This window comes from Hahella ganghwensis DSM 17046, from assembly GCF_000376785.1.
Classification (GTDB): Bacteria; Pseudomonadota; Gammaproteobacteria; order Pseudomonadales; family Oleiphilaceae; genus Hahella; species Hahella ganghwensis.
This window is the reverse complement of sequence record NZ_AQXX01000096.1, coordinates 1-49,142: the sequence shown is the minus strand read 5'-3', so window position 1 is coordinate 49,142 and position 49,142 is coordinate 1. Positions and strand designations below refer to the sequence as shown.

Annotated in this window: 66 protein-coding genes; 46 read left to right on the top strand and 20 right to left on the bottom strand. The window is 52.8% G+C overall.

The features are described from left to right. Positions 1 to 961: 961 nt before the first annotated feature. From F566_RS32345 to F566_RS32330, 11 genes are all read right to left on the bottom strand, one after another. Positions 962 to 1,576 carry a class I SAM-dependent methyltransferase gene (locus tag F566_RS32345; protein WP_020406595.1) on the bottom strand — a complete coding sequence of 205 codons (615 nt, stop codon included), beginning with the start codon at positions 1,574 to 1,576 and terminating at the stop codon, positions 962 to 964. Between the two features lie 3 nt (positions 1,577 to 1,579). Next, positions 1,580 to 1,828: a hypothetical protein gene (locus tag F566_RS0108645; protein ID WP_020406594.1), complete on the bottom strand. Its 249-nt coding sequence runs from the start codon at positions 1,826 to 1,828 to the stop codon at positions 1,580 to 1,582. Then, positions 1,825 to 2,283, bottom strand: coding sequence for a MarR family winged helix-turn-helix transcriptional regulator (locus F566_RS0108640; protein WP_020406593.1), 459 nt, complete (start codon positions 2,281 to 2,283; stop codon positions 1,825 to 1,827). Before F566_RS0108640 ends, F566_RS0108645 begins: the two co-directional genes overlap by 4 nt. Beyond that, positions 2,280 to 3,158 (bottom strand): sterol desaturase family protein, encoded by an 879-nt coding sequence (locus F566_RS0108635; protein ID WP_020406592.1) that lies wholly within the window; start codon positions 3,156 to 3,158, stop codon positions 2,280 to 2,282. The genes F566_RS0108640 and F566_RS0108635 overlap by 4 nt, the downstream gene beginning before the upstream one ends. A gap of 122 nt (positions 3,159 to 3,280) precedes the next feature. Beyond that, complete coding sequence (locus F566_RS37675; protein ID WP_245555198.1) at positions 3,281 to 3,550, bottom strand: hypothetical protein; 270 nt, start codon at positions 3,548 to 3,550, stop codon at positions 3,281 to 3,283. Positions 3,551 to 3,713: 163 nt separating this feature from the next. Continuing rightward, positions 3,714 to 5,063: a recombinase family protein gene (locus F566_RS0108625; RefSeq protein WP_020406591.1), complete on the bottom strand. Its 1,350-nt coding sequence runs from the start codon at positions 5,061 to 5,063 to the stop codon at positions 3,714 to 3,716. Beyond that, a complete protein-coding gene (locus tag F566_RS0108620; RefSeq protein WP_020406590.1) occupies positions 5,063 to 5,554 on the bottom strand; it encodes a DUF2924 domain-containing protein in 492 nt (163 codons plus the stop codon). The genes F566_RS0108625 and F566_RS0108620 overlap by 1 nt, the downstream gene beginning before the upstream one ends. Further along, positions 5,551 to 5,769, bottom strand: coding sequence for a hypothetical protein (locus F566_RS0108615; RefSeq protein WP_245555196.1), 219 nt, complete (start codon positions 5,767 to 5,769; stop codon positions 5,551 to 5,553). Before F566_RS0108615 ends, F566_RS0108620 begins: the two co-directional genes overlap by 4 nt. A gap of 139 nt (positions 5,770 to 5,908) precedes the next feature. Beyond that, positions 5,909 to 6,775 carry a hypothetical protein gene (locus tag F566_RS0108610; protein ID WP_020406588.1) on the bottom strand — a complete coding sequence of 289 codons (867 nt, stop codon included), beginning with the start codon at positions 6,773 to 6,775 and terminating at the stop codon, positions 5,909 to 5,911. An 82-nt stretch (positions 6,776 to 6,857) separates the two neighbouring features. Further along, complete coding sequence (locus F566_RS32335) at positions 6,858 to 7,241, bottom strand: hypothetical protein (RefSeq protein WP_020406587.1); 384 nt, start codon at positions 7,239 to 7,241, stop codon at positions 6,858 to 6,860. A 4-nt stretch (positions 7,242 to 7,245) separates the two neighbouring features. Then, the gene (locus tag F566_RS32330) at positions 7,246 to 7,584 is read right to left on the bottom strand and encodes an antibiotic biosynthesis monooxygenase family protein (protein ID WP_020406586.1); all 339 of its coding nucleotides are present in this window, start codon (positions 7,582 to 7,584) and stop codon (positions 7,246 to 7,248) included. 125 nt (positions 7,585 to 7,709) lie between these two features. Between F566_RS32330 and F566_RS0108595 the strand changes: the two genes are divergently transcribed. Beyond that, positions 7,710 to 8,420 carry a helix-turn-helix transcriptional regulator gene (locus tag F566_RS0108595; protein ID WP_211210629.1) on the top strand — a complete coding sequence of 237 codons (711 nt, stop codon included), beginning with the start codon at positions 7,710 to 7,712 and terminating at the stop codon, positions 8,418 to 8,420. A gap of 54 nt (positions 8,421 to 8,474) precedes the next feature. Here F566_RS0108595 and F566_RS32325 read toward each other — a convergent pair whose 3' ends face one another. From F566_RS32325 to F566_RS0108570, 5 genes are all read right to left on the bottom strand, one after another. Further along, entirely contained in the window at positions 8,475 to 8,771 is a 297-nt protein-coding gene (locus F566_RS32325) for a TfoX/Sxy family protein (RefSeq protein ID WP_020406584.1), read from the bottom strand. A gap of 57 nt (positions 8,772 to 8,828) precedes the next feature. After that, positions 8,829 to 9,302 (bottom strand): MarR family winged helix-turn-helix transcriptional regulator, encoded by a 474-nt coding sequence (locus F566_RS0108585; RefSeq protein ID WP_020406583.1) that lies wholly within the window; start codon positions 9,300 to 9,302, stop codon positions 8,829 to 8,831. Positions 9,303 to 9,429: 127 nt separating this feature from the next. Further along, complete coding sequence (locus tag F566_RS36855; protein ID WP_157496711.1) at positions 9,430 to 9,699, bottom strand: hypothetical protein; 270 nt, start codon at positions 9,697 to 9,699, stop codon at positions 9,430 to 9,432. Positions 9,700 to 9,954: 255 nt separating this feature from the next. Then, positions 9,955 to 10,866: an ImmA/IrrE family metallo-endopeptidase gene (locus F566_RS0108575; RefSeq protein WP_033415992.1), complete on the bottom strand. Its 912-nt coding sequence runs from the start codon at positions 10,864 to 10,866 to the stop codon at positions 9,955 to 9,957. After that, positions 10,863 to 11,186: a helix-turn-helix domain-containing protein gene (locus F566_RS0108570; RefSeq protein ID WP_020406580.1), complete on the bottom strand. Its 324-nt coding sequence runs from the start codon at positions 11,184 to 11,186 to the stop codon at positions 10,863 to 10,865. The genes F566_RS0108575 and F566_RS0108570 overlap by 4 nt, the downstream gene beginning before the upstream one ends. 165 nt (positions 11,187 to 11,351) lie before the next feature. Here F566_RS0108570 and F566_RS0108565 point away from each other — a divergent pair, with 165 nt between their 5' ends. The 14 genes from F566_RS0108565 (at position 11,352) to F566_RS0108500 (ending at position 23,891) form a co-directional block, all read left to right on the top strand. Further along, positions 11,352 to 12,527, top strand: a complete 1,176-nt coding sequence (locus F566_RS0108565; protein WP_020406579.1) for a hypothetical protein — start codon at positions 11,352 to 11,354, stop codon at positions 12,525 to 12,527. Next, positions 12,524 to 13,468, top strand: a complete 945-nt coding sequence (locus F566_RS0108560; protein ID WP_020406578.1) for a hypothetical protein — start codon at positions 12,524 to 12,526, stop codon at positions 13,466 to 13,468. Before F566_RS0108565 ends, F566_RS0108560 begins: the two co-directional genes overlap by 4 nt. 206 nt (positions 13,469 to 13,674) lie before the next feature. Further along, positions 13,675 to 13,884, top strand: a complete 210-nt coding sequence (locus F566_RS0108555) for a helix-turn-helix transcriptional regulator (protein WP_020406577.1) — start codon at positions 13,675 to 13,677, stop codon at positions 13,882 to 13,884. Beyond that, positions 13,881 to 14,348, top strand: a complete 468-nt coding sequence (locus F566_RS0108550) for a hypothetical protein (protein ID WP_020406576.1) — start codon at positions 13,881 to 13,883, stop codon at positions 14,346 to 14,348. Before F566_RS0108555 ends, F566_RS0108550 begins: the two co-directional genes overlap by 4 nt. 5 nt (positions 14,349 to 14,353) lie before the next feature. Further along, positions 14,354 to 14,665, top strand: coding sequence for a hypothetical protein (locus tag F566_RS0108545; protein ID WP_020406575.1), 312 nt, complete (start codon positions 14,354 to 14,356; stop codon positions 14,663 to 14,665). Beyond that, positions 14,662 to 15,618 (top strand): ATP-binding protein, encoded by a 957-nt coding sequence (locus F566_RS0108540; protein ID WP_020406574.1) that lies wholly within the window; start codon positions 14,662 to 14,664, stop codon positions 15,616 to 15,618. Before F566_RS0108545 ends, F566_RS0108540 begins: the two co-directional genes overlap by 4 nt. Then, the gene (locus F566_RS0108535; RefSeq protein ID WP_020406573.1) at positions 15,618 to 16,202 is read left to right on the top strand and encodes a hypothetical protein; all 585 of its coding nucleotides are present in this window, start codon (positions 15,618 to 15,620) and stop codon (positions 16,200 to 16,202) included. The genes F566_RS0108540 and F566_RS0108535 overlap by 1 nt, the downstream gene beginning before the upstream one ends. 12 nt (positions 16,203 to 16,214) lie before the next feature. After that, complete coding sequence (locus F566_RS0108530) at positions 16,215 to 17,888, top strand: DEAD/DEAH box helicase (RefSeq protein WP_020406572.1); 1,674 nt, start codon at positions 16,215 to 16,217, stop codon at positions 17,886 to 17,888. A gap of 1 nt (position 17,889) precedes the next feature. After that, positions 17,890 to 18,246: a DUF6511 domain-containing protein gene (locus F566_RS32320; protein ID WP_051085291.1), complete on the top strand. Its 357-nt coding sequence runs from the start codon at positions 17,890 to 17,892 to the stop codon at positions 18,244 to 18,246. Beyond that, positions 18,246 to 19,007, top strand: a complete 762-nt coding sequence (locus F566_RS0108520) for a hypothetical protein (protein ID WP_020406570.1) — start codon at positions 18,246 to 18,248, stop codon at positions 19,005 to 19,007. Before F566_RS32320 ends, F566_RS0108520 begins: the two co-directional genes overlap by 1 nt. After that, the gene (locus tag F566_RS0108515; RefSeq protein ID WP_020406569.1) at positions 19,004 to 21,199 is read left to right on the top strand and encodes an AAA family ATPase; all 2,196 of its coding nucleotides are present in this window, start codon (positions 19,004 to 19,006) and stop codon (positions 21,197 to 21,199) included. Before F566_RS0108520 ends, F566_RS0108515 begins: the two co-directional genes overlap by 4 nt. Next, complete coding sequence (locus F566_RS37670) at positions 21,196 to 21,942, top strand: RuvC family protein (RefSeq protein ID WP_020406568.1); 747 nt, start codon at positions 21,196 to 21,198, stop codon at positions 21,940 to 21,942. Before F566_RS0108515 ends, F566_RS37670 begins: the two co-directional genes overlap by 4 nt. Beyond that, positions 21,942 to 22,328 (top strand): DUF6362 family protein, encoded by a 387-nt coding sequence (locus tag F566_RS0108505; RefSeq protein WP_020406567.1) that lies wholly within the window; start codon positions 21,942 to 21,944, stop codon positions 22,326 to 22,328. The genes F566_RS37670 and F566_RS0108505 overlap by 1 nt, the downstream gene beginning before the upstream one ends. 300 nt (positions 22,329 to 22,628) lie before the next feature. Then, complete coding sequence (locus F566_RS0108500; RefSeq protein ID WP_020406566.1) at positions 22,629 to 23,891, top strand: site-specific DNA-methyltransferase; 1,263 nt, start codon at positions 22,629 to 22,631, stop codon at positions 23,889 to 23,891. Here the strand turns inward: F566_RS0108500 and F566_RS0108495 are convergent. The 4 genes from F566_RS0108495 to F566_RS0108480 form a co-directional block, all read right to left on the bottom strand. After that, positions 23,881 to 24,171 carry a hypothetical protein gene (locus F566_RS0108495; protein WP_020406565.1) on the bottom strand — a complete coding sequence of 97 codons (291 nt, stop codon included), beginning with the start codon at positions 24,169 to 24,171 and terminating at the stop codon, positions 23,881 to 23,883. The two genes, F566_RS0108500 and F566_RS0108495, sit on opposite strands and share 11 nt — an antisense overlap. Positions 24,172 to 24,232: 61 nt before the next feature. Then, entirely contained in the window at positions 24,233 to 24,577 is a 345-nt protein-coding gene (locus F566_RS0108490; protein WP_020406564.1) for a hypothetical protein, read from the bottom strand. Then, entirely contained in the window at positions 24,574 to 25,035 is a 462-nt protein-coding gene (locus F566_RS0108485) for a DUF3489 domain-containing protein (RefSeq protein WP_020406563.1), read from the bottom strand. The genes F566_RS0108490 and F566_RS0108485 overlap by 4 nt, the downstream gene beginning before the upstream one ends. Positions 25,036 to 25,046: 11 nt before the next feature. Then, on the bottom strand, positions 25,047 to 25,259 hold the full coding sequence (locus F566_RS0108480; protein WP_020406562.1) for a hypothetical protein: 213 nt from the start codon (positions 25,257 to 25,259) through the stop codon (positions 25,047 to 25,049). Positions 25,260 to 25,365: 106 nt separating this feature from the next. Between F566_RS0108480 and F566_RS0108475 the strand changes: the two genes are divergently transcribed. From F566_RS0108475 to F566_RS0108325, 31 genes are all read left to right on the top strand, one after another. Beyond that, positions 25,366 to 25,908, top strand: a complete 543-nt coding sequence (locus F566_RS0108475) for a hypothetical protein (protein WP_020406561.1) — start codon at positions 25,366 to 25,368, stop codon at positions 25,906 to 25,908. An 86-nt stretch (positions 25,909 to 25,994) separates the two neighbouring features. Then, positions 25,995 to 26,141 carry a hypothetical protein gene (locus F566_RS36850; RefSeq protein WP_020406560.1) on the top strand — a complete coding sequence of 49 codons (147 nt, stop codon included), beginning with the start codon at positions 25,995 to 25,997 and terminating at the stop codon, positions 26,139 to 26,141. A gap of 20 nt (positions 26,142 to 26,161) precedes the next feature. Next, entirely contained in the window at positions 26,162 to 26,554 is a 393-nt protein-coding gene (locus F566_RS0108465) for a type II toxin-antitoxin system YafO family toxin (protein ID WP_157496710.1), read from the top strand. 2 nt (positions 26,555 to 26,556) lie between these two features. Beyond that, positions 26,557 to 26,886, top strand: coding sequence for a hypothetical protein (locus F566_RS0108460; RefSeq protein WP_020406558.1), 330 nt, complete (start codon positions 26,557 to 26,559; stop codon positions 26,884 to 26,886). Between the two features lie 90 nt (positions 26,887 to 26,976). Continuing rightward, positions 26,977 to 28,941 carry a phage terminase large subunit family protein gene (locus F566_RS0108455; protein ID WP_020406557.1) on the top strand — a complete coding sequence of 655 codons (1,965 nt, stop codon included), beginning with the start codon at positions 26,977 to 26,979 and terminating at the stop codon, positions 28,939 to 28,941. Positions 28,942 to 29,014: 73 nt separating this feature from the next. Further along, positions 29,015 to 29,506 (top strand): hypothetical protein, encoded by a 492-nt coding sequence (locus F566_RS0108450; protein ID WP_020406556.1) that lies wholly within the window; start codon positions 29,015 to 29,017, stop codon positions 29,504 to 29,506. Next, complete coding sequence (locus F566_RS0108445; protein ID WP_020406555.1) at positions 29,506 to 29,898, top strand: hypothetical protein; 393 nt, start codon at positions 29,506 to 29,508, stop codon at positions 29,896 to 29,898. The genes F566_RS0108450 and F566_RS0108445 overlap by 1 nt, the downstream gene beginning before the upstream one ends. A gap of 62 nt (positions 29,899 to 29,960) precedes the next feature. Next, the gene (locus F566_RS34820) at positions 29,961 to 30,119 is read left to right on the top strand and encodes a phage head-tail joining protein (protein WP_020406554.1); all 159 of its coding nucleotides are present in this window, start codon (positions 29,961 to 29,963) and stop codon (positions 30,117 to 30,119) included. 10 nt (positions 30,120 to 30,129) lie between these two features. Further along, complete coding sequence (locus F566_RS34815) at positions 30,130 to 31,518, top strand: phage portal protein (protein WP_211210627.1); 1,389 nt, start codon at positions 30,130 to 30,132, stop codon at positions 31,516 to 31,518. Between the two features lie 2 nt (positions 31,519 to 31,520). Then, positions 31,521 to 32,846, top strand: coding sequence for a S49 family peptidase (locus tag F566_RS0108430; RefSeq protein ID WP_020406552.1), 1,326 nt, complete (start codon positions 31,521 to 31,523; stop codon positions 32,844 to 32,846). Positions 32,847 to 32,849: 3 nt separating this feature from the next. Then, positions 32,850 to 33,227, top strand: coding sequence for a head decoration protein (locus F566_RS0108425; RefSeq protein WP_020406551.1), 378 nt, complete (start codon positions 32,850 to 32,852; stop codon positions 33,225 to 33,227). Between the two features lie 15 nt (positions 33,228 to 33,242). Beyond that, on the top strand, positions 33,243 to 34,244 hold the full coding sequence (locus tag F566_RS0108420; RefSeq protein ID WP_020406550.1) for a major capsid protein: 1,002 nt from the start codon (positions 33,243 to 33,245) through the stop codon (positions 34,242 to 34,244). A gap of 2 nt (positions 34,245 to 34,246) precedes the next feature. Further along, entirely contained in the window at positions 34,247 to 34,525 is a 279-nt protein-coding gene (locus F566_RS0108415; RefSeq protein ID WP_020406549.1) for a hypothetical protein, read from the top strand. An 18-nt stretch (positions 34,526 to 34,543) separates the two neighbouring features. After that, complete coding sequence (locus F566_RS0108410) at positions 34,544 to 34,969, top strand: hypothetical protein (RefSeq protein ID WP_020406548.1); 426 nt, start codon at positions 34,544 to 34,546, stop codon at positions 34,967 to 34,969. 7 nt (positions 34,970 to 34,976) lie between these two features. Continuing rightward, complete coding sequence (locus F566_RS0108405; RefSeq protein WP_020406547.1) at positions 34,977 to 35,156, top strand: DUF7210 family protein; 180 nt, start codon at positions 34,977 to 34,979, stop codon at positions 35,154 to 35,156. 2 nt (positions 35,157 to 35,158) lie between these two features. Next, positions 35,159 to 35,911 carry a phage tail tube protein gene (locus tag F566_RS0108400; RefSeq protein ID WP_020406546.1) on the top strand — a complete coding sequence of 251 codons (753 nt, stop codon included), beginning with the start codon at positions 35,159 to 35,161 and terminating at the stop codon, positions 35,909 to 35,911. An 8-nt stretch (positions 35,912 to 35,919) separates the two neighbouring features. Then, the gene (locus F566_RS0108395; RefSeq protein WP_020406545.1) at positions 35,920 to 36,318 is read left to right on the top strand and encodes a DUF6631 family protein; all 399 of its coding nucleotides are present in this window, start codon (positions 35,920 to 35,922) and stop codon (positions 36,316 to 36,318) included. Between the two features lie 17 nt (positions 36,319 to 36,335). Continuing rightward, positions 36,336 to 36,506 (top strand): hypothetical protein, encoded by a 171-nt coding sequence (locus F566_RS36845; protein WP_020406544.1) that lies wholly within the window; start codon positions 36,336 to 36,338, stop codon positions 36,504 to 36,506. Continuing rightward, positions 36,496 to 37,137, top strand: a complete 642-nt coding sequence (locus tag F566_RS0108385; RefSeq protein WP_020406543.1) for a DUF6441 family protein — start codon at positions 36,496 to 36,498, stop codon at positions 37,135 to 37,137. Before F566_RS36845 ends, F566_RS0108385 begins: the two co-directional genes overlap by 11 nt. Further along, the gene (locus F566_RS0108380) at positions 37,137 to 39,848 is read left to right on the top strand and encodes a coiled-coil domain-containing protein (protein ID WP_020406542.1); all 2,712 of its coding nucleotides are present in this window, start codon (positions 37,137 to 37,139) and stop codon (positions 39,846 to 39,848) included. The genes F566_RS0108385 and F566_RS0108380 overlap by 1 nt, the downstream gene beginning before the upstream one ends. 9 nt (positions 39,849 to 39,857) lie before the next feature. Beyond that, positions 39,858 to 41,108 (top strand): hypothetical protein, encoded by a 1,251-nt coding sequence (locus tag F566_RS35330; protein ID WP_020406541.1) that lies wholly within the window; start codon positions 39,858 to 39,860, stop codon positions 41,106 to 41,108. After that, positions 41,108 to 42,034, top strand: a complete 927-nt coding sequence (locus tag F566_RS0108370) for a hypothetical protein (RefSeq protein WP_020406540.1) — start codon at positions 41,108 to 41,110, stop codon at positions 42,032 to 42,034. The genes F566_RS35330 and F566_RS0108370 overlap by 1 nt, the downstream gene beginning before the upstream one ends. 2 nt (positions 42,035 to 42,036) lie before the next feature. Next, positions 42,037 to 43,731: a hypothetical protein gene (locus F566_RS0108365; RefSeq protein ID WP_020406539.1), complete on the top strand. Its 1,695-nt coding sequence runs from the start codon at positions 42,037 to 42,039 to the stop codon at positions 43,729 to 43,731. Between the two features lie 45 nt (positions 43,732 to 43,776). After that, entirely contained in the window at positions 43,777 to 44,586 is an 810-nt protein-coding gene (locus tag F566_RS0108360; protein ID WP_020406538.1) for a phage BR0599 family protein, read from the top strand. 22 nt (positions 44,587 to 44,608) lie between these two features. Further along, positions 44,609 to 44,839: a hypothetical protein gene (locus tag F566_RS0108355; protein ID WP_020406537.1), complete on the top strand. Its 231-nt coding sequence runs from the start codon at positions 44,609 to 44,611 to the stop codon at positions 44,837 to 44,839. Positions 44,840 to 44,862: 23 nt separating this feature from the next. After that, complete coding sequence (locus tag F566_RS0108350; RefSeq protein WP_245555194.1) at positions 44,863 to 45,069, top strand: hypothetical protein; 207 nt, start codon at positions 44,863 to 44,865, stop codon at positions 45,067 to 45,069. Further along, the gene (locus tag F566_RS0108345; RefSeq protein WP_020406535.1) at positions 45,053 to 47,239 is read left to right on the top strand and encodes a phage tail protein; all 2,187 of its coding nucleotides are present in this window, start codon (positions 45,053 to 45,055) and stop codon (positions 47,237 to 47,239) included. The genes F566_RS0108350 and F566_RS0108345 overlap by 17 nt, the downstream gene beginning before the upstream one ends. After that, the gene (locus tag F566_RS0108340) at positions 47,239 to 47,592 is read left to right on the top strand and encodes a DUF2793 domain-containing protein (protein ID WP_020406534.1); all 354 of its coding nucleotides are present in this window, start codon (positions 47,239 to 47,241) and stop codon (positions 47,590 to 47,592) included. Before F566_RS0108345 ends, F566_RS0108340 begins: the two co-directional genes overlap by 1 nt. Positions 47,593 to 47,669: 77 nt before the next feature. Further along, positions 47,670 to 47,960, top strand: a complete 291-nt coding sequence (locus tag F566_RS0108335; protein ID WP_020406533.1) for a DUF6127 family protein — start codon at positions 47,670 to 47,672, stop codon at positions 47,958 to 47,960. Position 47,961: 1 nt separating this feature from the next. After that, positions 47,962 to 48,420: a hypothetical protein gene (locus F566_RS0108330; protein ID WP_020406532.1), complete on the top strand. Its 459-nt coding sequence runs from the start codon at positions 47,962 to 47,964 to the stop codon at positions 48,418 to 48,420. A 1-nt stretch (position 48,421) separates the two neighbouring features. Then, positions 48,422 to 48,892: a lysozyme gene (locus F566_RS0108325; protein ID WP_020406531.1), complete on the top strand. Its 471-nt coding sequence runs from the start codon at positions 48,422 to 48,424 to the stop codon at positions 48,890 to 48,892. The last annotated feature ends 250 nt before the right edge of the window (positions 48,893 to 49,142 follow it).

The window sequence follows — 49,142 nt, the reverse complement described above, 5'->3', positions numbered from 1 at the left end:
CCGTTCAGATACATCAAGCAGGTGTTTGGTTACGACAAAGTCCGCTATCGAGGCTTGGCCAAGAACAAGAGCCGGCTCTATCTGTTGGCGGCCTTCAGCAATCTGCTGATGGCAAGGAAAGAGCTGCAGGTATAGGGGCAGTGAGCCCAGATGACGCCCCACAGGGGGGGAAGATCCAAAATGGCCGGAAAAACACTCTGAATATTCGGCCATATATCGTCGAGAGTTTGAATTACCTCAGAACCTTGGGGTTATTCAGACTCTCCTTAGTTTTGTATTCTATTTTTTCTACCGAATATCTTTGTGAAAGAATATCAATTACTTTTGCGACGAGCTGACATTCATGCTCTGACTTTATCTCATGTTTCATTGAAGTGAATGAGTCTATTGCTACCTTTTCGTTGTTTTCTAATATCCAAATCCATGAATCGCCTTGAAGACCTGATTCCACGTTAGTGAAATTCTTTCTGATTAATGAGTCGAGATCAAAGTGGACGTCGGAGTAATGTTGCTTGTAGTTCAGTCGTGCAAAAATCATTGTAGCGGCCTCTTTATTAATTCAGATTGTGTTTTTGTAGATAGGCGCTAAGATCCGATTAACTTTGCACATCCGTAATTGAGTGTGAATCGAAAACAAGCAATATATCTTTAATTTTTTGATCGCATATCTTAAACAGCTGGGCAATTTGTATCGTGCGCCCTTTCTTAATGTATTCATAGAACACAGCAACCGAGTTATGGTCAGTTGTTGTGCTTTGAATCCGATATTCGGCGTTTTCTGGAGGATCTGAACGGAGGCTATTGATGTAACTCTCTGATGATGAGAAAGAATACAATGGACCCTTAAATGTCAAATCCGGAGTAAGGAGTGGTTCCAAGGCTTCTATATTGCCAGTGCAAAAGCGGTGAATATAGGACATAACGATTTCGTGATTATTCATTTTTCTATACCGTTTTCTTTCTAGTGTTTTTTACCAGTAACGCATATTGCAGGCGCGGGCTTTAGCGGTAGCTCGTGGTCCCTTATATCAGTGAAGCCGGCATTACTCATGGCAGCGTGTATTTTCAAAGCCATTGAGATTGCTTGCTCACGAGTAGGGTTCTTTGTGCGTGGTTGGAACGTCGTAGCTGCCATGCCATTTATATCTAGACACGCATAAATCTGTTTGAATGCTTCCTCCAAGTCGGGAAAGAACTGGACAACATTAAGTGAGAATACACGATCAAAACCAGATAGCTCCCTCGTTAATTGGTCTAAACATGCGAGACGTACTTCTGTGTTACCTTTTTTTATTTCCGGAGAGAGCCTTCGTTGCGCCTGGCCAACCATGACGTTTGAATAGTCAATGCCAATCACTCGCCCTGTCGTTACTGTTTTTGTGCATTCCTTGAGAGCAAGCCCAGGTCCGCAACCTATCTCCAAAATTTCGTGATGGGGCTCAAGTGCCAGCAGGTTGACGGTCCATTTGTTGCGTTCTCTATTGGAAGGTCGCTGGGCCATGATAAAGCCAGCTACATGTCCAAGAATTCCATGCGGTTGTTTGAACTGATTTACTATTACTGATCTCAGTGACATGGTTCATTTCTCAGCTGTCAAGTTGTGGCCTGTAAGCAAAAAACGCCAAGCCATTGCAAATACCCCTGTCATTGAGAGCAGGAGAAACTCAATTGCCAGAGCATTTTTGAAATTTATTTGCTGGAATCCTAATACTTCGACAACGAAACTGTTCCAACTCCATTGCAACATGGCAGCAAGAAAAAATAATCCCAAAAATGCCATAATAGCTTTTTTAGCAAGCCCTTTGTGTTTGGTATCATGATTACTCATTGTTTTTTTCCTCTTGATATTTCGGTTTCGAGTTGTCGATTGATTTTTTCAAGTGATACCTCAGTATGTATTAGCTCCTCCAGGGACAATTCTGAGGCTAGGTTTTTTAGTGGTACTTTTTCCTTTTCTCGAATCTCTTTAAATACAGAATTTCCTTTTTCTGTTAGGTCGAATAATGGCGATCGTTTATGTGCGGGATTATCAGATTGTTCAACGAATCCATCTGTATGCAAGGCATTCATAATGTTTTGAATATGTTGACGTGAAACTCCCTTACTTTTAGCTATATCAGGCACTGTTTGTGGACCACCAGTTGCCAAGGACTCTATAACAGCTCTCATGGATGGATTAACCCCGTGGTTTTCATGAAGATCTTCTGCCAACGTCTTTAGCTGGTTAAAGCAGGTGCGTACTTGTCTAAAAACAGCGTAGAGTTGTTTTTCTCTGGAAGTCATTTGTCATTACCTTTTTCTGGCGTCGGTTGAGAGTCTTGAAGGATTGTGTGAGCACCCAGGGACGCACGCTCCGATTGGAATGGCAGAGTCAGCAACCACCAAAGTGATCTGGATCGATCATCCTGGAATTCGGTAAGACCAAGTTGCATTTTAGATAGCGCATCAGGAGACTTATCGCGATAAGTCCTAAATAAGTGGTCCCATACGGAAAGCGTTGCACCGTAGTTGCTGTCTGTCTCTGGTTGCCATGTCGAGTGGTGAACTCGGTGCATATCCGGAGTTACTAATACAAATCGTATGAACCTTTCTAAACGCTTTGGAATACGAACGTTGGCATGAGTGAAAATGGCCATCGCCGTATCAAACAATTCGTACAGCATCAATGTTAACGGTGATATCCCCACTAGAAGAATGCTCACCATCAATATCGGCGTATTAATAAGAAACTCAATGGGATGAAATCGAACGGTGGTTGAAATATCAATGTAGGTATCGGTGTGGTGTACGCGATGGACATGCCACAGCAGAGGTACCTTGTGCATTGCCAGGTGAATCAACCATGAGATAAAGCTGCGAAACAATAAACCGATCACAAGAGCTGTTAGTGGAGCTACTTCGAAAATATTCAATAAGCCAATATCGTTTACCTGTGCGTAATCGGAGACTAGGAGGCCGGAAACGGGGAGCGCACCGATTACGATGATATTAAGAATTGTAAGTCCTACATTCGCTGGCCAGCGAAGCTTTCTCTGAGGTGGATTGGGACTCCTGAACACAAATACTTCAATGATTGCTAGCGTAACTAGTAATCCGAAAAATATGCCGTATTGGAGTGGCTCAATCTCGGCTCGAAGAAGGTCGTCTACTGCACTCATATATGAATCTCACTTTGACAACTATATTGTCAATATAATTAATGACAATATAGTTGTCAACATTTTCATTTGAGAATGCGATAAAAAATTCAGCATTGCACGCAGTTCAGTGAACTACTTAGCTACCGCCAATAATTAAATTTCACCTTTTCCCGCTGTTTCGACCACAATCTTGGCGGATCCACCGCCAGGTCAAATAGGGTGATATTAGGTGGCAAGCAGTCATCCAAAATGGCCTCGACGATGTCCGGCGCCAATGTGGTCAAGTTAACCATTCGGCTGATGTAGCTGTTATCGAGCCCCTCCAGTTGGGCAATCTCGTTTCCAGCATCTGCAACCAGCGATGCCCTCGAGCCAGCGCCAGCTGCAGTGGGGTTGGCTGGGTATCCCATGGTCTGGGCTCTTGGACGGTTCCGTCCGGCAAGGTGATCAAGCGCCGTCCGCTGCGGCGCTTCAGGTTGATGGGGACGTTGATGCTCAGCTTGCCGTCACTGGACTCGACCACACTGGCCGCTCCGGGTCGCTCGAGCTCAAAGGGGTAGCCGCTACCTTTCTTCATGCCACATCCTCCTGCTTGTAGGAATCGGTGATTTCTAGGGATAGTCGTTCAACGCCGTTATCCCTCAAGCGCACATCCACGCTATCGGGGCTGACCACCACCTTCTCAACCATCAATCGGATGATCCGAGCCTGCTCCTCCGGAAATAGCTGATCCCACACTTTGTCGATCTGGTTGAGGGCCACCGCTACCTGAGCCTCATCCATGGCATCTTCCCGCTGGCCGGTAACGGCCGCGATTCGTTCTCTAACTGGCGGCGTTTGTAGCAGGCCACGAATCTGATCGACCACCACCGATTCAAGCTCGGCAGCCGGTATTCTCGGCAGGCCGGAAGCACCTGAAAACTCCTTCGTATCCCGGGTACTGATGTAATACCGGTACCGGCGCCCGCTTTTCTTCTTGGCCGAGGTCCAGCATGTCAGAGCGCGGCCATCCTCGCCGAAAATCATGCCCTTTAGTAAAAACGGGATTTTGCCTTTGGTGTAGTTACCACGCGTCCGGAAGTTAACAGCCAGGATGGAGTGCACATCGTCCCAGAGCTTTTTGTCGATAATCGGTTCGTGTTTACCGTCGTACCATTGATCCTTGTGCCGCAGCTCACCAAGGTAGGTCCGGTTGTTTAACAGTTTGTATATCAGCCCTCGATCAATCTGCTTGCCTGGGCGATGACGACCGTCTTGCGTGGTCCACGACTTGCTCGTGACATTCTCCAATCTGAGCTCTTTGTATAGGAGTGTGGTGGAGGCTATTTCAGTGAACCGCTTAAAGATGTGCTTGATGAGCTTGGCTTCCTGCGGATTGACCACCAGGCAGCGATCGACAACATCGTAGCCAAGCGGCGGAATGCCACCCATCCAGAGGCCTTTCTTCTTGCTGGCGGTGATCTTGTCGCGGATCCGTTCGCCGGTAACTTCCCGTTCGAACTGCGCAAAGGACAACAGGATATTCAGCATCAGCCGCCCCATGGAGTTGGTGGTATTGAATTGCTGGGTCACTGACACAAAGGACACGCCATGGCGCTCAAAGACTTCGATCATCTTGGAGAAGTCCATCAGGCTGCGAGTCAGACGGTCAATTTTGTAGACCACCACGACGTCGATCCTGCCTTCCATAATGTCGGCCAGCAGACGTTGCATCGCTGGCCGGTCCATATTACCGCCGGAATATGCCGGGTCGTCATAGTCGTTTTCGACAGGGATCCAGCCTTCCGCGCGTTGGCTAGCAATGTAGGCATGGCCAGCGTCTCTCTGCGCGTCAATGGAGTTGTATTCCTGGTCGAGCCCTTCATCGGTTGATTTACGTGTGTAGACAGCGCACCGCAGGCGCCTTTTGATTTCTGAGCTCATCAGCTTTTTCTCCCCTTGGCCTTACTCTTGTAAACTTCTTTGCGTAAACCAAAGAACAGTGGGCCGGACCATTGCGTGCCGGTAATTTCTCGGGCGATGACGGACAGGCTTTTATAGATGCGACCCTCAAATTCGTACTGACCGTCATGCGTGACGGTCACGCGATACTCGTCATCGCGGTAAAGGCGGGACAGCACTGTCCCAGGGATGGGTTGGGGATAGCGATCGCGTAACGGTTTCTTCCCCGTCTGCATGATGGCGGCAATTCGGCGATCGTTTTTGTCTGCCTCCGTTTGGTGGGCGCGCCTGAATTCTTGTTCTTGCAGCCGGTAAGCCAGCCTTCGTTCAAGAAAGGTTCGAATATGGGTGGGTGGCTCGCTGCGATAAACTTTCCGCCACAGCGATTTAATTTCCTCGATATCCATATCGGGCAATTGCGCGATTTGCGCAACGACCGATTTCGAGGGTTGGAAGATTACTTTTTTGCTCATTCTGCCTCCGATTGATTGGTACTCTCAGCGTTTGCATGAACGCTTCGGTAGGCAGGCATAGCAAGTGAAACATCGCTATCTGAGTCCGAATCTGGCGGCAATTTGGGGGCTGGCATTCGCAAGCGAATAATCCCTTCAGCCATGATTTTAGCGACTTCCAGAATCCGCTGATCTTGCGTCATTCGCTCAGGCGATAATGAGTTCGTATTATGCATTTGGTTGCCACTCTGATTGTTCAATTCACCATTGAACATTGTCGTTTCAGAGTGGCTGGCGAGCCATGAGGGAGTTTCGGATAGATTCCAAAAGTTGCAGGAAACTTCACGCTTCACCTGAAATTTTTAGAGTATCTCATTATTTCTTTGCGATATTTCTTAGATGTAGCGCTCTTTTATAACCCTGCTTAGCAGGGTATCTGACAGCATGACGAATAACCCATTGAAGATCTACATTGTTGTCAGCACTTGCGAGCCATTGATCACATAAATCAAAAACCAACGAAGGATGATCTTTAGCAATATCCCCGAGATTGTTTGCGACGCTGCGCCTGACGTACAAGCTCGAATCATCTTTTAATTTCTCAATGATTGAAATAACTGGGAGCGGATTTTCAACAAAACCTTTCAGCCGTATTCCCCAGGGTAATCTGGGGCGAATTCCCTCCGAGCAGAGTCGCCTAATGTGATTGCTAGGATCATTGACCCATGACTGAATGACATTAAGTGTTCTTTCTTGATCGGCAACGATAAACGGGCGAATGGAAAACTCTGCGCTAAATCGCATTGTAAGCTGGCGTTGGGCCAGCATAGAAATATCAAATGGATCGACACCGTCGTTGTACTTGGATAACAATCCGTATTCCGAGATAAAAAAGCTATAAGGCAGAAAAAACAGTTCCGACAAACCAAATTCCTCGCTGTCTCCCCGTGCTGGCGGCATACTTTCAATAAGTATTTCGATCGCAGAGCTATAGTTGGAGTGGAGTGTTTCAAATAGAGCATTGGCTATATGTTTGGCTCTAGCCATTAATGATTTCGACTCAAGATTCATTGTCGCAATCTGATAGAAATTTTCTGCCGGAAAAGACTTATCGGCAAGCCAGATATTTCTTGCCAAGAATCCCACTGCATTTTCGTCAATAACATTTTTAACAGGCTGGCCTTTGGTAATTGCCCTAGGCAATTCGGGAATACAAATTTTGTGGTGGTCAGGTATTAACATAATTTAGTTCAATGTGGTTGCAGAGCGCACCTGACATCACGGACATTTCGATAATGCCAGAGCGCACCGCAATAAATAAATGTTATGGCCAGCTTTTTACAATGGAGTAATGCTGTACATTACTGACTTCAGAGTGTTCGGACTGCTTCATCAGCGCAAAGTACTCGAAACAAATTGGGCTCTCCATGGCTTTGGCTGCCGCAGACTGCGCTTCTTCCTCGGACTGCCAATAGACAATATCGACCCATTGATTGTTCGAGCCTTTGAGTAATGATCTTTTTATATAGCCAGTCTGTTTTACCAGAAAGCCATCTTCAACGGCCTGTGCGGCGCGTATTATTTTTTCGTCGGTAACACCACTTTTTATCTCGAATGGAGCCCACTCTACGATGGGGTCAGCGATTGCAATAGTGCTGAAGACAAGAAGAATAAGGCTTAATAATTTGTGAGCGATTTTTATTTTCATGTGCTTAGGCCTTATTGTTTTGCCAGACTTTCATTTGTGTAAGGTGCGATATCCCAGATTCAGCATTTTCAACTCCAACCATTAATGAAAAATACTGATAGCAGACTTCACTTTCATTGGCTGCTTTTGCGGCAAAGGCTGCGTCTTGTGGGGATCTCCAATAAACTAAATCGACCCAATGGCGCTCATCTTTCTTAAGCAATTCTCGGCTAATATACCCAGGCTGTCGCAGCAAAAATTCTTGCTCAAGAACATCGGCAGCATTTAAAAGCATCTCTTCGGTAACATGCTCAGCAATCTCAAAAGGGGCCCACTCGATCGTTGGGCATTGATTGTTGTTCATTAGTTTTCTCCTGTTTAGTTTTCGGTGCCTAGTTGCATGGCCATTCAATGGTCACAGTGCTAGAATAAAACTATATATGACAACATACGGCATATTTTATGGGGCGCGGATCCACAAGCGGGAAGATGGCTAGACTCGATCAACTTCTTGGCCGACTAAAGTCAGGCGATGCATGCACCGCTGCTTCACTTGCAAAAGAGCTTGGAATCAGTACGCGCACTTTGATGCGTGATTTGGATGACCTAAAAGAACTGGGGTATCCCATCGAGTCGGATCAAGGCAGGGGTGGAGGGGTGCGTTTACATCCGCGCTGGGGGATCGGCCGACTAGCTCTGAACTATCGTGAGGTAATTGACTTGCTGTTGTCGATAAGTGTGCTTGAGAAGATGCAATCCCCCTTATTACTTGAAAATTTATCGTCTGTTAGAAATAAATTGTTTGCTTCATTTCCAGACGCCCAACGGCAAAATGTTGCTCAGTTTAGACGACGTATTTTGGTAGGCGATCTAGCATCAAAGCACGTAAGTGGTAGTTATCAAGGAGATCTTGAGATACCAAATGCTCATTTGGTACTAGAAGGTTTCTTTGAAAAAAAATGTCTTACTATTAATTATTCTCGCGAAGATGGTGAACAAAATTTACGAAAGGTAGAGGTTCACTATTTGTTTCTAAATTGGCCTGTTTGGTATTTGATTGCATGGGATTATCTTCGGAGCGCGCCTCGAACATTCCGAATTGACAGGATCAAGGAGGTGAACCTAACCAATGAAAGTTTCAATATAAAGCCGCTTTCAACATTTACTGATGAGTTGTCGCAGTTTGCAAAAGCATTGTGATTTAGAAAAGTGATATTGCTGAATCAAATTGATAAGCACGCCCCGTGCTGTTTTTTACATATCACAGCCTTCTTCCTGAAACATTTGCTCAAGCTCTCGGTATCCATCAAGCTCCATTAATAAGCGACCTTTTTCATTTCTGGCGACTTTGAGCCAGTATTCTCCTTCGACTGCGCCGACTAGAGCATAGAGGAAATTCAAACTTGGTTTAGAACTACATTCTTTTTTCAGTTTAATGAACGCCCTAATTGCTCCAATAGCTCTAAGATCATCAGGAGTTTTAATGCCAACCGCTATAAGCCACGCCTCAGATTTTGGTCCTAAACCAGGAAGATCTCTTAATTTTTCCACGTTATTCTCTTCTACGATAACATCTTGCTCGGCTCTTGCCTGTTTGCCGCCATGTTCTTATATGTGATGGAGATCACTAATTGCACAGGTCATGATATCAAGCTCACCAATTATTGTTTGTGGTGGCCTAATATCTGCTCCCTTAAATAGAATTTCGTCCACGTCTGATAGCATCTGTCTTGCATCGGACATAAGACGCTCACCTAACTCTGTAAAGTGAATTTCCTTTTGCTTTCCAGTCCCATTGATTTGCTCAAGATATCCCAAGCGGCAGAGTTCTTTCACAGTTTTAGCGACCATTTGTCTTGTCACTTCTAAGTTTCGTGCTATCTCTGAGCCATAATTTACTCCGCACTCGAGAACGCTGAGAAAAGAGAGGAGTGAAGGTGTAAGCGATGTAAAACCTTTTTCCACCAGGCGCTGAGACAGGTATTTTGTAATTACATCGTTTAGCCTTGATGCACTTTGAATGAGCTTCAATGACTGAGATTCCACCAAGGGAATCCCTTTTTTTGTAAACCCAGTTGACATGTGAATTCTCAGTGGTTAATCTTTATGTCAACCTAGTATACATAAAGAGGATGGCTATGTTAAATCTGAGAAGTGTCATGACAGCAAATGCTATCAGTTGTCTAGTTTTCGGCGGGGGGTTTGCTTTTCAACCTGACGCGGTGGCAAATTTTTTGGGTGGTGCGTCAGCAGCTCCCCAGTTATTCATAATGATCCTGGGTATTCTATTAATAGTTAATGGTCTCCATCTGCTCTGGGCCTCAAGAGTCCTTTTACCCCCAAAAGCATTGATATTGTATTTTTCAATAGGCGATTTTATGTGGGTAATCGCATCAATAGGTTTAATGGTTACAGGCGAATGGATTACGACCACGGGAGGTGTGTGGGTTACAAGTGCTGTTGCAATTATGGTGGGCATTTTCGGGATACTTCAAATAACGAGCAGAAAAGCGATGGGAAATTGTTAAGTACAAATTAGCAACAGGACAGGCTTAACGTCTGCGACAAGTGCAGTGAGTTGTCGCGCCAATTTGACTCCCCTGGACAGCATGGTACCAGCTGCTTTTGAGTGTTTGCGCCAAGCTTCCAGCACGTCACATAAAAAATAGTAGATGCGCCTTTATCTTTTGTAACACCACCGAGATCAATAGAAACTAGTATTCTTAAATGAAAATCAGTACGGCTTCTGCGCGTTGTTAATAAAGTTCGAATAAGTGTCGGTCAGGAGTTCAGCATCTTCATCAAAGTCATCCGGATCTTGGTACCCACCAATATCATCCAGCAGCAAAACGGTCAGTGTTTTTCCGTATTCTTCCGAGTAGATGCTGTGCTCGACCACTTCTTCGTCAAACCAGATACCGGCCCTGTGCCGTACACCATCGCGCGCATGAAATGAAAACTGTTCCTGGGCGGCCAGCGAAAGCTCCGGCACTTCGTTGAATCCTTGCCGGGTCGCGAAGTAGCGGCCAGACCGAAACGCTTTCTCGCTGGATTTCGCCCAGTGCATGCAGCCTTCCTCGGACAATACCGTCACGGCGCGACGCTTGGTAAAGTCGAGCCATTTCAACACGGCAGCAGTCAGTGAGACGCCATAGCGGTCGGCGCAGTGATTCATCAGATCAAAACTGAAGGGCTGGCCATCGGCCTGCGCTCGAAAATCATGGTTAGGCATAAGTAGGTTGGCGGCAAAGGCGTTGGCCTCTATTTCTATGATCTTCTGGCCCTGATCTTCATCGCGCATATCCTGCTCACCACACTCAAAACGATCACCGGCCAGCGACTTGCGGTGGACCAAGTAATGGCCGAGTTCGTGAGCCAGGGTGAAATTCACCCGGCCGGCGTGGGTGATGCTGTCATTGAAGAGAATTGCCCACTGGTCTGGATTGGGATGACGAACCAAAGCACCGTCGATGCTCGAAAAAGTATTACCCTGAACGGCAGTGATAGGGTCAGGGTTGAAAGATGGCGTCAGGTCCAGTGCCACGGCTTTGACATCGACCGGATAGCGGTCAGTGCCACTCCGGACTAGATCAAGTAGTTTGGTTATTCTGTTGGATTCCTTAAGTGGGCTTAGTTTCTCGGTCAAGATTTTTTGCTCCACATATCTATCATGTCGAGGATCTTCTCCTGATCCCCCTTATCTAGCTGACCCAGCTTGCGAAAAAACACTTCTTGGGTCAGTCCTTCGCTGACTTCCGTCTGCTCGTTGTCCAATAAATAGTCAGTGGTGACGTCCAGCGCCTTGGCGATGGCGGCTAATTTTTCGGCAGATGGGCGCTTCACGCCTTTGTTTTCCAGCTCCCAGATGTAGCTCTTGCCGGACCCGATTAGCTCTGCAAGTTGTTCTAATGTAAGGCCTTTTTCTTTGCGGAGCTCTTTGATTTTGGCCCCTAACAGATTGGCCATTTTGGTCTCCTCGGTGGTTGGGTTTAAAAAGTTCATTATAGACATACATTTTTTACTTGAAAATGATTATATCCGCTCTTATCTTTGAAGTTCGCTATCTTGAACTTTCTGTATGTTGATACCGAGAGTTTGCCGTTTACTATCACTTGATGAGGATTTGAGCCTATGCCAATCGTTCGTAACTTTATCCGCCACTCTTCACCCCAGGGTCTGGAGGAGTATTTCACCACCAAAAATATCGCAGTCTTGGGCGTAGATTGGTCTTTGGACCAGGCTACCGTCGCCGGCAATGTGATCCAACTGATTGACCATCTGCCGCCCGAGGATCAAGCCAGGCTTCGGGTGGATGCTGAGCGGATTAATCACATGGCGGACGAAGTTGGCCAGGCGGCCTTACTGAGTGTCGTGACCAATCCGACACAACTGAGTCTTATGCCATCGGCGCTGGAGCGCAGTCGATGGGTATACCTGCATCAGCCGGACAAGTTCCGGCATGCCGAGGATATCCGCTACGCAGACCAATACCGACATGGTCGCAATTGGAGCGGATATCAACTCCCGCCATCGCTGCCCTTGCATACCGATCCGGTATCACTGGACACCTTCAAAGAGAAAATGAAGTCTCTGTTTGGACTGGGCGACAAGGTCAAAATCGAGCTGTTTGACCGCACATTACCCGATGACGACGGGAACGATGTCGATGTGGTGCAGGTAATGATCTACCAGGAAGGTCTGCCAGATGCTTACCTGGAATTTGAAGGTGAGGAGAACATTGTTTCCCGCATTCGCCGACCGGTGTCAGAACATGCCATTACCTATTCACCGGACACCGGAACGGTGGAGATTGTTGCAGCCAAACGGGAACGTCGCGAGGTCATTGCCAAGGCATTTACGGAGGATTTGCTCAAGCAGACGGTGGAGGCGGATAAAGTACCACTGCGCCAATATTGCCTTGATCCGCTATTGAATGGGCAGGCATTAGACTGGGACACCGACGACTGCATTGACTCAGTTCAGCTGGTGATGATGAAGCTGAAAGACCTGGCTGGCGATGGGCGTATCCAGATCGAAGTGCCCACCAAAAACGACACGGATTTCCATGACTACTGCCGGGAACACTTCAGTGATTTTAACCCGCTGACCTCCAACTCTTTCGTACCAATTCAGGCGACCATCAGCATTCGCTTTCAACCGGAGGAAGGCTCAAATCGCAAAAAAGTCCTGCCGGTAAAAATCTCCTTGCCGAATGGTTGTGATCTGCGCAGCCGCACTGAACGGGAACGATTAATCGGTGAGAAATACTTGAAGCGTTGGGGTCTGGTACGGGAAATTAATCCATGATTTCGTCTTCGCCTAAGATCAGCAGGAGCGCACTCGCGCTTCTGTTTGATTTGCTGAGCACACCAAAATTGGAACTCTCTGCAGAGCAATTTAATGCTCGGGAGGAGTACCGTGAACTGCTGGCCGCAAGATTGTTAACGCCAGTCAGCTCAACGCCAACGTCGGTATGCATTCATGGTCGCGACCACGACATCCTCCCTAATGCCACTGGACCGGGATTTGGCTATTTCTCTGCTGGTGCCGGGTGGGTGAGCGTGCCGATGGAGGAGTTGCAACGCTATCGGGCAGACCCTTTACGTGTGCTTTCTGTTTTACGGCAATGGCTGGAAATATCCGATCGGTCGGCGATAGCTGTTTTGCAGCACGACGCTATTTGGGACTTGGGTGATACGTGGATGGGCAAACGGAAGCTCGCCGTTTTGTTCCTGCGCAGAGCTCATCTTCCCAAATCAATGCAACAGCTCCAGCAGGCGTTGCAGGTATTTCCCAGACGAAAATCTGCCATGGTGTTGACCGATGTGCCGATAAACACCTTCGGACCAGACCTTCCGGGTGAACCGCTCTGCACTGATCTCATGGGCTTGATTCCTCCGGATGAGGAGATGGTTGGCTCGATTGACAAGGAGCTGATTGCAGACCTGCTTGGACTGGGTATTCCTAAACGAAGCCAGACCGGTCCGGTGTATTGCTCCGAGGATGGCGGTGAACTGGTGGTGAATGGTGAGACATATCATTTCACCGGCGATATACATCGCTCGATTATCCGGCAACTCAGCGATGCCTGGTTGCGAGGCGAGCCACGCCTGAGAACTGCGGCCGTGTTGGTAGAGGCGGAGTCGAATGCGAAGGCGATAAGTCAGGCTTTTAATCGTTGCAAAACCGATTGGCGCAAGGCGGTTGGCTACGGCGATGGATTTAGCTGGCTGATAGTCGAAGAATAGAATCCGTAGCGTGTTGCAAAAGGCTGGTGTCATTCGTGGCATCGGCCTTTTTTGTTTTCAGGTCGCCGTTTTTATCCAGTCGCAAAAAAAATATTCCGAGAAATTAATCCTTCCTAACCTCTGGCCTAACTTCCGCCTAAACGGCTCCTAACCGGCCGAATTACATCATAGCACCACGTTTCCGCAACAACCCTAAGGAGCAAAACGTGAGTGTAAATCATATGAATCAACGGCAATTAGCCAACCGCTGGGGCGTGAGTGAAGCCTGTCTGGAACGCTGGCGTTCCGAAGGCATCGGCCCTGTTTTTCTCAAACTTCGTGGCCGGGTCATGTACCGCCTGGAAGACGTCGAAACCTATGAAGCGTCTTGTCTGCGCAAAAGCACTTCGGAGCGTGTGTCAGGAGGTGCGGCATGAGCCTTTCTCTTGAACACGCCCAGCTGATGAGCATTGGCGATCTGGCCTCGGCCTCCGCCGCTGACCTTCAACAAGTCCAGGACGAAGCTGCCGAATTGCTGCGCAAATCGAAAGCGCTGAAGGACTGGATCGATGGTGCTGTCGCGCTCAAGTACGAGCAGCGTGCACAAGCGATCCGTCAGGAGCAAGGCAAGGACACCGGCAAAGTGCATTTCGTGGATGACGGTATCCGAGTCACTTCTGAGCTTTCCAAACGCCCGGAATGGGATCAGCAAAAGCTCGCTGAAATCGCCAAGCGCATCGCTGAGGCAGGCGATGACCCTGCTGAGTTTATCGACGTTGCCTACAAGGTTTCCGAGCGCAAATACACCGCCTGGCCTGAGTCACTGCGCGCCGCTTTCGAGCCAGCCAGAACTCTGAAAACCGGCAAGCCCACTTTCCATCTTGAAACGGTTAAGGAGTAACAACCATGGCCATTTTTACCAAAGAAACTGATTTTTTGAACGCGCTGCGAAAGAGCAGCTATTCCCTGGAAAAACTGCCAGACGAGATTGCCATTCCGGCTCTACGTGATGGCGATGAGGCTGAGTGCAAGCCCTTGTTGCTGGCCACGGTCGATGACGTCGCTTTTGCCCAGCAAGGGCTCAATAAAGAAATGAGCCGGCTGGTGGAAAAGATGGAGGCTTTGCGCCGCCTGCATGACATGGCTCGCGGTGTCGGCGCCAAGGGCTCTGATTATGCGCTGGAATTTGTCCGTGAACATGGGGAGGTGAAGCCATGAGCTTTCCCATCATCACAGCCGATCAGCGATTGGCTGAAAAGCGCGGCATCAAAGGCTGCATCCTCGGGCCATCCGGTATCGGTAAGACCAGTTTGCTCTGGTCTGTGGATGCTGACTCGACATTGTTCTTTGATCTGGAAGCTGGAGATCTGGCCGTTGAAGGCTGGATTGGGGATGCCATTCGGCCTCGCACCTGGCAGGAGTGTCGTGACTTTGCCGTGTACATCGGTGGACCGAATCCGGCCCTGCGCGAAGACCAGCCCTACAGTCAGGCGCACTTTGACGCGGTATGCGTGAAGTTTGGTGATCCCGCCAGCCTCGACAAGTACGACACGGTTTTCGTCGATTCCATCACCGTTGCCGGCCGCCTGTGCTTGCAGTGGTGCAAAGGTCAGCCGCAGGCATTCAGTGATCGCACCGGCAAACCGGATACACGCGGTGCATACGGCCTGCATGGCCAGGAAATGATTGCCTGGCTGACGCATCTGCAGCACACCCGCAACAAGAACATCTGGTTCGTCGGCATTCTCGACGAAAAAGTCGATGACTTTAATCGCAAGGTTTTCACGCCGCAGATCGATGGTTCCAAAACCGCGCTTGAGCTGCCCGGCATCGTCGACCAGGTGATCACGTTGGCAGAAATCAAAAGCGAGGACGGCGGCAGCTATCGCGCCTTCATCAACCACACGCTCAATCCCTTCGGCTATCCGGCCAAGGACCGCAGCGGCCGGCTGGATCTGATTGAAGAACCGCACCTCGGAAAGCTAATGGCAAAGATCCGTGGGCCAGTGAAGCCCGCTGCTGATCGCCTGAGCTTTGGTGGTCCCGATCACACCACGGTGTTGCACGCCACCAATACCCTGAACAACGAATCCCTAGTTACTGAAGCTCGCTCTTCTGCATCCATGCAGCCGCGAGATACCGATCATCCTGATCATAAAGGAGCCAAATAATGAACACTTGGAATGATTTCAACTCAGCCGACGATCAAAACAGCTTTGACCTGATCCCCAAAGGCACATTAGTCAAAGTCCGTATGACCATTCGCCCCGGTGGCTATGACGATGCCTCGCAAGGATGGACCGGTGGTTACGCCACCCAAAGCAACACCACAGGATCGATTTACCTCAATTGCGAATTTGTGGTGCTCGATGGCCCATACGCGAAGCGCAAGATGTGGAGCCTGATTGGTTTGCACAGCCCGAAAGGTCCCGAGTGGGCGAACATGGGCCGGGCCTTTATCAAAGGCATTCTGAATTCGGCGCGAGGTCTTCACCCTCAGGACAACACACCTCAGGCACAACAGGCGCGTCGCATTCAGGGCTTTGCTGATCTGGATGGCATTGAGTTTGTTGCCAAAGTGGACATGGAGAAAGATCAAAACGGCGATGACAAAAATGTCGTGAAGACTGCCATTACCCCTGACAGCAAAGACTATGCGGCGGTGATGGGACGCATCAATACACAACCCACCGCACCCACATCCAAGCCTGCCACTACTGCCGCACCTTCCGGTCGGCCCAGCTGGGCACAATAAGGAGGTCGGCCCATGATATTACGACCTCGTCAAAAGCTGTTTGTGGAGCGCAGTTTGACTGCGCTTAAACAGCACCAAAATACATTAGGAGTGGCGCCTACGGGCGCCGGCAAAACCATCATGCTGTCCGGTGTTGCCGGGCAGTGGCTGGCTGGTGAAGATGCCAAGGCCTGCATGCTAGCCCATCGCGATGAACTCACCACTCAGAACGAAGCCAAGTTCCGGCGCGTAAATCCTAAGGTAAGTACTTCTGTATTTGATGCTCACGCTAAGTCCTGGGACGGGCAAGCTACCTTCGCCATGGTGCAAACGCTGGGCAGAGACAGCAATCTGCAAAACATGCCCACGCTGGATCTACTGGTGATTGATGAAGCGCACCATGCGGCGGCGCCAACCTATCGACGCATTATCGATCATGTTCGCGATCGCAATCCGAACGTCGTTATTTTCGGCGTAACGGCAACACCCAACCGGGGGGATAAGAAAGGCCTGCGACCGATATTCAGCAACGTGTCGGATCAAATCACCCTCGCGGAACTGATTTCGTCCGGCCACTTGGTACCGCCTCGTACCTTTGTCATTGATGTGGGCACACAGAGTGAGCTGTCTCAGGTAAAGCGTGCGGCCGACGATTTCGACATGACGGCGGTCGACGCCATCATGAACAAGGCGCCAATCACCGATGCCGTTATCCGGCACTGGAAAGACAAAGCCCACGATCGACCCACCGTAGTGTTCTGCTCCACTGTGAATCACGCTCGTAATGTGGCAGAGGCTTTTACGGCCGCCGGATTTGCGGCAGAGCTGATCCACGGGGAGTTGACCACAGCTGAACGTCAGGCGGCACTGAGTCGCTTTCAATCGGGCGAATCCCAGATCATCGTGAATGTGGCTGTATTGACTGAGGGTTGGGACTTTCCACCCACCAGCTGTGTGATTTTGCTTCGACCCAGCTCTTACAAATCCACGCTGATCCAGATGATCGGTCGTGGCCTACGCACTGTCGATCCCAACGAACATCCCGGTGTCACCAAGAGTGACTGCATTGTTCTGGATTTTGGCACCAGCACCTTGCTGCATGGCTCTCTGGAGCAAGACGTCAATCTGGATGGCCACGAAGGATTGGGTGAGGCGCCGCAAAAGGAATGCCCTGGATGCGGTGCCATGGTACCGGCGGCGATACGCGAATGTTCGCTCTGTGGTCACGTATGGGAGCGCACAGAAAGCAAAGGCAAAGTCGATCTCTCCGATTTTGTTATGTCCGAAATAGATCTGCTGAAACGCTCATCGTTTCGTTGGTGTGATCTTTTTGGTGACGACGCGGCGCTGATGGCGACGGGATTCGAGGCCTGGGCAGGCGTGTTCTTTCTGGCAGGTCATTGGTACGGCATGGGTGGCGGTAAGAAGCAGTCGGCGCGTCTGCTTGCCAAAGGTGATCGAACAGTTTGTCTGGCTGCAGCCGACGACTGGCTTAACGAGCATGAGACCGAAGATGCCGCCAACAAATCGCGCAAGTGGCTCAATCAAGCGGTTACTGCACAGCAATTGCGCTATCTGCCACCGGCCTATCGCAAAGACTTCGGCTTGACCCGTTATCAAGCCTCTTGCCTGTTGGCATTCCAGTTCAACAAGCGCGACATCCAGTCCCGAATTTTTAACGCAGCAGAACGCAGGGAGGCGGCTTGATGTGCACTACCGATGTTTTATATGCCACCGCCCACCGCGAGGCTTTGGCTGGCTGGACCCCGATCGCAAACAAGCACCAGAGCAACGGCGAGCCAGCTACAAGCGGTTCTGCTCCAAGCTCTGCCAGGACATTCACTATCAATTGCAGCGCAAGGGGGTGGCAATGAGCCGAACAGATCTTGAACAAAAAGCGGCTGAATCAGTGCTAGCGCCACTGGCGGATTACGTTGTCAGCGTGGGCATGAATAAAGGTTTGGGTGACTACACCAAGACTGAAATTACGGGCCTGATCGATGCCGTATTGAACGCTTATCACGCGGCTTTGCAGGAGTTGTACAAAGACGAGGTGCCTTTCTGATGCTGGACTTCAATCATAAACCCAACCTGTCTGAGCAGATTTGCGCGCGCATTGATGGCGCGTTGCAATCAGTTCAGGCGCAACAAACACCCCGCAATTATCTGGGTGCCTCACGTCTTGGTGTCGCCTGCGACAGAGCATTGCAGTTTGAGTATCTGAAAGCGCCAGTGGATGAAGGTCGAGAGTTCTCAGGTCAAACACTGCGCATCTTCGCTGCCGGGCATGTATTTGAATCGCTCGCGATCGACTGGCTGCGAGCTGCGGGATTTGACTTGCACACCGAAACGTCCACTGGCGGGCAATACGGATTTTCTGCCGTGGATGGTCGTTTGCGGGGTCACGTCGATGGCATTTTGGCGGCAGGACCCAACGACATTACCGCTCAATACCCGGCGCTATGGGAATGCAAATCGCTGAACGGCAAATCTTGGAAGGATACGGTGAAACGAGGACTGACCCTGTCCAAGCCGGTCTATGCGGCACAGGTTGCGCTGTATCAGGCGTATATGGAACCGCAAATTCCAGGTATTTCGAATAACCCGGCGCTGTTCACCGCCATCAATAAAGATACCGCCGAAATCTATTTCGAATGGGTGCCATTTAACGGGGAGCTGGCACAACGTGCGTCCGATCGTGGCGTGCGGGTTCTGCAAGCCTGTGATGCTGGTGAGCTGCTGCCTCGGCTAAGTCATGACCCGACCCACTACGAGTGCCGGTTCTGTCCTTGGCAGGATCGCTGCTGGCGGGAGGTATCAGCATGACCAATGTCGTTTGGCTCGACTTTAACGATGCTCCTGATCAGGAGGCTTCACTCAAGCCCCGATTCGAGGCATCGGAATTAAAAGCACAATTGCTGGCGCGATTGCCTTCTGTGTTGCACTACCTGTTTCCCGCTGGCAAACAACGTGGCAAGCAATACGTGCTCGGCGATCTGGATGGCAATGCCGGCAAGAGTCTGGTGATTGAACTGGATGGTGCTCGTGCGGGCATGTGGATCGACTTTGCTACTGGCGAAGGTGGTGACATTTTTGATGCTTGGGCACGTGTTATGCAACTGGATGCACAACGCGATTTTCCAGCCGTGATGACATCCATTGCACAGTGGCTGGGTGTGCCTGATCAGGCCACATCAATGGGTTCCACTAAAAGCTTGGCCCCTGCCCATACTAAATCTATTCCGGTGGATGAGCTTGGGCCGGCAACAGCCAAGTGGGACTACCGCGACCCACACGGCAAATTGATCGCCTGTGTGTACCGCTATGACACACCCAACGGCAAGGAGTTTAGACCCTGGGATGTGCTGGCGAGGACAATGCGTGCTCCGGATCCGCGCCCTTTGTATAACCAGCCACAGGTAGCATCGGCGTCGCAGATCATTTTGGTGGAAGGTGAGAAAGCAGCGGATGCACTGATCCGTGAAGGGCTGGTAGCCACCACAGCTATGAACGGCGCCCACGCCCCTGTGGGTAAAACGGACTGGTCGCCGCTTAAAGGTAAGCAGGTGTTGATCTGGCCGGATAACGACGAGGCTGGCCTGCAATATGCTAGCCGCGCTGCGCAGGCATTAATTCAATTTGGTGCCAGCACTGTTGCCGTCTTGCATTTGCCCAACGACAAGCCTGAAAAGTGGGATGCCGCAGACGCTGTGGCCGAAGGCATGGACGTATGGAGCTTTGTGCGGGATTTCCAGCGCACAATCCTAAAGGATGCTCCAGCGATCCCGTTTCATTATCTGGGAGACTTGCTGGCCGATACATCGCCGATGCCTGACGACTTGATTGCGCCGCGTGTTTTAACACCAGGAGGCATGATCGTTTTCGGTGGTGCACCTAAGGTCGGCAAGAGTGATTTTCTGCTGTCGTGGTTGGCGCACATGGCAGCTGGCGAACCCTTCTTGGAACTCTCACCCTCGAGGCCACTGCGCGTGTTTTATTTGCAGGCCGAGGTGCAATACCACTATCTGCGCGAGCGCATTCAGTCGATGGGCTTGTCGGCCGCGCTTTGCCACAAGGCAGCAAACAATCTTCTGGTTACACCTCAGTTGCGGCTAGTGCTCAATGACGAGGGTGTGGAGCAAGTGATTGAGGCACTGCAACAAGCCGCAGCGAACGGTGGAATGGATGTGCTGGTGATCGACCCCATCCGCAATGTGTTTGATGGTGGTCCGGATGGCAGCAGTGAAAACGACAACAACGCCATGTTGTTTTTTCTGCGCGAGCGTGTTGAGCGGTTGCGCGATGCGATCAATCCGGAGGCCGGCATTATCCTCGCGCATCACACCAAGAAGATCAGCAAAAAACAGGTGGAGGAGGATCCATTTTTGGCGCTGTCGGGTGCGGGCAGCCTGCGTGGTTATTACACCACCGGCATGCTGCTGTACCGGCCGGACGAAACCCGTACTGACCGGGTGCTCGTATTTGAACTGCGCAACGGCCCTAGCTTACCCACTAAGCACGTCGATAAAAGCCAAGGGCGCTGGATTGAGCTGGACCCCAATCACGATAGGCTGGTCAATCAAGACTACGCCGCGAAGCTGGATGCTGAGCGATTGCGCAAGCGCGATGTCATTGTGCAAATGCTCTTTGATGAGGCCGCGCTGGGACGTGTCTATACCGCCAACCAATTTGCGGAAACCTTCGAGGGTCACGCCGGGCTCGGCGCCAATCGCACCATCAACGAGCGGGTCTCGGTGTTGTCCAGCAAAGGCGACATCAAGTTTTTTCGTAACCCTGAGGACTATGGACTGCCCGAACTGACGCGCAGCAAGTACGGCTATCTGTGTGTGGAGGGGATGCTCATCCCCGGGCCTGAAACCGTGGACACGGATACAGGGGAGCTGACGCAGTCCTGCTACGCCATCAAACCCACCCATTACAAATGCCCGCAAACCGGTGCCGTTCTCCCTGTCGAGAATCCGGATGTGTGGGTTTACCAGGAGGTACCTTCGGTATGAAAAACACCCCAATCGTCAGTCTGCAATCTGACCCAGATTGCTGCAAACTGCAATCTGCCTGCAAACTTGAATCCAGCAAAAACAACCACTTAGAGCAGTTTGCAGATTGCAGACCCCAGATTGCAGAGACCCCCTGCAATCTACCCACAAACCCAGCAATGACGGGGCTTGCAGGGGGAAATCCAGATTGCACGCAGACTCCCTCTCCCTACGGGAGAGGAGAGCCCCAAAGGGTGGCTCTCCATCCCGGGGCGGAGGGTTTGGCAAACACGACCGGTCCAGTGATGCTCTGTTTGGATCTCGGGAACACTAGTGGCTGGGCTATCCGGACTGCTCAAGGGCTCGTCACCAGCGGCGCTGCTAGTTTCAAAAACGACCGCTGGCAAGGCGGTGGTATGCGTTTCGTGAAGTTCACTCAGTTTTTGAACGAGCTGAATCAATCTGTTGGCCCAATCCGCCTGGTCTTCTTCGAGGAGGTTCGCCGCCATTTGGGTGTCGACGCGGCCCATGCTTACGGTGGCTTTATGGCACACCTGACTGCCTGGTGCGAGCAGCAGGCCATTGCCTATGAGGCTGTACCGGTTGGCACTATCAAACGACACGCCACCGGCAAAGGCAATGCCAGTAAGGACATGATGCTGGACGCCGCGCTGCGCCGTGGCCATCAGCCTGTCGACGATAACGAGGCCGATGCGCTGGCCTTGCTGTACTGGGCGATGGAGCATCGCCAAGGAGGTCTGTGATGACGCATTGGCAAACCGAACAGGTGGCCGCACGCTTTGAGGAATGCGTGGCTACGCTACGCAAGCTTCCCGGCGATCGTTCGTTGGGCTACGTGAGCTACTGGCCTGATATCAAATACGAGCCCCGCGAACTGGCTCGGCAAGAGCCGCAACCCATTCGGTTGCGTGCCACGCCGGATCAGATTACGCGCATGGAGGAAACCCTGACCTGGATAACCTGGATCAACCACGGAGAACGAAATCTGGTGTGGCTCAGAGCTTACCGGACGCCTTGGCGAGTGATTGCGCGGGAAACTGGCTTCCCCAAAACCTCTGCCCAGCGTTATTGGCATGGGGCGTTACTAAAAATAGCGGCGCGTTTAGAACAGGAGCGTAAGTCTGCGTGAGAACGCCAAAACCACCGGTGGGACAAAAGCGGCTTTTTGAGCGAGAATACTTGCTAATCTCACGAGTGAACTGCACACAAGCCACGGCCACCACACCGTGGCTTTTATGTTTAGGACGAACGGTATGTCGCGGGTGCATGGATGCACAGGAGCGACTTCATTTCTGCTGCCCCATGCCATGGGTCCTTCCTGGCCGATGAGCAATACGGGGGGCGTGAGCGCGGCATTTCGCTAGCGTCAGGGTGCGAACTCGGGTTCGCAGGGTTCGCGGTTCGCACACCTATATTTCCAAGGTATCTCATGTTATCTGTCAGCGTTGAAACGGTGGAGCATTGGCCGCTCCAGCGATTGATTCCCTATGCCAAAAATGCGCGCACTCATGACGATGCGCAGGTCTCTCAAATTGCCGGTTCCATTGCCGAGTTTGGCTTTGTAAATCCGATTCTCGTCGGTGACGACAACGTCATCATTGCGGGACATGGCCGACTCATGGCGGCCCAGCAATTAGGGCTGCGTGAAGTGCCGGTGATTGTGCTGGCCCATCTGTCCGAAGCTCAGCGCCGCGCGTTAGTGATTGCGGATAACAAGATTGCCGAGAATGCCGGCTGGAACGAAGACCTGCTGAAGCTTGAACTCGCCGACTTGAAAGACATCGGCTTCGATCTGGACCTCATTGGTTTCTCCGACGAGGAACTGGATGAGCTGCTCGGTGGCGATGATGATGCCGGCGAGTCAGACGAAGATGCGGTGCCTGAAATTGAACAGGAGCCCGTCAGTCAGAACGGCGATTTATGGCTCCTGGGTGATCACCGCCTTCTGTGTGGTGACTCCACCAATGCTCAGGATCTCGCCCGATTAATGGATGGCGGGCTGGCCGATATGGCGTTTACCGATCCTCCCTACAACGTCGATTATGGCAACAACGCCAAAGACAAAATGCGCGGCAAAGATCGGCGCATTCTGAATGACAATTTGGGCGATGACTTTTACGCGTTTTTGAAGGCAGCGCTTTCCAACATGCTGACGGTGACCATGGGCGCCTGCTATGTGGCTATGTCCTCCAGCGAACTGGATACGCTGCAAAAAGCGTTCAGGGATGCTGGCGGCAAATGGTCGACGTTCATCGTCTGGGCCAAGAATACCTTTACCTTGGGTCGCTCCGATTACCAGCGCCAGTACGAACCGATACTGTACGGCTGGCGTGAAGGCAGTGACCATTACTGGTGTGGCGCCCGCGACCAAGGCGATGTCTGGTTTTTCAATAAGCCGGTCAAGAATGATCTGCATCCCACCATGAAACCGGTGGAGCTGGTTGAGCGAGCGATTCGCAATTCCAGCAAAAGCCGGGATGTGGTGTTGGATCTGTTCGGCGGATCTGGAAGCACACTCATTGCCTGCGAGAAAACCCATCGATCAGCCAGGCTCATCGAGTTGGATCCGAAGTACGTGGATGTGATCGTGCGGCGTTGGCAGGACTATTCGGGAAAGCAGGCCACCCGCGCGTCGGATGGTCGGCCGTTTGATGAAGTGGCGTTGGAAGCCCAAACGGTGACTAGCGTTTAAGCCATTCACCGTGGCTGATCGTTTTGCAAATTTCGATGGCTTCGCTGTCCCAGGGTTGCAATGAAAGATGCAAATGCTTGAGCGTTTTCTCAATGTGGGATTGGACCAAAAATCGAACATCGTCGGTCTCGTCCAGCTCATTAAAGAAATCAAACAAATCATCGTCACCCACTAATTCGTACAGCTGGTCGCAGGCTGTTTTGCGTGTGATCGGCGCTGTCATCAATCGTTGCAGTTCGCAGGCTTTGGTGGTGGTGTTAGGTTGGCTCCAGGTTCCCATTTGTTTGTCCTCGGTGGCTTGGTGTGTCTGTATGAACGCTTCCTTGCGAGAGTTAATCAAGCTATATCCGAAGCTTTCTGCTGCCCCATCGTTCGCCGTCAAACAGGTACAGATAATCGGCATCGCAGACCTGCGCCAATGCCAGTAACTGCGACTCACTAGTGGTTCTTTTTGGCTGGGTTTGTGCCCATGCATCACCGCGATCCCGGTGGTACGCACAGGCTTTATCGGCTTGTAGGTAGGAAATATCTCCAAGTGCTATCAGGTCGGCGGCGACCTCAGCTGAGTTGTAATGCGCGCGTAGCGTCGGGCCAACACCATGATCAGCATCATAGCCGTCATGGTGACAGTAAATGGACAGGTAATAACCATCCTTGGCGATGGCAATCAGACATCGAGTGCTCATTGCGCCACCTCCTGTTGGATGCGGTAATGGCGAGGCTGGCCTTCGTTTTTGTAAGAGGTAAGCGTCAACCCAAGGCGCTTTTTCAGCGTGTTGGAAAAGACGCCGCGCACCGTGTGTTTTTGCCAGCCCGTTTCCTGACAGATGTCTTCGATGCTGGCGCCTTCAGGACTCTGCAGCAGCGCAATCATCCGGGCTTGCTTGGTGCCTTCTCGCAGGTTTGCTCTAGCCTCAGCGTTTGTTGTTTTTGGCTCAGGCTCAAGTCCGATGGCCTGGTAGCCGAGTGGCGCTATGGCGTGGCCGTTTTCGTTGGCAATGATCAGCTCACGCGTTAGTAGCCCTTGGATCACCCGGGGTTTGATCCCGGCATTGATGTTGTCGGGCAAGGGTTCGATGTTGCCATCGGGCCGCTTCGCAGCGGCCGTCAGGATGGTGATTTGGGTGGGTGTTAGTTGGATCATGGTGTGCTCCTTTATTCGGCGTACTCGCCTTCTTGGAAGGCAAAATCGGTCAGTTCTTTCAGCTTTTCGGCGATGTAGCCGAGGCTGCCGGCGTGCCCCCAGTTGATTTCATCGGGGTGGGTGTTGAAGTGGTCGTCGCTCAGGGCTTGCAGGCGGGCCAGTGCCTCGTCGATCTCCGCTTTGCGGGCCATAAAGGTGTCGAGGGCGGTAGGTTTGCGGCTCATGTTGTTGTCTCCGTGTGCGCTTTCGTTAAGCACATGAACGCTTCCTTCAGAGCACTTATCAACTCAATTCCGCTTAATAATTCGATTAAAAACAGTAGGTTATGGCGTGGGCGTATCATTGCGGGCGTATGCCAAACATCGCGGAGTTTCCGATACGGCGGTGCGCAAGGCCGTCAAGGCTGGACGCATTTCATTGGAGCCTGACGGCAGTGTCGACATTGCCAAGGCCGATCGCCAATGGACACTCAATACCGACCAGTCCCAACAACGAAAACCAGCAGCTGCGACCAAAGCAGTCCCCAAGGCTGCCTTGGATGCGGTCGACGAGACACTCAAGGAAAGTCGTGGTCCGGCCTCCGGAACCACCTACATGCAAGCGCGAACGGCCAACGAAGTGCTCAAGGCGCAGACCAATCGGGTCAAGCTGCAGCAGCTAAAACAGGAACTGGTGGATCGCTCAAAAGCCATCGCCCACGTGTTCAAGCTGGCCCGTTCAGAACGTGATGCCTGGCTCAACTGGCCCTCGCGGGTGTCAGCACAGATGGCGGCCCGTCTCGAAGTAGACCCTCATACCATGCATGTCGTTTTAGAAGCTTCAGTGCGAGAGCACTTACAGGAACTGGGTGAGATTCAGTCGAGAGTGGATTGAAATGTATATCTGTGATATTCGACCTTGAGATATTTGCAAAGAGCTGCGTACAATCCGCGATATCTATATCGTTAAGGATATATGCCATGAGTAAAGACAAGCCGATAAAACAGACGTTTATCCCAAATAAAGCGTCTCTGGATAAAGTTGCGAAAGGTTTTGAGCGAGCCAAAACAAAGGCCGACAAAACTAAGAAAAATACTAGCCTCGTCGATTACGTGGAAGTTAAATAAAACCTATATTGGATCTGACAGTGAAAGAAAGCACAGTCACAGTGTTCGTACGCAAAGAGCTTGATCAGGAAAGCCAAACTAATAGCGAGTTGCGAGCACTTATCAGCGATTTTAAGCGCTATAAATCAGGGGTTCAGGTCACTTATTTTGGTAAGGATGTGCCTTATCATGATCCAAAACCGTATGCTGAAAGGGCAAAATTGCGTCATGTGCATGTCCTAGATAAGGTCAAAACTGTTCGTGTACGTGCTGGAACAAGTGACAGCGCTTTGATCTATACAGAGGCTTCGATGACGCCAAATACTTATTATGTGATCGACTTTATTGTTGATGGCGCACATCAAAAAGCGCGGGATTTCAGCTATATGAATTGGCTGATTGACAAGGCTGAACAATTTAGGATGAGGAAATAATAGTGACTGAAACTGGCACTTTGAAACCTTTGTGGCGAGAGAAAACTGAACCGCCAGCTCTCGGCGAATATTTTGTCGCCGTTCGTTATCCTCATGGATTTGGTTCCTACGATGTAGCGTCCTGGAACGGTAGTCAGTGGCAGCTTGGATACAATGCAGATATTGTAGGATGGATTCCTTTGGATGAGATTCTAGGTGGGTTGAATGCAGGCTGGCCCTCAGATGATGAAGAAAATTTCGGTAAGCCGTTCCGTGAGCAATTTGAAGAGCACCGCAAAAAAAATCCGCTCTCAGATTCAAGCGAAGACGATTTTGTAGAATTGAAAGACTGAAAATAAGATTTTTTGTTTTTACCGTAAGGCGCTTCGGCGCCTTTTTTGTTGCCAAAATTCTCTACAGATAATGCGATTTAGTGAAAAAGAATGGACTACGACGGTGCGCTGGACATCGACCGAGCCTGGCGAGAAGGACTGACCCCCGATCCACTGTTATCCGTCTCCGAATGGTCAGACCGTCATCGCATGCTGTCGAGCAAAGCCTCGGCGGAGCCCGGTCGCTGGCGCACCAGTCGGACGCCGTATCTGAAAGCCATTATGGATTGCCTGTCGCCAACCTCGCCCATTGAGCGGGTCGCGTTTATGAAGGCGGCCCAGCTAGGTGCAACGGAGATGGGCTCCAACTGGATTGGCTATGTGATCCACCATGCGCCGGGACCAATGATGGCGGTATGGCCTACCGTGGAAATGGCCAAGCGCAACTCAAAGCAGCGCATTGATCCGCTGATAGATGAGTCGCCCATCCTTGCAGAGTTGATCGCACCTGCGCGATCACGCGATTCCGGCAACACCATTTTGTCGAAAGAGTTTCGTGGCGGTGTACTGGTAATGACCGGTGCTAACAGCGCCGTCGGACTGCGATCCATGCCGGTGCGTTATTTGTTTCTAGATGAGGTCGACGGTTATCCATTGGATGTCGAAGGTGAAGGTGACGCGGTGTCGCTGGCGGAAGCACGTACCCGTACCTTTGCTCGGCGCAAGATATTCATTGTTTCCACACCAACCATTTCGGGCGTCTCTGCCATTGAGCGGGAATTCGAAGCCTCAGATCAACGTCGTTACTTTGTGCCATGCCCGCATTGCTCACATCGGCAATGGCTGCGATTTGAACAATTGCGCTGGGAAAAGGGGCAGCCTGAAACGGCGGCTTATGTCTGCGAGTCATGCGATAAACCCATCGCCGAGCATCACAAAACCTGGATGCTCGAACACGGCGAATGGCGAGCCATGAACACCGAGGGCAATTACAAAACAGCCGGCTTTCACCTGTCGTCTCTGTACAGCCCGGTGGGTTGGCGATCCTGGCAAGACATCGCAGCCACATGGGAAAGTGCTGTAAGCAAAGAGTCCGGCTCGGCTGCCGCCATCAAAACTTTTAAGAACACCGAGCTGGGCGAAACCTGGGTCGAAGAAGGTGAGGCACCGGACTGGCAGCGACTGATTGAACGACGGGAGGGCTATGCACTCGGCACAGTGCCGGAGCAGGGTTTGTTGTTAGTGGGTGCGGCCGATGTGCAGAAAGATCGTATCGAAGCATCCATCTGGGCATTCGGTCGTGGCAAAGAATCCTGGCTGATTGAGCATCGAATTTTTTTGGGTGACACAGCTCGTGAAACCGTGTGGCAATCACTGAAATCGATGATCGACGAAACCTGGACCCACGCCAGTGGCAACCAAATGCCACTGACGCGATTTGCCCTGGATACAGGGTTTGCCACCCAAGAGGCCTATGCCTTTGTGCGTGGATGTCGCGATTCCCGGGTGATGGCCATTAAAGGCGTACCACGCGGTGCCGCGTTGATCGGTACACCTACGGCAATTGATGTTTCCCAAGGCGGTAAAAAACTGCGCCGAGGTATCAAGCTCTACAGCGTTGCAGTGGGTATCGCCAAGCTTGAGTTCTATAACAATCTGCGCAAAACCGCTGATGTGGCAGAGGACGGAATCACACCGGTTTATCCGGCGGGCTTTGTCCATCTACCGAAAATCGATGCAGAGTTTATTCAACAACTCTGTGCCGAGCAGCTCATTACTCGTCGCGATCGAAACGGCTTCCCGGTGCGTGAATGGCAGAAAATGCGTGAGCGTAACGAGGCCTTGGATTGCTATGTCTATGCTCGCGCCGCCGCTTCGGCCGCCGGACTTGATCGCTTCGAGGAGCGGCACTGGAATGAGCTTGAACGACAGCTCGGACTGGCATCAGACACCGCCGCCTTATCACAAGCAACACCCGCAGAGACCACGGCTCAATTGAGTTCGGCTAGTGGCCTTTCATCTTCTGGCACCTCGCGACGGTCACGGCAAGTGGTGCGCAGTCGCTGGTTAACCTAATTAAACAGCCTTGAGCTGTCAGGTTTCCTCGCCTTTTGGGATGAAACCTGACTCAACTTAAAGAGAAATCACTATGAGTTTACAAACCCGGATTGAAAGTCTGGTGCTACGCATCGCCCAGGAATTCAACACCCTCAACAGCAAAACTGGCGCGCTGGCAAGCCTCACCACAACCGATAAATCCAGCCTGGTCGCTGCTATCAATGAACTGCAGGCGGCAGTTACCAATGGAACGGGTATCGATGATGCGAACGTCGCACTGACCACTACCTATTCATCCTCCAAGATCGTCAGCCTGCTGGACACATTGAAGGCTGAAATTCTGGGTGGTGCAGATGCCGCCTATGACACCTTGTTGGAAATTCAGCAGTTGCTGCAAGACGGTACCACCGGTCTGGATGCGTTGCTCGCAGCGGTAAACAACCGGGTGCGTTTTGATGCGCCACAAACCTTGACGGTGCCAGAGCAAACACAAGCTCGCTCGAATATTGGTGCGGTAGCCACAACCGATGTGGGCAACACCGACACGGACTTTGTTGCGATCTTTGAGGCGGCCTTGAGCTAATGACACTGATCGAGCGATTGACGGCGTTAGCGGTTCGCATCGGTTCGGAAGTGAAGTCAAAGATCACCGCCAATCATCCCGGTGTGGCACGTGCCTGGGTGTGCTTTGGTTATGACGGCAATGCCATCGTCTTGCGCGCAGCTTTCAACGTGGCCAGCGTCAATCGGATCGCCAGAGGCCGGTACCGCGTTTACTTCAGTCAACCCATGCTGGATACCCATTATTGCTGGACCGCCTTAGCGCGCAGTAGCACCGATAACGGTGCCCAGCGAATTGCCATCGTGCGTGAAACCAACAACGAGAAGACCGAGCAATACGTGGACATCAGCTGTGCCACGACCTCGACCACTTACGCCGATTCCACTGAAATCAATCTCACGGTATTTCGCTAATGGCTTACACACAGGAACAGTTGGAGTTACTTTAGGCTGCTCTGGCCAAAGGCGAAAAGCGCGTGAGCTTTGGCGATAAAACGGTGGAGTATCGCAGTGTCGACGAACTCAAAACAGCCATTGAAATCATTAAACGCGATTTGTTTGAGCAGGCAACCGCCACTGGATTATGGCCGGGTGCGCCCAGACAAATTCGTATCACCACCGGCAAGGGTTTCTAAATGAGTTGGCTTGGAAGAATTCAACGCCGCTTGTTTGGCGGCTCACCGACCTACGATGGTGTTGGTGGTGGACGTCGTGCACTGGCCTGCGGCCGGGGTGGAAGCCTTCGTGTCCAATGCGATCGGCACTGGCATCAAGCCCCAAAGCATGGTGCAAGATCAGTCATTACGTGAAGCCATCCATCGGCTTTGGTCCGATTGGTGTGAGCAAGCGGATGCCGCCGGGCTCACCGATTTCTATGGTTTGCAGGCCTTGGCTTGCCGCGCCATGCTCGAAGGCGGTGAATGCCTGGTGCGCCTACGATTTCGCAAGTCCGAAGATGGGCTGCCCGTGGGTTTACAACTGCAGGTTCTGGAGCCTGAGCATTTGCCGGTATCCATGAACACGCAAACACCGTCCGGTAATTTAATCCGTGCTGGTATCGAATTCGACCGTTTGGGACGGCGTGTGGCCTACCACTTAACACGTACCCACCCCGGAGATGGTGCCCTGGCGCCTATGTCCAGTAACGGAGGGTCCGGTAGCGGCGGGATGGATACGGTTCGCGTCCCGGCCGCTGAAATCGTCCACTTATTTCGCCCGCTGCGTCCTGGCCAGATTCGTGGCGAACCCTGGCTTGCACGAGCACTCGTCAAACTCAATGAACTGGACCAATACGACGATGCCGAGCTAGTTCGCAAGAAAACGGCTGCGATGTTTGCGGGCTTCATTACACGGCTGTCACCGGAAGACAACCTGATGGGTGAAGGGCTTCCGGATGCTGCCGGTGCCGCTTTGGCGGGTCTTGAGCCTGGCACCATGCAAATTCTGGAACCGGGCGAGGATGTGCGTTTTAGTCAGCCGGCCGATGTGGGTGGCAGCTACGCCGAGTTTTTACGCATGCAGTTTCGGGCGGTGGCGTCTGCCATGGGCATCACCTATGAAATGCTCACTGGTGATCTAACGCAAGTGAACTACTCATCCATTCGCGCGGGCTTGTTGGAATTTCGCCGCCGGTGCGAAGCGATTCAACATGGCGTGATTGTGCATCAGTTGTGTCGGCCGATATGGCGAGCCTGGATGGAGCAAGCAGCACTCGAAGATGCTTTACCGCTGCCGCAATTTGCGGAACGCAAGCGGGAGTACCTGGCAGCCAAGTGGATCCCTCAGGGCTGGCAATGGGTTGATCCGAAGAAAGAGTTCGATGCCATGCTCACCGCTATCCGCGCGGGTCTTTTGTCTCGCTCCGAAGCCATATCCGCGTTCGGCTATGACGCCGAGGATATTGATCGAGAGATCGCCGCCGACAATCTGCGCGCTGATGAACTCGGACTGGTTTTCGATTCCGATCCGCGACAAGACAAGCCATCAGTGATTGGCGCAACGCCAACTCCACACCAAGACTCTCAGGAAAACTAATCATGCAATTGGCTCATTTAGCGTCCCGTTTATACGGGACGCCGCTACTTATTGCGCGCCCGAAACTGGACATCATTTTGTCGGTGCTCGGATCTCGCATCGGCTTGCCCGAGGTGAGTGCAGCGTTACCGCCCGTACCTGCACGCGCACCTGTGCAAGCGGCACAGCAAGGCATTGCCATCATTCCGATTCACGGCACTTTGGTGCGCCGAACCATTGGTTTAGAGGCGGCATCGGGGTTGATGTCCTATGCCGATATCGCGGCACGCATTGATGCAGCCATCGCTGATCCTCAGGTGCAAGGCATCTTGTTGGATATGGACTCGCCTGGCGGTGAAGCCGGCGGCGTGTTTGAACTGGCCGAGCGGATTCGATCAGCCAGCTCGGTGAAACCGGTCTGGGCTCACGCCAATGACGCGGCCTATTCAGCGGCATACGCGATTGCTTCAGCGGCCACGCGGTTAACGCTTTCCCAGACTGCAGGCGTCGGTTCGATTGGTGTGATTGCTCTGCATGTCGATCAATCGGTGCGCGATGCCAAAGAAGGCTTGCACTACACAGCGATTTTCGCCGGGCACCACAAAAACGACTTTTCACCCCATGAGCCTTTAAGTCCCCAAGCAGCCACATCGCTGCAAACCGAAGTGAACCGCCTCTATGAGTTGTTTGTGACGCAAGTGGCATCGATGCGAGGCATGGATATCGAGGCGGTACGCGCTACCGAAGCGGGACTGTATTTCGGGGATGAAGCGATTTCGGCCGGACTGGCGGATGCCATCGGCAGCTTTGATCAGGTGTTGGCAGAGTTCAGCGAATCCCTCAGCGCCGAGCGACGATTAGTCCAAACCAACTCCAAGAGCCAGCGCCGAGCAACGGTGAACTCACCCAACGTTATCCAACAGCAAACAGGAATTCCGCACATGACACGCCATGAACATACCGATCCAAAGACAGACGATCTCGCCGCAACACACGACGAACCAGCAAACGAAACCGAAGTGACTGAACCCACACCGCAGGCACCTGCACCAGCCGCCAGCGTGTCGGCTTCATCAGCGGCCATGAAAGGTCGCGGTGAAGCACAGGCCATTGCAGAGCTGTGTCTGATCGCGGGCAACCCCCAGCGCACAGCCGAGTTTCTCGCCTCAGGCATGAGTGAAGCGCAGGTGCGCCAGGCGCTACTCAATGCTCGGGCTGAACAGCCTGACATCAGTTCACGCATCACAGCCGATGCCGGCACACAGTCGACTGCACAACCTGAAAGCAGCCCTGTGGTGGCCGCCGCCAAAAAACTTTCCACTTCACACACACTCAGCAAGGGAGCCTAAACCATGCCCGTACTACAAGAACCCAACAACCTAGGCGACCTGCTCAAGTATGAGGCGCCCAATCTCTATTCACGCGATCTAGCGACGGTTGCGGCTGGACAGCAACTCAGTCTTGGCACTGTGGTTGGCCTTGAATCCGCCACCAACAAACTGCACGCGCTGGATCCAACAGCAACCGACGGGACTGAGGTTGCCATTGGTGTTTTGGCGACGGATGTGGATGCCACGCTGATCGATGTCGACGATGCACTACTGATCGCCCGTCACGCAATTGTGGCCAGCGCCGCAATCATCTGGCCGGCGGGTATTACCGCTGCTGAGCAAGCGACTGCTATCTCACAACTTAAAACTCTCGGCGTGCTCATTCGCGCGGCCGCTTAATCGAGGACCTTCATCATGCAAAACCCATTTACCAATCCTGCGTTCTCGATGGCTGCATTGACGGCAGCAATCAATATTCTGCCTAACCGTTATGGGCGCATTGAAGATCTGGGCCTGATGCCGGCCAAGCCGGTACGCCAACGCCAGATCATCGTGGAAGAAATGAACGGCGTACTGAATCTGCTACCGACCTTGCCACCGGGAGCACCCGGTTCGGTGGGTACTCGCGGCAAGCGGAAGGTACGCTCTTTCGTGATCCCACACATCCCCCACGATGATGTGGTGTTACCAGAGGAAGTCCAGGGCATTCGCGCCTTTGGCTCGGAAACCGAAACCGAAGCCATCGCGGGCGTCATCGCACGTCATCTGGAAACCATGCGCAACAAGCATGCGATCACGCTGGAGCATCTGCGCATGGGCGCGCTGAAAGGCGTCATTCTGGATGCCGACGGTTCAGTGCTTTACAACCTGTTTGATGAGTTTGGCATTACGGCGCAAACCATTGCCTACGACCTGGGCACCGCAGGCACCAACGTCAAAGCCAAATGCCTGGCAACACTGGCTGCCATTGAGGACAACCTTAAAGGGGAGTTTATGAGCGGTGTGCACTGCTTGTGCTCACCGGAGTTCTTCGCCGCGCTGACGGGGCACGCCAAGGTCGAGAAGGCATTCGAAAACTGGCAACAAGGGGCTGTTCTTATCAACGATGTGCGCCGTGGTTTCACCTACGCGGGCATTACCTTTGAGGAGTATCGCGGTCAGGCTACCGACATCAACGGTACGGCTCGCCGCTTCATTGCAGCGGGTGAAGCTCATGCTTTCCCGATCGGCACTGTAGATACCTTTGGTACCTATTTTGCGCCTGCGGATTTCAACGAAACGGTGAACACCTTGGGACAGCCGGTGTATGCCAAACAGGAACCTCGCAAGTTTGATCGCGGTACCGACCTGCATACCCAGTCTAACCCCTTGCCGATGTGTCATCGCCCGGGTGTGTTGATCAAGTTGACGGTGTAACGGTGCGCATCGAGGACTTTTACCAATCCGCGCAACGTGCTGGTTTGCTCACTCAGGTTCATGTCAATGGCAGCTCGGTGTATTGCTCTTTTCGGTCTCCAGAAGAAACCGTACTGGATGGCTTTGCCCTGTCGCGTGACTATCAAATCGACTACCCAGCCAGTTGGTTGACACTCGCCATTGGCGATCTGGTCGACATCAATGGAACGAGCTATCAGGTGCGGGATATCCGCGTCATCGCTGACGGCACCGAATGTCGCGCCAGCCTTTCTCAACGCTAAATCAATACAGGAATCTCTATGTTCTCAATCCGTGAGCAAGTCTTACGGGAGATTGTGCTGCGTCTAACCAACGCAGTCGCTCCCGTTCCGGTGTTGCGCATGCCAGTGGCGCCGGTGACACGTGAAGCCAGTCCGGCACTACTGATGTTTGCCGAAGGCGATGGCATTGCCGCCAACGCCAACGGCGTGATGGATCGCGCATTAACACTGCGTTTGGTAGCTATCGCTCGCGATGACAACGCCTTCGATACCGCCGACCAACTGATCGTTGAGGCGCATCGAGCGTTGTTGTTTGACGCCAATCTCGGCGGCCTTTGCCTCGGCATTACTCAGCTCGATTGTGAGTGGGATGTGGAGGATGCGGATAACACGGCAGTCGCCATACCGGCGCGTTTTGAAATCCGCTATCGAACCCTGAGCAACGACCTGACCCAAACGGGATAAACCCTTTATGCAAATAATCTTGTTAAAACCCCATACCCACGCCGGTGCGGCTCACCCTGTGGATGCAGAACTGGACCTTGATGAGCCAACAGCCCAGTGGCTGATCGCCCAAGGTGTGGCTCGTGCCATTGATGCAACCGAATCCACGCAACCGAAATCATCCGCCCTTACTCGTAAAGGAGACTAACCATGGCGTATTTCTCTGGACAGGGGCGCGTGTATATCGGCGCCCGCGATAGCAATGGCAATCCGCTGGGATTGAACTTTGTTGGCAACGTGCCTGAACTGAAAGTGTCGTTATCGGTGGAAACACTGGAACACCAGGAGTCGACTAGCGGCCAACGACTGACTGACCTGCAGTTAATCAAAACCAAAAAAGGTGAGTTCTCCTGCACCCTGGAAGAACTGATCGCGATTAACCTTGGGCTGGCACTCTACGGCACCACCACGGATCAAGTGAGCGGCACCGTCACCAATGAAACGCTGGCTACACCTATGGCGACGGGCAGTCTGTATTTACTGGCCAAACAAAACGTCTCGTCGGTGGTTATCAAAGATTCCAGCCCAACGCCCAAGACCCTGCCAGCGTCGCAATATCAGTTGAACGCCAAACACGGCTCTCTGCTGATCAATGACATCACCACCGGTGGCCCTTATGTTGAGCCGTTCAAGGCTGACTATGCCTACGGGGCTGCACAGAGTACTGCTATGTTCACGCAGCCGTTGCCGGAACGTTGGATCCGTTTCGAAGGACTCAACACCGCCGACAGCAACCGCGAGGTTGTCATTGACCTTTATCGGGTGGCCATCAACCCCGCCAAGGAGCTGTCGGTTATCACCGATGAATTGTTGAAGTTTGAGCTGTCCGGTCAGGTATTGGCTGACACCCTGAAACCTGCCGCTGGCGATCTCGGCCAGTTCGGCCGCATCGTGTTGTTGTGAGGTGAGTGATGTCTGAATTTGATGCCTTTGGCGCACAGCCAACAGACCTGACAATCGCCGATGAGACGCTGGTTATCTCACCCATTCGCGTGGGTGAGATTCCAAAAATCCTGTCGGCAATCAAACCGTTCAGTGATCAGTTGATGGCAGATCAGATCGATTGGTTGGCCATCGTTACCCAACACGGCGACAGCCTGTTAGCGGCAATCGCGATTGCTGCCCGTAAACCGCAAGACTGGGTGGAAGCATTGTCCTTGGACGATGCCGTCACTTTGGCCACGGCACTGTTTGAGGTGAATGCCGATTTTTTTGTGCAACGGGTGGTGCCGACACTGCAGCAGGCCGCCGGCCGAATCAACACACAGATCAACGATCGTCTGGCTGGCATCTTGCCATCCAACGGCTGATCCGTTCGGGGCATCGCATGCCCGACATTCTGAACTACACACTGGCGCAGCTTAGCGCTTACCTCGAAGCCGATCTGCAGTTGGAGTTTGAGCAGGCAAGCCTGCAACTGACCCTCCTTGCGGTTGGTGCCCAGGGTGATCGACGTTCCATCGAACGCTTACAACAGGAGCTGGATCGTGCGCGTTAATTTGCAGGCCTCCGGGCTATTTAATCCCAGCCAACTCAATGCCTGGTCGACCGCCAAACGCAAAGCCATTCGTGACGCAGTGAAGCGTGGCATGCAAAGCGGTGGCCTCGATGTTCGAGACGCGGCGCGCAGCCAGATGCGCAGTGCCTTTAAGGTTCAAAAGGCAAGCTTTGTTTCCTCCATGCAAAGCAAGGTAATCGATAAGAAGCCTGAACGCCTGCCAGCATTAAAGATCGGCAGCAAGATCCCATGGTTGGGTATTCACGAGAAAGGCGGTGTTGTCCCCGGCAACTTGCTTATTCCGTTACTGCCGGGGCGGATTGGGCCGAAGCGTTTTCGGAAGGTCGTGGATGGACTGATGCGCTCGGGCAATGCCTATTTCATTCAGAAAAACGGTTTGGTCTTCTTGATGGCCGAAAACATCCGGGAAAACAACAGCCAACTGTCGCGTTTCAAGCGAGCCGAGCGCACTCGTACTGGCGCCAAGCGGCTGCAACGCGGTCAGGAAATCCCGATCGCGGTGTTGGTGAAATCGGTCAAACTCAAGCGGCGACTGGATCTGGCTGGCAGCGTAAAGCGCGCTATGCCGCAACTCATTAAAGCAATCGAACGAGAACTGGCGAAAACCTGATGGCAAACAACCGAGCCCAACTGCTGATCACCGCTGTCGATCAGACGCGGGGTGCCTTTGATTCCATCAAGCGTAACCTCGGCGATCTTGGCAATGCGGCGCGTTCCATTAATGGTTTGTTGGGTACGTTGGGGCTGGCCGTATCAGCCGCAGGCCTCGGTGCGTTGGTAAAGTCCTCGCTGGATTCGGCTGACTCCCTGTCCAAGTTGTCCCAGCGAGTGGGGATCACTGTTGAGTCACTATCAACGCTGATTCCAGTCGCGGAGCTTTCCGGTGTTTCTGCGGAGAAGTTTGAAGGCGGTCTGCGCAAGTTGGCCACGCGGATGCTGGAGGCTGCGACCGGTACCGACGATGCGGTGCGCAGTTTTGCAGCGGTCGGCGTTGCCTTTCAAAATCAGGATGGCTCACTGCGAGCCACTGATCAGGTCTTGCTGGATCTGGCTGAACGTTTCCAGAGCTTGCCGGATGGCGCTGAGAAAACCGCGATCGCGGTAGAGCTGTTCGGCAAGTCCGGTGCCGACCTGATCCCGTTCTTGAACCAAGGGCGGGATGGTGTTGAAGCGCTGTCGGAAGAATTGGTTTCCCTTGGCCTTCAGTTGGGTGGCGATACCGCCGTTCAGGCCGAAGTATTTAATGATGCCCTAGCGAAAATCCGTATGGCAGTTTCCGCCATTGGCAATCGCATCATCGAAGCCTTTTTGCCTGCCATGAACGATATGGCATTGGGCATGGTCGAGTCAGCCAAACAAGGCGGTACCTTGCGCGCCATTCTTGATGGCATCTTGCTGGTATTAAGGACGCTGGCTCTGGGCGCGGCCACGGTAGGCAAAGACTTCGTTGCTTTGGGTGAGGCCATTGGCGGCAGTCTTGCTGCGGCGGCAACGGCCTTGTCCGGAGACCTTCAGGGCGCCAAGGCCATCATGGCCGATCTGAAAGGCGATCTGGTCGAGCAGCTTGATGAGCTCGCCCGTTTTCGGGACAACCTTTTCGAGCGTCAGGCAACGCCTGTCGTGGTACCGCCGCCTGCGATTGTCCCCGAAACCGGTGGAACATCGACCGGCATCATTGAGCAGCTGACACCGGATGATCGCTCCGCTGAACGAACAGCGAGTGCAAGGCTCGCATTGGCAGCCGTTCAGGCCGACACCGAACTGAAGTTATTGAAAGCGTCACTGGCCAACCAGGCACAAGCGCTGGATTTGGCACTCGAAGATCGGCTGGTCTCCATCGGTGAGTACTATGCCGAAAAGACCGACATCGAAACCCGGGAACTGGATGCGGAGCTAACTCGCACCCGAACCAAACTGGCGGAGCAACAACAGCTCGCCAACACGGCAACGGATGACAGTGATCGCCTTAAAGCCAGTGCTGAAATCACCAAGATCGAAGCCGAGCTAATTGCGCTCAATCAACGCCGGGCCACCATTGCGCAAACCAATGCGCGAGCGTCGGCACAGGCGGAGCGCGAATTGGCGGATGCCTTGTCCCAAGCGCGACAAGAGTTGGCACAGCTCACGGGGCAAACAACGGCCGGCGATCGGGTTGGCGCGATTGAGCGCAGCTACCAGGATTTGAAAGCAAGACTGCTGGCCGAAGGCGATGCCGATGGCATTGCCTTGATCGACCAACTGATAAACGTCAAAGCCGCGCAGGCAAACCTCGGTGCTTTGGAGGCAGAGTGGCGGCTGGTCACTGAGCGTCTGCGCAATGCTCAAGAAGCCATCGCCATTCAGCAACAATCGGGGCTTTTGACCGAAGCTCAGGCGCGAGAGCAGATCGTGCTGCTTCAGCAGCAATCGGCTACCGAAATGGAGCGTTTGTTGCCCTCGATGCAGCAAGCAGCCGAGGCCATCGGCCCTGATGCCGTGGTGCGGGTGCAAGCCTGGCGCAACGAGCTGGAACGTACCCGGCTGGCAGTGGATGAGCTGGCGCCTTTGTGGAACCGGATCGGCGAAAGCTTTGGTTCGGCGCTGAACGGCATGATCACCGGCGCACAGACCTGGCGCAGTGCGCTGGCCAGCATCTTTCAGCAAGTGGCCGATGCCTTTCTGCAACAGTTGGTTATCCAACCGTTTCAGCAATGGATCGCCATGCAGGCGCGGATGCTGGCCATCAAGCTCGGCTTTGTGCAGCAGGAACAGGTGATGGATGCGGCGGCCAGTACCGCCAAGGTCGCCCAGAAATCGGCTGAAACCACCGCCGTTGTTTCGATGGATGCTGCTAAAGCCGGTGCCGGCGCGGCCGCATCGCAAGCCTCGATTCCTTATGTGGGGCCGGTGCTCGCGGTGGCGGCGATGATCGCCATGGTTGCGGCGGTGATGGGCTTGCTCGGTAACGTGAAGAAGTTTGCCTCCGGCGGCTTGGTTTCAGGCCCCGGCACATCGACTTCGGATTCCATACCGGCACGTTTGTCGGCGGGTGAATTCGTGATGAACGCAGCGGCGGTTAAACGGGTGGGTGTGGATTTTCTGCAATCGCTCAATGGGCTATCGCAGGGTCCGCGCGTGTCCGGCAACACTCTGGCATTTGCTGCCGGCGGACTGGTACCGGATGCGCCGCCACAGGCTGCATCCCAAGGCCAAGCGGTGCGCATCGTCAACGTGGTCGATCCGGCCATGGCGGCGGACTACCTCAACTCCTCATCCGGTGAAAAAACCATTCTCAATATTTTGCAGCGCAATGCCGGCGCCGTTCGGCAAGTGCTCAGCTGAGTGTTTTCTATGGCATTTGAAATTGGTACAGCCACGAATCATGTGGATCTTTTTAGTAAGCTCGTCAGTTTTTTAAGCCAAGGATTAGGTGCTGCCGAAAACTGGGAGGTATTGCGACACACCGGCGTGGCAGATATCGACGCAAGTTCCTTTCTCGTTAATTGGGAACCGTGGGCTGCGTTCAAAGGCCCTTACCATTCTCATGCTAACGGTTGGGCTACGGCAATCGGTCAGCAAGTGAATTGCTGGCTGAGTTGGGAAATGGTAGAGCCCTTTGAAATTGACAGGCTAACTCTGGTAGGAAGCGCAACCGCTAATCAATCCCCACGCGACTTTGTACTGCAGTGGTCCGATGACGGAGTCAACTGGACTGACCGGAAAGCCTTCACCGGTGTGACCTGGAGTAATAATCAGAGCCGGGAGTTCTCCATTGACGGTGTTTCGCCTGGGCCCAAGTCTTTCTGGCGTATTTTTGTGTCTGCAAACGGCGGGAACACTTCCAATACTGTCATCCAACAAGTGATTCTGCCCGAATGGCTGATTTACCAAGACTTCAATCACGCACGCCGGCCATCGGTTTGGTTCAAGGCGCCAGGAATGACCGGACTGGATCCGTGTTACATCAATTTTCAGCTCTACGATCGGCCGACAAATGACTATTACAACATTGCGGTGACCGGATGTACCGGGTTTGTAGGCGCAGCGCAATTTGATGATCAACCCGGGGCGCTGTCAGCGATGGCGATACCTTTGTGGAATCAGTCAATTCCATACTGGTTCAGTGCCAATGGGCAGCGGGTAATTATTTCTGCAAAAGTGGATACCGCCTATTTGAGTTGTTACGCAGGGAAGATACTGCCATTCGGAACACCCCAGCAGTATCCCTATCCCTTACTGATTGGTGCTCCATTGCCATCAGCTTCCGCGACTCGGTATTCCGATAGCGCAGTAAATCTGCCCTACAAAGGTAACCGAAGCACGCTCAAGCTGCGCAAAAACGACGGGAGTTGGGTTCAACCTCAAGCCTGGCCTTACTCCAAATCGTCGACATTTCGCGATACCAACGGCGCTTATCCCATGCTGCCAATTACCTTGTATGACACAGCAAATACCTATGGCCTGATTGACGGCGTTAATTTCATCAGTGGCTTTGGTAATGCAGTGGAAAATACGGTTTCGGTGGGTGCAGACACGCATGTAGTTTTGCAAGACGTGATTCGAAATGGCTTGAGTGATTTCTTTACCATGAGGATATCTTGATGGCCTACGAAACAGGTGTTGTCAGTTCGGCCGCAGATCTGGCTGCTGTTATCTCGACCTTTGCACAAAACAATGGCTGGACAGCAAATGGCGATGTGTTGAGCAAAGGGCAGACTTTCATCAGGTTAACTTCGCCGAACACATCAGAAGTCCGGATTGAAGGCGCACGCAATGGTAATTTTGTGTCACCGGACCTGAGTGTGCGTCACTCTCGAATATACAACACATCCTGGCCTGCAACGGCAACCTATCACATCGTGGCCTTTGCAAATCCAGACACCGTTTGGTGCACGATTAATTTTAATGTCACAACGCATCAGCACATAGGCTTTGGCACTATTGAAAAATATGGCAGCTGGGATGGAGGTGGTTGGTTTCATGCCCAGCACACACCGGCCTCGTCAGATGGCAACGTCTGTTCGGTTATTGATGGTTCGCAGCAGCCTTATTACTCAAGTAGCGCCAAAGAATGCGGGCTTTTCTGGAGCCCTAGCATGCGGGACTCTTGGAATGGTAGTTACCAACAAAACGCAGCCAGTAATCTGCACTGTGAATTGCGAGGATATGTTTGGGAGCCGCCAACCGGGACTACAGCGATAGGTGTGCACTGTCCGACCATCCTCTCGCCCATACACAAATACAATCCGAACGTGTTCAATGGCCAGACAGTGCTTACGCCATTCCAGTTGTTCCTGCAAAACACGGATGGTCATTACATGAGCATTGGCCATGTTGGTCACCTCAGATTCGTGAAGCTAACCAATTACAACCCTGGTGATGTCATCGAGCTGGGTATTGATCGCTGGAAATTGTTTCCTTGGCATATCAAAGACCCGAATTATCCCGATGGCAAACAAGTTGCGTATAGCAACGGAAGTTTCAGTACAGGTTTGCTTGGTGTTGCCGTGTATTACGATGGACCATAAAGATGCCTGTATTAAGTGGGTTTTCACCCACAGCTTTTTTGGTTTTGACGCGCGACCATTTGAATGTTGTCGCCTTGGATCAGCTAGGGGATGGCTTGTATGAGCATAGGAAAGTATCCGAAATCAGAACCGGGCAAAGTGGTTTTTTAACCAGTAATGTTCCGGTCGGATGCGTATCAAGGCTCTTGGTTGGAAATGTGGCTCGCTCATTCAAAGAGGACTTCTACGAACGGATTCATATACGGCCAAATCATATTGATCTTGGCAGTTCTATGTCGGCTCAGACTCGTGAAGTCGAAGTCTGGAACGCATGGTTCAGTTCGAATTCGTTGCAAGCTATTGAATCCACTAAATCGGATGGAATGACGTTAACTGGTCCGGAGCCAATCCCAACCAGCTTCGGAGCTTTGGAGGCGCGAGTATATGAGCTATCCATTAGGCCGAATGGTCCTCCCATAATCGATGCGTTATTTCTGTTTAAGTTTGTTTTCGGTCGCGCAACGCTACGGGCAATAGGCCGACGCATTGTGGGCTGGGTGTTTTCACCCGACTGGTCACAGCCCGTGATTGAACGCTTGGAATGGCTCACCCAGGTGATGGAGTCCCATTCCGGTCGTGAACAACGAGTGCGCTTGCGCACTGGTGCTCGTCGAACGCTGGAATACACTCAGCTAATCGGATCGCACCGGGAACGTGTGCGATTGGAAAACCTGCTGCATGCCTGGCAGGCTCGGGTCTTTGGTTTGCCACTGTGGCAGGAAGTGCAAATCACCCGTCAGGCGATTAATGCGGGCGCGGCGTCAATCCTCGTCAACACCGATAGCCTTGATTTTGAAGTGGGTGGACTGGTGGGATTGGTCAAAGGCACCGACTCAGAGTTTGCTGAGATCACCGATATTCAAGCGGGTCTGCTGAGCCTGAAAAGTCCATTGGAAAAAAACTGGCCAGCGGGTAGCAAGTTGCTGCCGGTAAAACCTGCTCGTTTGCAAAACGACATCAAGTTGAGATACCTCAGCGATACCATTGTGCAGACACGCTCGCGCCTTCAGTTAGAAGAGGAATGGCTGGCAGCGGCAATGGTTGAGCCGGTGCAATACCGTGGCTTCCCGGTACTGATGACCGCGAGCAATTGGGCTGAGGACATTGATGCCGAGCACTCGCGCAAGCTGGTGGAGCTGGATTATCTCACTGGGCGTCGCACCCTGGATGATCTGTCGGGAACCGGTTCGGTTCGAAGAACGCATCACTGGTTGCTGAACGGACGGGACGCTATCGCGGAATTTCGTACCTGGCTCGCCGCTCGGGCAGGAAAACTGAAGCCCTTTTGGCTGCCCAGTTTTCAGGCGGATCTGGAACTCACCAGCCCCATTGGCGCATTCGATTCGGCCATCACTGTGGATAACCGTTCCTTCGCGGCCAATGGAGGAGCAGGCATCGGTCGCCAGGACATTGTGATCGCCACCACCAATGGGCAGAACTATTTCCGTCGCGTGACCGGTGTAACAGCACTGACCGATACCACCGAAAGTGTGGCCATCGACAGTGTCCTGGGCGTGGCGATTCTGCCAACGCAGATCCGTTACATCGCCTTTATGAAACTGGTCAGGCTCGATACTGACGCCGTGGAAATCGCCCATCACACCGATCAATTGGCCGAGGTGTCACTGACACTGCGTAGCCTCAGAGACGATACCTGATCCATCGTCCGATCGATTGCCGAATTTACTTCACGAGTTTTCACCATGAGTTATGCCAATCGAGAAGTCTCGACCGCTGACAGCAGTCCGGTCGAGCTGTATGAATTTCGTCGCGGCGGTGATGCCTGGCGTTATACCAGTGCCGTTGATGATGCCTTGTATGGCAGCTATGAATACCTGGCGGTGCCGGTAAAACGCAGCAGCATTGAGCAGTCCACCGAAATGGGCAAAACCGGTCTGCGTATTACCTTTGCACGAGACATTGAGGTTGCCCAGGATTTTATCGCCACACCGCCCTCAGAGATCACCTTGCTGACCCTGTACCGCCAGCATCGTGGTGATGGTGAAACCGTGGCGGTCTGGATGGGGCGAGTTCTTAATGCGGAATGGCGAGGCTCAGAAGTCGAGCTGAACTGCGAGCCGGTGTACACCAGCCTGCAACGCATCGGCCTGCGCCGGTTGTATCAGCGCAATTGCCCTCACGTGTTGTATGGCACTGCCTGCGGTGCCAGTGCCGTGGTATTTCGAGTTACCGGCACTGTGGCATCGCTGAATGGAACGCTCTTGAGTGTGCCAACCGCAGCAGGTTTTCCGGTGGGTCATTTCGCTGGTGGGTATGCCACTTGGGCCGCGAACGGTATCACTGAAAAGCGCATGATTACCGGTCACAACGGTGACGCCATCACCTTGTCGGCAGTGCCGCCAGGTCTTGCCGTGGGTGATGCCATCACGTTGTATCCGGGCTGCGACCGAACCCTGAATACCTGCAACAGCAAATTCGGAAACAGCGAAAACTTTGGCGGTTTCCCGTTTATCCCGACCAAAAATCCCTTCGGCGGTAGCCCGATTTATTAACACCTGTTTGTGAGACCAGCTTATGTGGGCAGCCATCGCTGTATTAGTCATCAGCGTGTTGGTGCAGTACGCGCTGCAACCCAAAACGCCACAACCACAAGCCGCCGAACTCAAAGACTTTGACGCACCCACCGCCGATGAAGGGCGGCCGGTGCCGGTGGTGTTTGGCACCGTATTGGTACGCAGCGCCAACGTGGTTTGGTATGGCGATCTGCGCACCACGCCAATCCGTTCAAAAGGGGGCAAGAAGTAATGCTCATTGTGATTCACGCCGATATGCGAGCTCTCGGATATTGCAATCGAGGAGCGCGCTCCTGGTTTGCTCGACATCAGCTGGATTGGACTGACTTTATTAACCAAGGCATCGAAGCCGAACACCTGCTGGCCACCGGTGATGCCATGGCCGAAGCCGTGGTGGCGGTGGCGCAAAGTCGTGCGCGTGGCGATACAACCAACGGAGACGAGCATGGGCGGCAGCAGTAAAAAGCAGACGGTCGGCTATCGCTACTACCTCGGCATGCATTTGGCGATTTGCCACGGCCCGGTGGACGCAGTGACCGAAATTCAGGTGGCCGATCGGCAGGCCTGGAGTGGAAGTCTTTCTGGCAGTGGCTGCATCACACTGGATAAACCTGAACTCTTTGGTGGGGAAAAGCGTGAGGGTGGCGTGTCTGGTGCCGTGGATGTGGCCTTCGGGCAAAGCACTCAGGCACCCAACGATTATCTGGTGTCCAAAATCGGATCGCCGCAACCTGCCTACCGGGGTCTGCTAAGTCTGATCTTGCGGCAGGTGTATATCGCTGCCAACAACCCCTACATGAAACCCTGGGCGGTACGCGTTAAACGCTGTTTTCGCAGCTGGCATGCCACCAAGGCAGAAATCAATGGTGGCGCTAATCCTGCGCACATGGTGTACGAGTGCCTGACCAATGCCGACTGGGGTATGGGCTATCCCAGTGCCAGTTTGGATGATGCATCCTTCAAAGCCGCCGCCGATACGTTGCACAGTGAAGGATTTGGTCTGAACATGATCTGGCTGCAGCAGAGCAAGATTGAACAATTTATCAAAGAGATCATGGATCACATTGGCGGGGTGCTCACCACCTCGCCAGCGACCGGTCGCTTTGTTTTGAAGCTGATTCGCGCCGACTACGATGTAGCGAGCTTGCGAGTTCTGGACCCAGACAATGTCATCGAACTGGAAAGCTATCAGCGTGCTGCTTGGGGTGAAACCACCAACGAACTGGTGCTGATCTACACCAAGCCTGACACCTTCAAAGAAACCAGTATCGCGGTCCAGGATCTGGCCAATATCCAGGCGCAGGGAGCAGTGGTATCGCAAACCCGCCGCTACCCGGGTATCACCTCCGACAGTCTCGCATCGCGCGTGGCCATGCGAGATCTGGCTGCAGTCTCCACACCCTTAGCAAAAGTTCGCCTGAAGGTGAATCGCCAAGCCTGGAATCTCTATCCGGGTGATGTGTTTAAGCTGGTGTGGCCCGCGTTTGGCATCCAAGGATTGGTGCTGCGCATCGCCAATGTCGAAGGCGGCACACTGACCGATGGCAGCATCAGCATCGAAGCCGTAGAGGATGTGTTTGGCCTTCCCGCAGCCAGCTATACAGGCGCTCAACCCACCGGCTGGATAGACCCGGTGCCCGAGCCGACCGTCGCCATACCGCGCAGATTAATTGAAACCCCGTACTGGGATTTAGCGCTGGCGATGAGTGCAGCGGATTTGGACTACCTGGATCCGACCGACTGCTACCTGCAAACCCTGGCAGGTCGGCCGACACCGGGCGCCATGAATTACGAGCTCAACAGCAAGACCAGCTCAAGCTCGGTGTACACGCCACGAACGCAAGCCGAGTTCTGTCCAACGGCTGTGTTAGGCGCCGACCTGATCCAAGAGGTCACCAGTACCACCTTCTATCACAGCGAACTGGACATCGATCTGGTCAGTGTTAACAGCTATGCCTACATCGACAACGAAGTGGTACTGGTCACGGCGATTAATACTGCAACTCAAAGCCTGACGCTGACGCGAGGCGTGATGGATACCGTTCCGGTACCCCACAGTGCAGGTGCCCAGATCTGGTTTGCCGATGGCGCCCAGGGTGTGGACCCTACGGAATACGCCTCCGGTGAAACCGTTAACGTGCGGATGCTGACGACTACTGGCAAGGGCACGCTAGCGCTTAACTCGGCGCCGACCGATTCTCTGACCATGAACCGCAGGCAGGATCGGCCATACCCGCCGGGCAATGTACGCATTAACAATGTGCGTTATCCGCAGGCCGCTAAAAATGATCTGGTGATCAGCTGGGCGCACCGTGACCGCTTAAGCCAAACCGTCAGTTTGATTGCGCAGACCAACGGCAACATCGGCCCAGAGCCGGGGGTGACCTACACACTGCGCATCTATGGCGAAACCGGTAGTTTACGCCGTACCTATAGCGGCCTGACCGGTACCAGCCAAACCTACAGCTTGGCAGACGACACCGCCGACTCCGGCCTTGGCCGACCCAACGCAGCCTTGCGCATTGAACTGGAAGCAAACCGGTCAGGGGTGATCAGCCTGCAGAAACATTCCATTGCTTTTGAGCGTGCAGGTTATGGCCTGCATTACAACGACTACTACGGAGGTATCTGATGCCTGCATCAACCGACCCAAACCTTGGACTCAACTATGGCTGGACACTGGGCGAAAGTGGCTGGGGCACCGGCATGGACACCAACCTGAAACGCCTCGGCGCTGTGGTAGGGCTTTCGGTGATCGACCGTGACCTGACCACGCCACCAGCCAGCCCCGCAAATGGCGATCGTTACTTGATCCCTGCCGGCGCTACCGGTGTGTGGTCCGGCAAAACTGGCCAGATTGCAGTGCGTATCGCAAACACCTGGGAGTACCACATACCCAAGATTGGCTGGCTGTGCTTTATCGAAGATGAAGAAGTGCTGTCGGCTTACAAGCTCATTGGCTGGAGCCCAGGCATAGCAATCTAACGCCAACACATCGTTTCAAAAGACCGCCCTCGAGGCGGTTTTGTTTTTTATAGAGCGACCGTTTTAGGAGATCAGAAATGGCGCCAGCCAAAGAAAAAGACAGCGGCATGGTGATCATGCCGCGCGAAGAATTTGAGGGACTGCTTAATTGCGCCGCCGAGCGCGGCGCCGAACGAGTGCTCGCACACCTGGGTTTGGAGAACGGTCACGCCGCGCGAGATATTCGTGAATTGCGTGACCTCTTGGAAGCCTGGCGTGACGCGCGCCGCACCGCCTGGCAAACCATCGTGAAAGTCGCTACTACCGGCATCTTGGCCAGCTTGCTGCTGGGTGCGGCCATTAAGTTAAAACTGTTCGGAGGACAATAACATGCTGACTCTACTTGGCAGCTTGCTGGGATTTATTTCCAGCGCCTTTCCGGATTTGCTGAAGATCTGGCAAGACAAACAAGACCGCGCCCATGAATTGCAAATTCTCGACCGGCAGATGGAGCAGATGCGCCTTGGGCATAACCAACGGCTGGAAGAAATCGCGGTCAATGCCGACATCAGCGAAAGCCTGGCATTACTCAAACACGATAGCCAGCCCTCCAGCGTGACCTGGGTGGATGGCCTGCGGGCTTCGGTACGGCCAGTCATCACATACGCCTTCTTTTTGCTGTTTACGACCGTGAAGGTCAGTGCGCTTTATGTGCTGGTGGTTGATCAAGGTATGGAGTTTGTTGTGGCTCTGCCGCAAATCTGGGACCCAGAAACACAAGCACTGTTTGCAGCGGTGATGAGCTTCTGGTTCGGCCAGCGCGCCTTGGCAAAAGCTCGGGGCCAGTAATATGCGCCACGTTACTCAAGATGGCATTGACCTGATCAAACGTTTCGAAGGATTCAGCGCGACTGTTTACATTTGCCCGGCAGGTTACCCAACCATCGGCTATGGGCATCTCGTGAAAGATTCGGGGCGATTCGAGCAGGGTATCACCGAGGCAGAGGCCGAAGACTTGCTGCGCCGAGATGTCCATGCAGCGGAAAATGCAGTCCTGCGCCTGATCGATGTACCCCTGACCGATAGCCAGTTTGATGCGCTGGTGTCCTTCACCTTCAACTTGGGGGCGGGGGCGCTGCAGAGGTCGACTTTGCGCAGAAAGGTTAACCGCCAAGTTCACCGCGAGGTACCAGAGCAGCTTATGCGTTGGGTGTGGGCGGGAGGGCGAAAGCTAAACGGCCTCTTCAAGCGGCGCAGTGCCGAGTCGGATTTTTACCAGTTTTCTAGATCTAGGAATGCAACTCAGCAAGCCATTCTTTAATATACGACATTAGAAGGGTCTGGATTGCGCATGGCGACTCTTCACTCAAGTTTGCACCCGTTAGCAATATTCGCCTTCCTTCAATTGAAGTGAGCGACCTCGAAAAATCATCTTTAGATGTAAATATGAGCAGCCCCCAGTTGACGTTAGAGGACAGAAATGATTTAAAATTCTCTAGGGAGAGTCTGAATAACCCCAAGGTTCTGAGGTAATTCAAACTCTCGACGATATATGGCCGAATATTCAGAGT

Excerpts from the sequence above, each read along its gene's own strand:
- F566_RS32345 (WP_020406595.1), bottom strand. The coding sequence starts at position 1,576 with ATGTCACTGAGATCAGTAATAGTAAATCAGTTCAAACAACCGCATGGA.
- F566_RS0108645 (WP_020406594.1), bottom strand. The coding sequence starts at position 1,828 with ATGAGTAATCATGATACCAAACACAAAGGGCTTGCTAAAAAAGCTATT.
- F566_RS0108640 (WP_020406593.1), bottom strand. The coding sequence starts at position 2,283 with ATGACTTCCAGAGAAAAACAACTCTACGCTGTTTTTAGACAAGTACGC.
- F566_RS0108635 (WP_020406592.1), bottom strand. The coding sequence starts at position 3,158 with ATGAGTGCAGTAGACGACCTTCTTCGAGCCGAGATTGAGCCACTCCAA.
- F566_RS37675 (WP_245555198.1), bottom strand. The coding sequence starts at position 3,550 with ATGGGATACCCAGCCAACCCCACTGCAGCTGGCGCTGGCTCGAGGGCA.
- F566_RS0108625 (WP_020406591.1), bottom strand. The coding sequence starts at position 5,063 with ATGAGCTCAGAAATCAAAAGGCGCCTGCGGTGCGCTGTCTACACACGT.
- F566_RS0108620 (WP_020406590.1), bottom strand. The coding sequence starts at position 5,554 with ATGAGCAAAAAAGTAATCTTCCAACCCTCGAAATCGGTCGTTGCGCAA.
- F566_RS0108615 (WP_245555196.1), bottom strand. The coding sequence starts at position 5,769 with ATGCATAATACGAACTCATTATCGCCTGAGCGAATGACGCAAGATCAG.
- F566_RS0108610 (WP_020406588.1), bottom strand. The coding sequence starts at position 6,775 with ATGTTAATACCTGACCACCACAAAATTTGTATTCCCGAATTGCCTAGG.
- F566_RS32335 (WP_020406587.1), bottom strand. The coding sequence starts at position 7,241 with ATGAAAATAAAAATCGCTCACAAATTATTAAGCCTTATTCTTCTTGTC.
- F566_RS32330 (WP_020406586.1), bottom strand. The coding sequence starts at position 7,584 with ATGAACAACAATCAATGCCCAACGATCGAGTGGGCCCCTTTTGAGATT.
- F566_RS0108595 (WP_211210629.1), top strand. The coding sequence starts at position 7,710 with ATGGCTAGACTCGATCAACTTCTTGGCCGACTAAAGTCAGGCGATGCA.
- F566_RS0108585 (WP_020406583.1), bottom strand. The coding sequence starts at position 9,302 with ATGTCAACTGGGTTTACAAAAAAAGGGATTCCCTTGGTGGAATCTCAG.
- F566_RS36855 (WP_157496711.1), bottom strand. The coding sequence starts at position 9,699 with ATGCCCACCATAATTGCAACAGCACTTGTAACCCACACACCTCCCGTG.
- F566_RS0108570 (WP_020406580.1), bottom strand. The coding sequence starts at position 11,186 with ATGGCCAATCTGTTAGGGGCCAAAATCAAAGAGCTCCGCAAAGAAAAA.
- F566_RS0108565 (WP_020406579.1), top strand. The coding sequence starts at position 11,352 with ATGCCAATCGTTCGTAACTTTATCCGCCACTCTTCACCCCAGGGTCTG.
- F566_RS0108560 (WP_020406578.1), top strand. The coding sequence starts at position 12,524 with ATGATTTCGTCTTCGCCTAAGATCAGCAGGAGCGCACTCGCGCTTCTG.
- F566_RS0108550 (WP_020406576.1), top strand. The coding sequence starts at position 13,881 with ATGAGCCTTTCTCTTGAACACGCCCAGCTGATGAGCATTGGCGATCTG.
- F566_RS0108545 (WP_020406575.1), top strand. The coding sequence starts at position 14,354 with ATGGCCATTTTTACCAAAGAAACTGATTTTTTGAACGCGCTGCGAAAG.
- F566_RS0108540 (WP_020406574.1), top strand. The coding sequence starts at position 14,662 with ATGAGCTTTCCCATCATCACAGCCGATCAGCGATTGGCTGAAAAGCGC.
- F566_RS0108535 (WP_020406573.1), top strand. The coding sequence starts at position 15,618 with ATGAACACTTGGAATGATTTCAACTCAGCCGACGATCAAAACAGCTTT.
- F566_RS0108530 (WP_020406572.1), top strand. The coding sequence starts at position 16,215 with ATGATATTACGACCTCGTCAAAAGCTGTTTGTGGAGCGCAGTTTGACT.
- F566_RS0108520 (WP_020406570.1), top strand. The coding sequence starts at position 18,246 with ATGCTGGACTTCAATCATAAACCCAACCTGTCTGAGCAGATTTGCGCG.
- F566_RS0108515 (WP_020406569.1), top strand. The coding sequence starts at position 19,004 with ATGACCAATGTCGTTTGGCTCGACTTTAACGATGCTCCTGATCAGGAG.
- F566_RS37670 (WP_020406568.1), top strand. The coding sequence starts at position 21,196 with ATGAAAAACACCCCAATCGTCAGTCTGCAATCTGACCCAGATTGCTGC.
- F566_RS0108505 (WP_020406567.1), top strand. The coding sequence starts at position 21,942 with ATGACGCATTGGCAAACCGAACAGGTGGCCGCACGCTTTGAGGAATGC.
- F566_RS0108500 (WP_020406566.1), top strand. The coding sequence starts at position 22,629 with ATGTTATCTGTCAGCGTTGAAACGGTGGAGCATTGGCCGCTCCAGCGA.
- F566_RS0108495 (WP_020406565.1), bottom strand. The coding sequence starts at position 24,171 with ATGGGAACCTGGAGCCAACCTAACACCACCACCAAAGCCTGCGAACTG.
- F566_RS0108490 (WP_020406564.1), bottom strand. The coding sequence starts at position 24,577 with ATGAGCACTCGATGTCTGATTGCCATCGCCAAGGATGGTTATTACCTG.
- F566_RS0108485 (WP_020406563.1), bottom strand. The coding sequence starts at position 25,035 with ATGATCCAACTAACACCCACCCAAATCACCATCCTGACGGCCGCTGCG.
- F566_RS0108480 (WP_020406562.1), bottom strand. The coding sequence starts at position 25,259 with ATGAGCCGCAAACCTACCGCCCTCGACACCTTTATGGCCCGCAAAGCG.
- F566_RS36850 (WP_020406560.1), top strand. The coding sequence starts at position 25,995 with ATGAGTAAAGACAAGCCGATAAAACAGACGTTTATCCCAAATAAAGCG.
- F566_RS0108455 (WP_020406557.1), top strand. The coding sequence starts at position 26,977 with ATGGACTACGACGGTGCGCTGGACATCGACCGAGCCTGGCGAGAAGGA.
- F566_RS0108450 (WP_020406556.1), top strand. The coding sequence starts at position 29,015 with ATGAGTTTACAAACCCGGATTGAAAGTCTGGTGCTACGCATCGCCCAG.
- F566_RS0108445 (WP_020406555.1), top strand. The coding sequence starts at position 29,506 with ATGACACTGATCGAGCGATTGACGGCGTTAGCGGTTCGCATCGGTTCG.
- F566_RS0108430 (WP_020406552.1), top strand. The coding sequence starts at position 31,521 with ATGCAATTGGCTCATTTAGCGTCCCGTTTATACGGGACGCCGCTACTT.
- F566_RS0108425 (WP_020406551.1), top strand. The coding sequence starts at position 32,850 with ATGCCCGTACTACAAGAACCCAACAACCTAGGCGACCTGCTCAAGTAT.
- F566_RS0108420 (WP_020406550.1), top strand. The coding sequence starts at position 33,243 with ATGCAAAACCCATTTACCAATCCTGCGTTCTCGATGGCTGCATTGACG.
- F566_RS0108410 (WP_020406548.1), top strand. The coding sequence starts at position 34,544 with ATGTTCTCAATCCGTGAGCAAGTCTTACGGGAGATTGTGCTGCGTCTA.
- F566_RS0108405 (WP_020406547.1), top strand. The coding sequence starts at position 34,977 with ATGCAAATAATCTTGTTAAAACCCCATACCCACGCCGGTGCGGCTCAC.
- F566_RS0108400 (WP_020406546.1), top strand. The coding sequence starts at position 35,159 with ATGGCGTATTTCTCTGGACAGGGGCGCGTGTATATCGGCGCCCGCGAT.
- F566_RS0108395 (WP_020406545.1), top strand. The coding sequence starts at position 35,920 with ATGTCTGAATTTGATGCCTTTGGCGCACAGCCAACAGACCTGACAATC.
- F566_RS36845 (WP_020406544.1), top strand. The coding sequence starts at position 36,336 with ATGCCCGACATTCTGAACTACACACTGGCGCAGCTTAGCGCTTACCTC.
- F566_RS0108380 (WP_020406542.1), top strand. The coding sequence starts at position 37,137 with ATGGCAAACAACCGAGCCCAACTGCTGATCACCGCTGTCGATCAGACG.
- F566_RS35330 (WP_020406541.1), top strand. The coding sequence starts at position 39,858 with ATGGCATTTGAAATTGGTACAGCCACGAATCATGTGGATCTTTTTAGT.
- F566_RS0108370 (WP_020406540.1), top strand. The coding sequence starts at position 41,108 with ATGGCCTACGAAACAGGTGTTGTCAGTTCGGCCGCAGATCTGGCTGCT.
- F566_RS0108365 (WP_020406539.1), top strand. The coding sequence starts at position 42,037 with ATGCCTGTATTAAGTGGGTTTTCACCCACAGCTTTTTTGGTTTTGACG.
- F566_RS0108360 (WP_020406538.1), top strand. The coding sequence starts at position 43,777 with ATGAGTTATGCCAATCGAGAAGTCTCGACCGCTGACAGCAGTCCGGTC.
- F566_RS0108355 (WP_020406537.1), top strand. The coding sequence starts at position 44,609 with ATGTGGGCAGCCATCGCTGTATTAGTCATCAGCGTGTTGGTGCAGTAC.
- F566_RS0108350 (WP_245555194.1), top strand. The coding sequence starts at position 44,863 with ATGCGAGCTCTCGGATATTGCAATCGAGGAGCGCGCTCCTGGTTTGCT.
- F566_RS0108345 (WP_020406535.1), top strand. The coding sequence starts at position 45,053 with ATGGGCGGCAGCAGTAAAAAGCAGACGGTCGGCTATCGCTACTACCTC.
- F566_RS0108340 (WP_020406534.1), top strand. The coding sequence starts at position 47,239 with ATGCCTGCATCAACCGACCCAAACCTTGGACTCAACTATGGCTGGACA.
- F566_RS0108335 (WP_020406533.1), top strand. The coding sequence starts at position 47,670 with ATGGCGCCAGCCAAAGAAAAAGACAGCGGCATGGTGATCATGCCGCGC.
- F566_RS0108330 (WP_020406532.1), top strand. The coding sequence starts at position 47,962 with ATGCTGACTCTACTTGGCAGCTTGCTGGGATTTATTTCCAGCGCCTTT.
- F566_RS0108325 (WP_020406531.1), top strand. The coding sequence starts at position 48,422 with ATGCGCCACGTTACTCAAGATGGCATTGACCTGATCAAACGTTTCGAA.